The organism is Mycobacterium sp. SMC-17, assembly GCF_045310915.1.
Classification (GTDB): domain Bacteria; phylum Actinomycetota; class Actinomycetes; order Mycobacteriales; family Mycobacteriaceae; genus Mycobacterium.
On record NZ_JBJIAK010000004.1, the window covers coordinates 168986 to 211895 of the forward strand.

At 67.6% G+C, this 42910-nt stretch carries 41 protein-coding genes (1 of these 41 only partly in view); 18 read left to right on the forward strand and 23 right to left on the reverse strand.

Annotated elements, in window-relative coordinates; translation table 11 throughout:
* The 5 genes in view from ACJH7A_RS04635 to secA2 are tightly spaced (at most 10 nt apart) and all read right to left on the reverse strand, a layout consistent with a single transcriptional unit that may run on beyond the window.
* On the reverse strand, window positions 1-174 hold the 5' portion of the coding sequence (locus tag ACJH7A_RS04635; RefSeq protein WP_212814381.1) for a DUF881 domain-containing protein. Its footprint begins 615 nt before the window's first position; 174 of the gene's 789 nt are visible here — the first part of the coding sequence; the start codon lies at window positions 172-174; its stop codon lies off the left edge, out of view.
* Between the two features lie 9 nt (window positions 175-183).
* Window positions 184-516: a small basic family protein gene (locus ACJH7A_RS04640; RefSeq protein WP_020100154.1), complete on the reverse strand. Its 333-nt coding sequence runs from the start codon at window positions 514-516 to the stop codon at window positions 184-186.
* 10 nt (window positions 517-526) lie between these two features.
* On the reverse strand, window positions 527-1471 hold the full coding sequence (locus ACJH7A_RS04645; protein WP_406801478.1) for a DUF881 domain-containing protein: 945 nt from the start codon (window positions 1469-1471) through the stop codon (window positions 527-529).
* Window positions 1468-2079 (reverse strand): CDP-alcohol phosphatidyltransferase family protein, encoded by a 612-nt coding sequence (locus ACJH7A_RS04650; protein WP_406801479.1) that lies wholly within the window; start codon window positions 2077-2079, stop codon window positions 1468-1470. Before ACJH7A_RS04650 ends, ACJH7A_RS04645 begins: the two co-directional genes overlap by 4 nt.
* A gap of 9 nt (window positions 2080-2088) precedes the next feature.
* On the reverse strand, window positions 2089-4434 hold the full coding sequence (secA2, locus tag ACJH7A_RS04655) for an accessory Sec system translocase SecA2 (RefSeq protein ID WP_406801480.1): 2346 nt from the start codon (window positions 4432-4434) through the stop codon (window positions 2089-2091).
* Window positions 4435-4558: 124 nt separating this feature from the next.
* Between secA2 and ACJH7A_RS04660 the strand changes: the two genes are divergently transcribed.
* On the forward strand, window positions 4559-6481 hold the full coding sequence (locus tag ACJH7A_RS04660; protein ID WP_406801481.1) for an ABC transporter ATP-binding protein/permease: 1923 nt from the start codon (window positions 4559-4561) through the stop codon (window positions 6479-6481).
* Here ACJH7A_RS04660 and ACJH7A_RS04665 read toward each other — a convergent pair whose 3' ends face one another.
* Together ACJH7A_RS04665 and ACJH7A_RS04670 are read right to left on the reverse strand one after the other, a co-directional pair.
* On the reverse strand, window positions 6482-7960 hold the full coding sequence (locus ACJH7A_RS04665; RefSeq protein WP_406801482.1) for an FAD-binding protein: 1479 nt from the start codon (window positions 7958-7960) through the stop codon (window positions 6482-6484).
* A gap of 143 nt (window positions 7961-8103) precedes the next feature.
* Window positions 8104-8784, reverse strand: coding sequence for a TetR/AcrR family transcriptional regulator (locus ACJH7A_RS04670; protein WP_073697515.1), 681 nt, complete (start codon window positions 8782-8784; stop codon window positions 8104-8106).
* Between the two features lie 113 nt (window positions 8785-8897).
* On the opposite strand from ACJH7A_RS04670, the gene ACJH7A_RS04675 reads away from it, so the two are divergent.
* Window positions 8898-9338, forward strand: a complete 441-nt coding sequence (locus ACJH7A_RS04675) for a nitroreductase/quinone reductase family protein (protein ID WP_406801483.1) — start codon at window positions 8898-8900, stop codon at window positions 9336-9338.
* A gap of 6 nt (window positions 9339-9344) precedes the next feature.
* Here the strand turns inward: ACJH7A_RS04675 and ACJH7A_RS04680 are convergent, their stop codons facing one another.
* The 3 genes from ACJH7A_RS04680 to ACJH7A_RS04690 form a co-directional block, all read right to left on the reverse strand.
* Window positions 9345-10025: a hypothetical protein gene (locus tag ACJH7A_RS04680; protein WP_073697469.1), complete on the reverse strand. Its 681-nt coding sequence runs from the start codon at window positions 10023-10025 to the stop codon at window positions 9345-9347.
* Between the two features lie 180 nt (window positions 10026-10205).
* Window positions 10206-10829, reverse strand: a complete 624-nt coding sequence (locus tag ACJH7A_RS04685; protein WP_073697468.1) for a LysM peptidoglycan-binding domain-containing protein — start codon at window positions 10827-10829, stop codon at window positions 10206-10208.
* Between the two features lie 157 nt (window positions 10830-10986).
* Window positions 10987-11853: a sterol desaturase family protein gene (locus ACJH7A_RS04690; protein WP_406801492.1), complete on the reverse strand. Its 867-nt coding sequence runs from the start codon at window positions 11851-11853 to the stop codon at window positions 10987-10989.
* 136 nt (window positions 11854-11989) lie between these two features.
* Between ACJH7A_RS04690 and malQ the strand changes: the two genes are divergently transcribed.
* From malQ to ACJH7A_RS04725, 7 genes are all read left to right on the forward strand, one after another.
* Window positions 11990-14137 (forward strand): 4-alpha-glucanotransferase, encoded by a 2148-nt coding sequence (malQ, locus tag ACJH7A_RS04695; RefSeq protein ID WP_073697514.1) that lies wholly within the window; start codon window positions 11990-11992, stop codon window positions 14135-14137.
* Window positions 14138-14194: 57 nt separating this feature from the next.
* Complete coding sequence (locus ACJH7A_RS04700; RefSeq protein ID WP_406801484.1) at window positions 14195-14650, forward strand: hypothetical protein; 456 nt, start codon at window positions 14195-14197, stop codon at window positions 14648-14650.
* Window positions 14651-14811: 161 nt separating this feature from the next.
* On the forward strand, window positions 14812-15711 hold the full coding sequence (locus ACJH7A_RS04705; protein WP_212814360.1) for a metal-dependent hydrolase: 900 nt from the start codon (window positions 14812-14814) through the stop codon (window positions 15709-15711).
* A 41-nt stretch (window positions 15712-15752) separates the two neighbouring features.
* Window positions 15753-16814, forward strand: a complete 1062-nt coding sequence (locus ACJH7A_RS04710; protein WP_406801493.1) for a PDR/VanB family oxidoreductase — start codon at window positions 15753-15755, stop codon at window positions 16812-16814.
* A gap of 22 nt (window positions 16815-16836) precedes the next feature.
* On the forward strand, window positions 16837-18153 hold the full coding sequence (locus ACJH7A_RS04715; protein ID WP_406774841.1) for a serine/threonine-protein kinase: 1317 nt from the start codon (window positions 16837-16839) through the stop codon (window positions 18151-18153).
* Window positions 18153-19040 (forward strand): LLM class F420-dependent oxidoreductase, encoded by an 888-nt coding sequence (locus ACJH7A_RS04720; RefSeq protein WP_212814355.1) that lies wholly within the window; start codon window positions 18153-18155, stop codon window positions 19038-19040. Before ACJH7A_RS04715 ends, ACJH7A_RS04720 begins: the two co-directional genes overlap by 1 nt.
* Window positions 19031-19486 (forward strand): nuclear transport factor 2 family protein, encoded by a 456-nt coding sequence (locus ACJH7A_RS04725; protein ID WP_212814353.1) that lies wholly within the window; start codon window positions 19031-19033, stop codon window positions 19484-19486. The genes ACJH7A_RS04720 and ACJH7A_RS04725 overlap by 10 nt, the downstream gene beginning before the upstream one ends.
* 7 nt (window positions 19487-19493) lie before the next feature.
* Here the strand turns inward: ACJH7A_RS04725 and ACJH7A_RS04730 are convergent, their stop codons facing one another.
* Window positions 19494-20252 (reverse strand): bifunctional 2-polyprenyl-6-hydroxyphenol methylase/3-demethylubiquinol 3-O-methyltransferase UbiG, encoded by a 759-nt coding sequence (locus ACJH7A_RS04730; protein ID WP_212814786.1) that lies wholly within the window; start codon window positions 20250-20252, stop codon window positions 19494-19496.
* A 94-nt stretch (window positions 20253-20346) separates the two neighbouring features.
* Here ACJH7A_RS04730 and ACJH7A_RS04735 point away from each other — a divergent pair, with 94 nt between their 5' ends.
* Both ACJH7A_RS04735 and ACJH7A_RS04740 read left to right on the forward strand, forming a co-directional pair.
* Window positions 20347-21141, forward strand: a complete 795-nt coding sequence (locus ACJH7A_RS04735; protein ID WP_244872885.1) for an LmeA family phospholipid-binding protein — start codon at window positions 20347-20349, stop codon at window positions 21139-21141.
* Between the two features lie 45 nt (window positions 21142-21186).
* Window positions 21187-21984, forward strand: coding sequence for an SGNH/GDSL hydrolase family protein (locus ACJH7A_RS04740; protein ID WP_212814349.1), 798 nt, complete (start codon window positions 21187-21189; stop codon window positions 21982-21984).
* On the opposite strand, the gene ACJH7A_RS04745 is transcribed toward ACJH7A_RS04740, so the two are convergent.
* Genes ACJH7A_RS04745 through ACJH7A_RS04755 form a run of 3 tightly spaced genes read right to left on the reverse strand, consistent with a single transcriptional unit; the run spans window position 21967 to window position 23820 of the window.
* The gene (locus ACJH7A_RS04745) at window positions 21967-22341 is read right to left on the reverse strand and encodes a DUF732 domain-containing protein (protein ID WP_212814347.1); all 375 of its coding nucleotides are present in this window, start codon (window positions 22339-22341) and stop codon (window positions 21967-21969) included. The genes ACJH7A_RS04740 and ACJH7A_RS04745 overlap by 18 nt on opposite strands.
* A 51-nt stretch (window positions 22342-22392) precedes the next feature.
* Window positions 22393-22956 carry a hypothetical protein gene (locus ACJH7A_RS04750; RefSeq protein ID WP_212814345.1) on the reverse strand — a complete coding sequence of 188 codons (564 nt, stop codon included), beginning with the start codon at window positions 22954-22956 and terminating at the stop codon, window positions 22393-22395.
* 51 nt (window positions 22957-23007) lie between these two features.
* Entirely contained in the window at window positions 23008-23820 is an 813-nt protein-coding gene (locus ACJH7A_RS04755; protein WP_212814343.1) for a nuclear transport factor 2 family protein, read from the reverse strand.
* Between the two features lie 95 nt (window positions 23821-23915).
* On the opposite strand from ACJH7A_RS04755, the gene ACJH7A_RS04760 reads away from it, so the two are divergent.
* Both ACJH7A_RS04760 and ACJH7A_RS04765 read left to right on the forward strand, forming a co-directional pair.
* Entirely contained in the window at window positions 23916-24329 is a 414-nt protein-coding gene (locus ACJH7A_RS04760; RefSeq protein ID WP_212814785.1) for a hypothetical protein, read from the forward strand.
* A gap of 94 nt (window positions 24330-24423) precedes the next feature.
* Window positions 24424-24846, forward strand: coding sequence for a hypothetical protein (locus tag ACJH7A_RS04765; protein ID WP_212814341.1), 423 nt, complete (start codon window positions 24424-24426; stop codon window positions 24844-24846).
* A gap of 323 nt (window positions 24847-25169) precedes the next feature.
* Here ACJH7A_RS04765 and ACJH7A_RS04770 read toward each other — a convergent pair whose 3' ends face one another.
* Window positions 25170-26573 carry an HNH endonuclease signature motif containing protein gene (locus ACJH7A_RS04770; RefSeq protein ID WP_212814337.1) on the reverse strand — a complete coding sequence of 468 codons (1404 nt, stop codon included), beginning with the start codon at window positions 26571-26573 and terminating at the stop codon, window positions 25170-25172.
* Between the two features lie 164 nt (window positions 26574-26737).
* Complete coding sequence (locus ACJH7A_RS04775) at window positions 26738-27199, reverse strand: SRPBCC family protein (RefSeq protein WP_212814335.1); 462 nt, start codon at window positions 27197-27199, stop codon at window positions 26738-26740.
* 350 nt (window positions 27200-27549) lie between these two features.
* Here ACJH7A_RS04775 and ACJH7A_RS04780 point away from each other — a divergent pair, with 350 nt between their 5' ends.
* The gene (locus ACJH7A_RS04780; RefSeq protein ID WP_212814333.1) at window positions 27550-28119 is read left to right on the forward strand and encodes a peptidoglycan endopeptidase; all 570 of its coding nucleotides are present in this window, start codon (window positions 27550-27552) and stop codon (window positions 28117-28119) included.
* A 65-nt stretch (window positions 28120-28184) separates the two neighbouring features.
* On the opposite strand, the gene ACJH7A_RS04785 is transcribed toward ACJH7A_RS04780, so the two are convergent.
* Entirely contained in the window at window positions 28185-30560 is a 2376-nt protein-coding gene (locus ACJH7A_RS04785) for an excinuclease ABC subunit UvrA (RefSeq protein ID WP_212814331.1), read from the reverse strand.
* 127 nt (window positions 30561-30687) lie between these two features.
* A complete protein-coding gene (locus ACJH7A_RS04790; protein ID WP_212814329.1) occupies window positions 30688-33129 on the reverse strand; it encodes a Tex family protein in 2442 nt (813 codons plus the stop codon).
* A gap of 113 nt (window positions 33130-33242) precedes the next feature.
* On the opposite strand from ACJH7A_RS04790, the gene ACJH7A_RS04795 reads away from it, so the two are divergent.
* Window positions 33243-34409, forward strand: a complete 1167-nt coding sequence (locus ACJH7A_RS04795) for a GGDEF domain-containing protein (protein ID WP_406801485.1) — start codon at window positions 33243-33245, stop codon at window positions 34407-34409.
* A gap of 9 nt (window positions 34410-34418) precedes the next feature.
* Here ACJH7A_RS04795 and ACJH7A_RS04800 read toward each other — a convergent pair whose 3' ends face one another.
* Complete coding sequence (locus tag ACJH7A_RS04800) at window positions 34419-35705, reverse strand: lipase family protein (RefSeq protein ID WP_406801486.1); 1287 nt, start codon at window positions 35703-35705, stop codon at window positions 34419-34421.
* Window positions 35706-35971: 266 nt separating this feature from the next.
* On the opposite strand from ACJH7A_RS04800, the gene ACJH7A_RS04805 reads away from it, so the two are divergent.
* Window positions 35972-36664 (forward strand): hypothetical protein, encoded by a 693-nt coding sequence (locus tag ACJH7A_RS04805; RefSeq protein WP_212814323.1) that lies wholly within the window; start codon window positions 35972-35974, stop codon window positions 36662-36664.
* A gap of 2 nt (window positions 36665-36666) precedes the next feature.
* On the forward strand, window positions 36667-38625 hold the full coding sequence (locus ACJH7A_RS04810; protein ID WP_406801487.1) for a YhgE/Pip family protein: 1959 nt from the start codon (window positions 36667-36669) through the stop codon (window positions 38623-38625).
* A 6-nt stretch (window positions 38626-38631) separates the two neighbouring features.
* On the opposite strand, the gene ACJH7A_RS04815 is transcribed toward ACJH7A_RS04810, so the two are convergent.
* The 3 genes from ACJH7A_RS04815 to ACJH7A_RS04825 are packed head-to-tail and all read right to left on the reverse strand — an operon-like array spanning window position 38632 to window position 40733.
* A complete protein-coding gene (locus ACJH7A_RS04815; RefSeq protein ID WP_212814318.1) occupies window positions 38632-39060 on the reverse strand; it encodes a VOC family protein in 429 nt (142 codons plus the stop codon).
* Window positions 39061-39105: 45 nt separating this feature from the next.
* Complete coding sequence (locus ACJH7A_RS04820) at window positions 39106-39525, reverse strand: hypothetical protein (RefSeq protein ID WP_406801488.1); 420 nt, start codon at window positions 39523-39525, stop codon at window positions 39106-39108.
* A gap of 11 nt (window positions 39526-39536) precedes the next feature.
* Window positions 39537-40733 (reverse strand): globin domain-containing protein, encoded by a 1197-nt coding sequence (locus ACJH7A_RS04825; RefSeq protein WP_406801489.1) that lies wholly within the window; start codon window positions 40731-40733, stop codon window positions 39537-39539.
* A gap of 233 nt (window positions 40734-40966) precedes the next feature.
* On the opposite strand from ACJH7A_RS04825, the gene ACJH7A_RS04830 reads away from it, so the two are divergent.
* The gene (locus tag ACJH7A_RS04830; protein ID WP_371824548.1) at window positions 40967-41332 is read left to right on the forward strand and encodes a PE-PGRS family protein; all 366 of its coding nucleotides are present in this window, start codon (window positions 40967-40969) and stop codon (window positions 41330-41332) included.
* Window positions 41333-41444: 112 nt separating this feature from the next.
* On the opposite strand, the gene ACJH7A_RS04835 is transcribed toward ACJH7A_RS04830, so the two are convergent.
* Complete coding sequence (locus ACJH7A_RS04835) at window positions 41445-42251, reverse strand: SigB/SigF/SigG family RNA polymerase sigma factor (protein ID WP_212814783.1); 807 nt, start codon at window positions 42249-42251, stop codon at window positions 41445-41447.
* Window positions 42252-42910 lie beyond the last annotated feature (659 nt).

Consider the following 42910-nt stretch of genomic DNA (forward strand, 5'->3'; position numbering starts at 1 on the left):
TTCTGTCTGGCGCACCTGCGTCGCGATGGCCACCCCGAGCAGCACGCAGAGCAGTACGGCCAGCGCGCCGAACATCAACTGCGACCGGCTGCGCGGCAGCCGCGCCGGAACGCCGTCGGGCAGCTCGTGCCGGCCGTGGTGTTCTTCTTCCGCGTGCTGTTCGTCGTCAGCCATGGTGCACCGTCACGCCCCGAACAACCTGCGCCGCAGCGCCGCCGCGTTGCCGAAGATCCGGATGCCCAGCACCACGATGATCGCGGTGGACAGCTGGGTGCCCACGCCCAGCTGGTCGCCGACATAGACGATCACGGCGGCGACCAGGACGTTGAAGACGAACGAGATCACGAAGACCTTCGCGTCGAAGATGCGCTCCAGGTAGGCCCGCAGTCCGCCGAACACCGCGTCGAGCGCCGCCACCACGGCGATCGGCAGGTACGGCTGGACCGCCTCGGGCACGCTGGGGTGGAAGATCAACCCCAGCACGATGCCGACCACAAGTGCCGCGATCCCGATCATGTAGCCCTGCTCACTTTGGTCCAATCTCCTTGGCGAAGTTGACATCTCGTACCGACGCGGCCGACACCGTCAGCCGGTCCCGGGTCTGGACGCTGATCCCCACCCCGTACGACTGCGCGAGCAGCATCAGCCGCTGCATGGCAGGGGTCTGCTCGAACACCTCCTGCATGGCGTGCGGCGGCCCGATGGCGACGACGACGTACGGGCTGGCCACCGGCTGGTTGTCGACGAGGATGCCACCGCCGGCCTGCCGCATGGTCACGTTCGGCCCGATCCGTACGCCGCCGACGGACACCGCCTCGGCACCGGCGGCCCACAAGGAGTTGACGGCCAGCTGCAGGTCCCGGTCCAGGATGATCTGCGGGCTGCCGGCGACCCGCTGCTTCGACACGTCGGACAGGTTCGGGCTCGGCGGGGGCTCGGTGACGGTGACGGTGAGGCCGGGGCCGGTCACCGCGGTCACGCCCGCGCCGAACTCGGCCTGCTCGAGGGCGGCCAGCAGTTCACGGCCTTTCGCGTCGCCGGCCAGCCGGCCACGGCGTGCGGCCTCCACCTGGCCGGCCAGCGCGTCCCGGGTGGCGGTGCTGTCGCGGGTGCGCGCTTCCGCGGTACGCGCGTTGGCCGACAGGACGTGCTGGGTCTGGTCGTTGGCAGGGGCCATCGACACCGCATGCTGTGCCGCCGTCACGAACACCACCGACACCGCGGCGACGCCGACCAGCAGCCACGCACCGTCGGCCAACCGCCGGGAGCGACCGCGCCGGGCACCGTCGCCGTCCGCTTTGCGGCGCTCGGCCGCGGCGGCATAACCGGGGTCCAGGTGATCGGTGAGCAGCGACCGCAGCAGTGACGGCACGGGAATCCGGACCGGCTCGTCGGCGACGTGACTGTTGCGGCCCGCTTCCGGGCGGTAGCCGCCCAGTGCCCGGTCCCGGGGTGCCCCGGCATCTGTCACGCCGCGGACCTCGCCCCCGGGGGCAGTTCCCGCAGCACCATGGTCACCTGGATCAGGTACAGCACCGCGGACCACAGGTACATGGCCATGCCCCACACCAGGAACGCCCAGCCGCAGGCCAGCACCACCCGGCTCCACGCGTCAGGCCACTGCCCCAGCAGCACCAGCGGGAACCCGGACATCAACGCGAAGGTCGCAGCCTTACCGATGTAGGTCACCGGCAGTGCGGTGAGACCGCGGCTGCGCACCAGTGGCAGGGTCGCGGCCAGCACCAGGTCCCGGGCGATCAGGGTGAGCACGAACCACCACGGCACGATGTGCGCGATGGCCAGCGCGACCGGTACGACCAGCATGTAGATCCGGTCGACCAGAGGGTCCAGCAGCTCGCCGAGCCGCGACGACTGGTTCGGCACCAGCCGGGCGATCTTGCCGTCCGCCCAGTCCGAGAAGCCGCTGAACATCAGGATCGCGACGGCCCAGCCATTGGCATGCGCCGACAGCAGCAGGTAGAGGAACACCGGAACCAGCAGCAACCGCAGCGCGCTGAGCGCGTTGGGGATCGTCAGCACCCGGTCGCTCGACGCGGCGTCCGGGTTGGTGGTGCTCATGGGCTAAACCTAACGGAATACCCCGGGCAGGCTCAGTGCTGCCATCGTGTCGTCGGCCAGCGGGTTGTCGTGAATCATGTACGTCCACGTCGACGTCGGGCGGGCCAGCTTGGACAGATCCAGGCCGGGTTCGTCGTCGAGCACGTTGGCGGTCTCGAAGGTCTGCTGCGCGGCCTCGATGGCGTCGGCCGCCAGCGACGCGAACGCGTCGACCGCCATGCGGTGGAACTCGTCGAGCGGATCCTGGCGGCCCAGCGCGCGCAGGTGGATGCTCTCGCGGATGTCGGACAGGTAGGCCAGGTGGTCGGCCCAGCCGCGGTCCAGGTGGTACAGCATGATCATCCGGCAGATCCGCTCGAGCTCGTCGTCACCGACCTGGTCCGCCAGTTCCTGGTACCGGTCCGGCGCCAGCTCCTTGAGCTCGTCGCGCGCGGTTGTGGTGCGCAGCAACGTCTCTCGGCGTTCGACGATGATCGCGCGCTGCTGCGCCGTCAGCTGGTTGTAGCGCCAGGTGTTGGCGTGCACGTCCAGCAGCCGGCCCTCGGCGACGCGCTGCGCGTGCTCCAGCATGGAGCCGGCCTTGTCGCTGATGATCCGGCCGTCTTCGTCGGTCTGCATCGGCAGCTTCTCGGGCTCCAGGTGCGCGACGACGACGTCGTCCTCCCAGCTGGAGAAGAACACCGACGATCCCGGGTCGCCCTGGCGACCGGCGCGGCCACGCAGCTGGTTGTCGAGGCGTTCGGTGTGGTGCCGGCCGGTGCCGATGACGTGCAGGCCGCCGAGTTCGGCGACGGCGTCGTGGTCGGCTTCGTCGGATCCGCCGAGCCGGATGTCGGTGCCGCGGCCCGCCATCTGCGTGGAGACGGTGACGGTGGCGAGCTTGCCCGCCTCGGCGATGACGGCGGCCTCTTCCTCGTCGTTCTTGGCGTTCAGCACCACGGCGGGCACCCCGGCCTTGACCAGTTTGGCGTGGAGCTCTTCGGATTCGGCGACGTCGCGGGTGCCGACGAGCACCGGCTGGCCGGTCTCGTGGATCTTCTGGATGTGCTCGATGATGGCCTGGTTCTTGGCAGCCGCGGTGATGTAGACGCGGTCGGTCTCGTCTTCGCGGATGTTCGGCGTATTCGGCGGGATCGGCGACACCCCGAGCCGGTAGAACTGGCGCAGCTGCTCGCCGGCGGCCAGCGCGGTACCGGTCATGCCGCACACCGTCGGGTAGCGGCCGATGAGGGCCTGCACGGTGATGGTGTCGAGGACCTCGCCCGTCTCGGTGGTCTCGATGCCTTCCTTGGCCTCGACGGCGGCCTGCAGGCCGTCGGGCCAGCGCTGCAGCGACGCGATGCGGCCGCGGGAGGCGTTGATGAGGTGAACGGCGTTGTCCCGCACGATGTAATGGACGTCGCGCTGCAGCAGGACGTGCGCGTGCAGGGCCACGTTGACCTCGGTCAGCGTCGTGCCGATGTGTTCTTCGGAGTAGAGGTCGATGCCGCCGAGGGCCTTCTCCAGCTTGCGGGCACCCGCATCGGTGAGGTGGACGTTCCGGCGGTCGGCGTCGGTGTCGTAGTACTGCAGCGAGTCGTCCACACGGTTCTCCGACGTCATCTCGCCGACCAGCCGGATGATCTCCAACCGCGGCGTCTCGCGGTGGGTGGTGCCGGCCAGCACCAGCGGCACCAGCGCTTCGTCGACCAGCACCGAGTCGGCCTCGTCGATCAGGGCGACGTCGGGCCGCGGCGACACCAGGTCGTCGACGTGGGTGACCAGCTGGTCGCGCAGTACGTCGAACCCGATCTCGTTGACCGAGGCGTAGGTGACGTCGCACTCGTAGGCGGCACGCCGTTCGTCGGCCGTCGACTCGGCGGTGATCCAGCCGACCGTCAGGCCCATGGCGGCCAGCAGCGGGCCCATCCATTCGGCGTCGCGGCGGGCCAGGTAGTCGTTGACCGAGATGACATGCACGTGGCGGCCGGCCAGCGCGTAACCGGCGGCGGCGATGGCGCCGGCCAGGGTCTTGCCCTCACCGGTGGCCATCTCGACCACGTCGCCGGCCATCATGCGCAGCGCGCCGAGCAACTGGACGTCGAACGGACGGAGGCCCGTCGTGCGCTCTGCCGCCTCGCGGGCGATGGCCAGGAACTGCGGGATGTCGGCGGCGTCGGCCAGGTCGGACAGTTCCAGCAGCTTGGCGGCCTTGGTGATCTGCTCGTCGTCCAGCCCCGCGGCCTTGTCGTCGAATTCCGCCGACGCCCGAACCTGATCCATGGACCGGTTCTGGTTCTTGTCAGTGGAAGCACCGAGCAGCTTCCAGAACTTGCTGCTCAGCCGGCCGGATTTTGCGGTGCTGGTTTTCGCCACAGGTCAAAGGTACCGGGCCGGTCCGGCGCCGCCATATGCGTGTCCACATGCATCAGTGACGGATTCATGACGGTCTGTGCCCGTCGTCGCGCGGGCCCCCGAGGCGCACGGGTACCTTGCGGGGATGGATTTGTTCACCCCGACCCTCGACTGGGGCAGTGAGCTCACGACATCGCTGTGGTGGATCGCCAAAGCCTGGCTGATCGCAGCGGTCTCGACACTGGTGGTGCTCGTCGCCATCGGCCGGTTCACCGTCTGGGGGCGGCAGTTCTGGCGCATCACCGGCGGCTACTTCGTCGGCCGCGCAAGTATCAAGGTGTGGGTGTGGCTGGCGGCGCTGCTGCTGTCGGTGATCACCGGCGTGCGGCTCACGGTGCTCTTCAGTTATCAGAGCAACGACCTGATGACCAGCTTCCAGGTGGTGGCCTCGGGCCTGGCGGGCCATGACCAGACGGTGAAAGACTCGGGCGCGCACGGGTTCTGGATGTCGATCGGCATCTTCTCGCTGCTGGCCACGCTGCACGTCGGGCGCATCATGCTCGATCTGTTCATGACGCAGCGGTTCATCCTGAGGTGGCGCGCGTGGCTGACGGATCAGCTCACCGGCGACTGGCTCGATGGCAAGGCCTACTACCGGTCGCGGTTCATCGACGACACCATCGACAACCCGGACCAGCGCATCCAGAGCGACGTCGACATCTTCACCGCCGGCGTGGGCCCACTGCCCAACACGCCCAACAACATGACCACCTCGACACTGCTGTTCGGCGCCATCAACGCCATCGCTTCGATGCTTTCGTTCACCGCGATTCTGTGGAACCTGTCGGGTCCCCTGACCATCGCCGGCTTCACCCTCGACAAGGCGATGTTCTGGGTCGGCATCGGGTACGTGCTGATCGCGTCGATCGTCACGTTCTGGATCGGCCGCCCGATCATCTGGCTGTCGTTCGACAACGAGCGCTTCAACGCGGCGTTCCGTTACGCGCTCGTGCGGATGCGCGACGCGGCCGAGGCCGTCGCCTTCTATCACGGTGAGCTCGCCGAGCGGACGGGTCTGCGGCGGCTGTTCGCGCCGGTCGTCGACAACTACAAGCGCTACGTGAACCGGATGATCGGCCTCAACGGCTGGAACCTGTCGATGAGTCAGATCATCGTGCCGCTGCCGTACGTGTTGCAGTTCCCCCGCTTCCTCGCCGGTGAGATCAAGCTCGGCGACATGAACCAGACCGCGTCGGCGTTCGGCAGCATCCAGGACGGCCTGTCCTTCTTCCGCAACGTGTACGACCAGTTCGCCGGGTACCGCGCTGCCATCATCCGGCTGTACGGCCTGGTCACGGCCAACGACGCGGCGCGGCACCTGCCCGAGCTCGCCACCGAGGACTGCCCCGACGACACCATCACGCTGGAGAAGGTCACGGTGAGCACACCGGACGGCCGCGAACTCATCGCACCGCTGGATCTGTGCCTGTACCCCGGCGAGGCGCTGGTGATCACCGGGCCGTCCGGTGCCGGCAAGACCACCTTGTTGCGCAGCCTGGCCAAGCTGTGGCCCTTCTGTCACGGCGCCATGCACTTCCCGATGGACGAGAACGAGACGCTGTTCCTGTCCCAGCTGCCCTATGTGCCGCTGGGCGATCTGCGCACCGTGGTGTCCTACCCGCGTAAGTCCGGGGACTACACCGACGCCGAGTTGCAGGAGGTCCTCGCCAAGGTCGCGCTGCCGCATCTGGCCGGCCGCCTCGACGAGGTCGACGACTGGGCCAAGGTGCTCTCCCCCGGCGAGCAGCAGCGCGTCGCGTTCGCCCGCGTGCTGCTGACCCGACCGAAGGCCCTGTTCTTCGACGAGTCCACCTCGGCTCTCGACGAGGGCCTGGAAATGATGCTGTACCAACTGGTTCGGACCGAGCTGCCCGACACCACCGTGGTCAGCGTCAGCCACCGCAGCACCGTCGAGCAGCACCACCAGCAGGAGCTGGAACTGCTGGGCGATGGCCAGTGGCGGCTCACCCGCATCGAGGACCAGGACGGCGAACCCGCCCGGGTCTGATCACCGTGCGGCGGCGTGCTTTCCGGCTCGCCGGCCGAAGAACGAGCCTTCACCCAACTGGGTGCCGCTGGCATAGCCCCGACCGTCCTGCGCGATGTTCGACGCGCAGGCGCCCGCCGCGTACAGCCCCGGCACCGCGGTGCCGTCTGCGCGCAGCACCTGGCCGTCGATGCTGACCGACAGGCCGCCCATGGTGAATCCGGAGTACAGGGCCCGGCCCAGCGACAGGTCGAACGCCGCCCACGGCCCATTGTCCTGCGCCGCAACATAATCCGGCTGCTTGTGGAAGTCCGGGTCCCCGCCGGCTGCCGCGTTGACGTTGTAGCGCTCCAGCGTCGCGGCCAGGTTCCCGGCCGGAATGCCCAGCGCCTCTTCCATTTCCGCGATGGTCTCCCAGCCGTCGATGAACCGGATCAGCGGCATCGCCGGCATCTCGGTGTGCGCCTCGTCGACGATGAGGTAGGCCACCTGGTCGGGCTGCTCGAGCACGAAAGCCGACGTGCGCGAGTGGTAGGAGTCCTCATTGACGAACCGCCGGCCGTCTTTGTTGACGATGACGCCGGTGAGCAGGATTTCCGGCGGGTAGCAGGCGGCGGTGATGAACAGCTGGTCCAGGTTCTTGGCGACGCCGCCAGCGGACACGCCGAGCTTGATGCCCAGCCCGTCGTCGTTCGGGTTGCCCAGGATGTAGGGCTCAACTTCGCCATGGTGCTTGGTCTTTCGCTTCTGGCCCAGTGCCGGCGTGTGCTCGGCGACCATCTCCGGATTCATCGCGAAGCCGCCCGCGGCGATGATCACCGCACCGGCCTTGACCGCACCCGTGACGCCGAAGTTCTTCCAGCGGACGCCGGCCACAGCACCGTTTTCGTCCACCACCAGGTTGGTCGCACCGGTCTCGTAGCGCATCTCGACGCCGAGTTCGTCGGCGCGCTTCAGCAGCAGCTTGATCACCATGTCCGCGCCGCCGAGTTCGCCCGGCACCGGGACCGAATGCCCGCGGGGCGCGGCCTTCGCCTGCTCGCAGAACGGCCACACCTTCTCGTTGCCGGTGTAGGACAGACCCTCGGTGCCCGGCGGCACCACGACCTTGCCCGGGTAGTAGCTGCGTTCGAACTGAAAGCCCAAGTCCTCCAACCAGTTGAAGTGCTCGACGCTGCCGTCGCAGTAGGCGCGGATCTTGTCGTGTTCGGGGTCGTGCGCGACGGCGACCAGGTACTTGTACATCTCGTCGGCGGTGTCGTCGTGGCCGGTGGCCTGCTGCACCGCGGTGCCGCCGCCGAGGTAGAAGTGGCCGCCGGCCATGGACGTGGTGCCGCCCGCGGCGGCCGCCTTCTCCAGCACCAGGACCTTGGCCCCGGCGGCAGCGGCACTGACCGCGGCGCAGCCACCGGCGATGCCGAAGCCGATCACGACCACGTCGGCCTCGTCGGACCATTCGGCGACGTCGGCGGCGTTGACGGTCTCGGGAACAGTGTGCATCGTCTCTCCGGTCTCGGGTGGGGTCCGGGCGGCGGTCAGCGGGCCAACCTGGACACGTGTCTGATCAGTGATCGACTAGACAATAACGCCGAGACACGAGCATTGCTAGAACGTGTTCTAGTTTCGCCGATACGCCGGGTCCGCTACGCGGCGAGCATGTTGACCAGCACGTCGAGCTGAAGGTCGAAAACCCCCGCCGGATCGCTCAATGTGTCAGCCCCGTACTGGCCGAACACCTCCAGGCTGATCGCGCCGACGATCGCCGCCCACAACACGAAACACCGAGTCACCGCGTCGTCATCTCCGGAGAACCCGAACTCATCGCGCAATTGCGCGAAATCAGCTGAAATCGTTTGCGGCGCAGCATGACCTGGCGACCGGACGTCCCCCGTGGCGACACCGGCAGACACTGCGTCGAACAACAGTCCAACCACCCGGGTACCCGGCCCCACGGTCGACTCGGCCGGGGCGTGATAGCCGGGCACCGGACTGCCGTAGAGCAGCGCCCAACAGGCCGGCACGCCGAGTGCCCAGGCGCGTGCCGCCCGGCCGATCGCCTTGATCTGTTCGCGCCAGTCCGCTCCGGCCGCCGCCCGGGCAGCCTCGGCCACGTCGGCCAGCTCGGTGTACGCGTCCACCAGCAGCAGGGTGAGCAGTTCGTCGCGACTGGGCACGTACCGATAGACCGCCGAGGAGACCATGCCCAGATCGCGGGCGATGGCCCGGAGCGACAGCCCCGAAGCGCCGTCGGTCTCCAGGTGGCGGCGGCCGAGTTCAATGATCCGACTTTCGATCCGATCCCTGGAGTCCTGGCGTTTACCCACGTCCGCCAGTCTGACACAAAACGAGAACACTGCTCTTGTTTTACTGCGACTCGCGTGAGATCGTTAATCAGAGAGCACTGCTCTTATTTCTCGCATTCGCCGGAAGGACGACCATGACCACTCGGTATGACCAGCCCGGAACCATCGCACGCACCGGAAACCAAGTGATCCGCTGGCTTGCCGAGGCCGGAATCAGCGTGGCCGGCACCAACGCGCTGCGGGTGCGGGGACGCCGCACCGGCAAACTCCGCGGCGTCGTGATCAACGTGCTCACCGTCGACGGCCGGCGCTACCTGGTGTCCCCGCGGGGCAACACCGAGTGGGTCCGCAACGTCCGAGCCGCAGGCAATGTCGAGCTGGGCCCCCGCTGGCGCAGCCGCAACCTCAGGGTCACCGAAGTTCCCGATGGGGCGAAAACGCCTCTGCTGCAACGTTATCTGGATCGGTGGTACTGGGAGATCAAAGGTCACTCAGCGGGGTTGACGCCGCGGTCGACCGAAGCCGACATCAGCCGGGCGGCATTCAGCATTCCGGTTTTCGAGCTGCACGCCTGACGCGGCTCAGGCTCCGGCAGCCTGCTGCACCACAGCGTCGCCCGTCTGCTGGTCCGTGGCGCTCCACGAGACTGCGGCGGGGAAATGCCCCCAGGTGCTGTTGAAGACGCCCACCAGCACCGCACGATTGTCGGGAGTGACGGTGTAGACCGGCCCGCCGGAATCGCCCTTCTGACTGACGATGCCGTTGGTCATGGTGAACCACCCGTTGTTCACCGCATCGACGGTGCCGCAGGTTTCACCGGTGACGACGCCGAAGTGGCAGACCGGTGCACCCTGCTGCGGATTCACCGCGGGATCGGTGACCAGTACCCGGCCTCCCGGCAGGATGTTGTTGACCATGACGTCGCCGGCGATGGTGATGGACTCCCAATCCGAGATCTGGTGGTCGGTTGCGATGGTGGCGCCGTCGGGTGTGTTGTCCCGGAACGTGATCATGGTGCCGATGAAGCGGCCGTTCTTGTCGGTCACCGGGCCGTCACCGCGGCAGTGACCTGCGGTGTAGCCGGTTCGGGCCGCCGGATCCACATAGCCCAGCGTGCAGCGCGTGGTGCCCTGATGAATCTCCATGCCCGGGTAGACGAGCACGCCGGGATCGGCCGATGCGACCGGCACCGGACCACCGAGGGCGAACAACGGCGCAGCGACCGCAGCTACCGCCGCGGCACGCAAACCCCCCACAAACATGACCTTCTCCCATCACATCGGGACGGACGTCGCGCCAGCCTACCGTGCGAACCCGCAGGAGGGACGGTTAAGCCCCCGCTCGGCCGCGGCCGGCACCCGCCGCCACCAGCAAACGAGCGCGTCCCATGAAATGCACTGGCGGCCCGGATCTTTCGATCCGGGCCGCCAGGTCCCTCCGAGTCAGGGAATGGTCAGCAGCTGACCGGGCTGGATCAGGTCCGGGTTGTCGATGCCGCTGGCGCCGGCAATCTCCGGGTAGCGGTTGCCGTCACCGTAGAACTGCTCGGCGATGGCCCACAGGGTGTCGCCGGACTGCACGGTGTAGGTACGCGCCGCGGGCACCTCGGGCTCGGGAGCGGGCGCCGGGGCGGGCTCGGGCTCAGGCTCAGGCTCAGCCACGACCTCGACTGCCACGGGCTCGGCAGCGACCTCGGGCTCCGGGGCGGCCTCGACCGGCGCGGCGGGCACCTCGTCGGTGTGGGTCTCGGACGACCACTTGGCATCGTCACCGCTGTACAGCACCAGGTTGCGGTCGTCCTGCAGTACGAGGCGGACGTTGTCGGCGCCGGCGGTCTGGCTGGCCCATACCGGTTTGTCCGGGGTGTACAGCACGAAGTTCCCGTCCTCCTGCACCTCGGCGCGCTGCACGTCCTGGCCGTCGGTGGCGGTGGCCCACACGGACTGCTCCCCTGCGTACAGCACCAGGTTGCCGTCGTCCTGCAGGACCAGCCGGTAGGCACCGTTGTTCGACGTCAACGACTGGCCGACCTCGAGCTTCTCGCCCTTCTGAAGTGTGTCACCCATAAGTCCAAGCTCCTTTGGTTCGGTTCACCTGTCGCTCACCGACAGTACCGACGGTTCCGGGGAACGCCAGTGTTTGCGCTCGCCGAAATCAAAACAGTTGGCGAACAATGAGTTAGCGCGCGGCAACCACAGCATCCTGACAGCGTTGACGCCCCTGTCAGCGGATGGAGGCGGACTCCGGGCCACCCGGCCGCCACCCGGGTGGCCCGAACACATAACCCAGACGATCACCGAATCCCTTGGCCCGGCGTACATCTCGCACCATGGTGACGTACTCGTGCGTCTGCAACTTCCAGATATCGTACGTACCAACAGGTTTGGTCAATCCATAGTTGGGCCTACTGGTCTCCGGCGTGAAGCTGCCGAACATCCGGTCCCAGATGATCAGGATGCCGCCGTAGTTCTTGTCCAGGTACTGCTGGTCGCGGCCATGATGAACCCGATGGTGCGACGGCGTGTTGAAGACGTATTCAATTGGCCGCCAGAGTTTTCCGATGCGCTCGGTGTGAATCCAGTACTGGTACACCAGATTCGCCGAAAAACTGGCGAACACGATCCACGGCGGGACACCCAGCGCCGGCAGTATCGCCTTCATCAGCAGGTCACCGGACGGATTCCACTTCTGCCGCAGCGCAGTGGACAGATTGAAGTACTCGCTGGAATGGTGCGCCTGATGCGTGGCCCAGAACAGCCGGACCCGGTGGGCCATCCGGTGGTAGGTGTAGTAGATCAGGTCGACGCCGAGAATCCCGATCACCCACGTGTACCAGGCATTGCCGGGCAGGTGCCACGGTGCGACGTACACGTACAGGGCCGCATAGCCGACCAGCGCAAGGAAATTCAGTACTCCGCTGGTGAACAGCGACACCGCGCCCATCCAGATGCTCGCCCACGCGTCGGCGCGCAGGTAGGCACCGGCCGGCGGTCGCTGCTCGTCGTGGGCGAGCTTGCGGGCCGCGCCCCACTCCAGCAGCAGTGCCACCACGAAGAACGGGATGGCGTACGAGACCGGGTCGTGCAGCATCGTCGGCAGCACGTCGGACAGCAGGTCGGAACTCACGTCGACACCTCCGCGCGCAGCGTAACCGGCCATGTTCTGTCTGCCGGCCGGAAACGCGCTCACCTCCCATGGTGCGCCGGATCCCGGCAAGATGGCGCGCATGACTGATCGCACCGCGTCGCTCGTCGAGCTCGCCCGACGCCACGGTGTGGCCACCGACTACGTCGACTGGAGCAATCGGCAGCACGCCGTCCCCGCTTCGACGCTGGTCGCGGTGCTCGCTGCGCTCGGAGTATCGGCCGACTCCGAGGACGCCCGCGTGGCAGCCCTGGCCGAGCACGAGCGCGCGTACTGGCAGCGCACCCTGTCCCCGACCATCGTCGCCCGGTCCGGCCGGCCGTCCAGCTTCTGGGTGCACGTCACCCATGGCGCGCCCGTCGGCATCTGGATCCGGCTGGAAGACGGCTCGGTGCGGGCCGGGCTGCGTCAGCTGGAGAACAACCGTCCGCCGTTCAATCTGGACGGTCGCCTGGTCGGGGAAGCGACCTTCGAGCTGCCCGACGACCTCCCGCTGGGCTATCACCGGCTGCATGTCCAGGCCGGCTCCTCCGCCGATGCCGACGCGGTCCTCATCGTCACCCCGGATGCCTTGACGCTGCCGAGCCGGCTGGGCAACTCGCGGGCCTGGGGCCTGGCCACCCAGCTGTACAGCGTGCGGTCGAAACAGTCTTGGGGCACAGGCGATCTCACCGACCTGACCGACCTGGCCGTATGGTCGGCCACCCGACACCACGCCGATTTCATCCTGGCCAATCCCCTGCATGCGGCGGAGCCGGTCGCCCCCATGGAGCCGTCGCCGTATCTGCCGACGTCGCGGCAGTTCGCCAATCCGCTGTATCTGCGGGTGCAGGCGATCCCGGAATACACCGCCATCCGCACACCGGCGACGCTGCGCAAGGCCCGGTCCGATGCCCAGGCCCGCGCCGACAAGAACGAGTTCATCGATCGCGACGCGGCCTGGAAGTCCAAGCGCAACGCGCTCAAGGAGGTGTACCGCGCCGACCGCTCGGCGGGCCGCGCGGTGGCGTACGACGGGTACCGCAAGCGGACCGGTCGCGCGCTCGACGACTTCGCGACGTGGTGCGTCCTGGCTGAGAAGCACGGCGACGACTGGCGTGACTGGCCCGCGGAGTTTCAGCACCCCGACCACCCCGCGGTCCGGGCCTTCGCCGAAAAGCACAGCAACCGGATCGATTTCCACCGGTGGCTGCAATGGCAGCTCGACGACCAGCTGACCGCCGCGCAGGCCACCGCGGTACAGACCGGCATGTCCCTGGGCATCGTCCACGATCTGGCGGTGGGCGTGCATCCCGGCGGCGCCGACGCCTGGGCGTTGCAGGATGTGCTGGCCACCGGAGTGTCGGCCGGCGCGCCCCCGGACGAGTTCAATCAGCTGGGGCAGGACTGGTCGCAGCCGCCGTGGCGCCCCGACCAACTCGTCGAGCGGGCCTACGAGCCATTCCGCGACGTGGTCAGGGCGGTGCTGCGGCACGCCGGCGGCGTCCGGATCGACCACATCATCGGCCTGTTCCGGCTGTGGTGGATTCCGGACGGCGCGACGCCGGTCGACGGCACCTATGTCCACTACGACCACGAGGCGATGATCGGCGTGCTCGCGCTGGAGGCGCACCGGGCCGGCGCCGTGGTGGTCGGCGAGGATCTGGGGACCGTCGAGCCGTGGGTTCGCGACTACCTGCGCGACCGCGGCCTGCTGGGCACCTCGATCCTGTGGTTCGAGGCCGACCGGGACGGCGGGCCGTTGCCCGCGCCGCGCTGGCGCGAGTACTGCCTGTCGTCGGTGACGACGCACGATCTGCCGCCCACGGCCGGCTATCTGGACGGCGCGCACCTGCGGCTGCGCCGCGATCTCGGCCTGCTGACCCGCCCGTTCGAGGAAGAGGCCGCGGCCGATCACGCCGATCAGCAGCGCTGGTTGGACGTCCTGCGGGCGGCGGGGCTGCTGCCACCGAACGCGCCCGATGCCATCGATGCCGACCAGATCGTCCTCGCCCTGTATCGCTATCTGACCCGCACTCCGTCACGGCTGCTGGCACTCGCTCTGCCCGACGCCGTCGGTGACGTTCGTACCCAGAATCAGCCGGGCACCAGCGACGAATATCCGAACTGGCGGGTGCCGCTGGCCGGTCCCGACGGCCGTCAGGTCCTGCTCGAAGACCTGTTTTCCGACCCCCGGGCGGCGGCGTTGGCGCAGGTGATGGGTGACGCGGTGACCCCCGGATTGAGTTGATTCGAGTTTCTCCACCCCGTCATCTGCGATATCTTCGCTGTTACTCGAGGAGGTCAGGTGAAGAAGCTGAAGATGCTGACGGTAAGTGCCGTGGCAGCAGGTGCGGTGGCTGTGGGTGCCACTGCGATGTTCGGCTCGTCGGTGGCCGCGTCCGATCCCGGCGGCTCGAGCTCCATGAATGTGGTGGGTGAGTCCTACGCGCGGGCCGTCTCGATCCTGAAGAGCCAGGGCATGAAGGCCACCTTCGGCGGCTCCGTGGGCAGCGATGTGCCGCAGGCCCAGTGCATCGTCGATCAGGAGAAGATGGGCAGCCACGGCCGCGTCATCCTCATGCTGAACTGCACCACCAAGGCCGTCGAGAACGCCTCCGCCGGCGCGCCGGCGGCCGGTGGCGGCGCTCCCGCAGGGGCGCCCGGTGCTCCGCAGGGCCCGCACGTCGGCGCCAACGGCGTGACGACGGTGCAGGCGACGCCTGTCGGCCCGCAGCCGGGCATGTCGGTCCCCGGTATGTAACTTTTGCCGAGACGGCATTCCAGCAGGTCAAGACACAGGTTCTGGCTGCTGGGATGCCGTTTCGTCGTCTCACGGCAAAACCCAGTACCGCCGTTCCCACATAAAACGCTTACACTGGGTCCACTCGCAACGATGCTTGAGGATCCGGAGGTAGCTGTTCCATGCTGCGACCACAACGTTTCGCCCATGAGGTAGACCCGGGTCCGGTGCAGATCCAGGCCCGCAACGTGGCTTTCGAGACCGCGGACAAGCCGATGTCCTGGATTCCCGGCCACCCTGTCGCCTCGCACGTGGTGAACCTGCTGAACATCCTGCTTCCGGCGGGTGAGCGCTGGTTCATCGAGACGTTCAACGAAGCGCTGCCGCTCATCAAGGATCCGAAACTCGCCGACGACGTCCGCGGCTTCATCGGCCAGGAGGCCATGCACGCCGAGGCCCACGACACCGTCATGAACGACTACCTGGTGCGCAGTGGCATGAATGTCACGCCGTTGCTCGATCAGGTCGAGTTCGTCTTCGAAGAGATCCTCGCTCCGGCCAAGACGGACGACCCGCGCCGCAAGATGAACAACCTCATCGAGCGGCTGTGGTTCATCGCGGCCGTCGAGCACTACACCGCGGTGCTCGGCGACTTCGTCTTGAACTGCACGTGGGACAACTACGACGCCGACCCCGTCATGGTGGACCTGTTCCGCTGGCACGGCGCCGAGGAGGTCGAGCACCGCTCGGTGGCCCACGAGGTCGCCGTGTACTTCCGCAACAGCTACTTCGACCGCATCCGCGCCATGAGCGTGGTGGCGGTCCTGATGTACGTGTTCTTCCAGCGCGGCATGCGGTTCCTGGTCAAGAGCGACCCGCAGCTCAAGCTCGGCTGGTGGAAGTCGCAGCGCCTGCGGATGCGCGACTCGAAGCTGGGGCTCCTGCCGAAGTACCGGAACCTGCTGCTGACCCAGACGCTGGTGTACTTCAAGCCGAACTACAGCCCGGAAGACATGGGCTCGACCGCGCAGGCCGTGGCGTATCTGGCCGCCTCGCCCGCTGCCCGCGCCGCACACCTGTGAGGGCGCGCCGCTTCCGGTCACGTCTGGCGCCGCCCAGCGTGATGGGCCTGTTGCCGCACGACCTGCTGGTGACCGTGGCCGACGCCGTCGTCAGCAGCACGTTCTGGGTATCGACGCGGGTACGCAAGCCCCCGGTACCGGCTGTCGTCGAGCGCACCATCGCGCTGAAGATCGCCGGCCGTGAGGTCGTCGCGCACGACCAGGACGTGGTGGCGTTGACGTTCGTCAGCGCCGACGGGTCGGAACTTCCCCGCTGGCACCCGGGTTCGCATCTCGACATCCACCTGCCCAGCGGTCTGATCCGCCAGTACTCGCTGTGCGGCGATCCCGACGAGCAGGGCGCCTACCGAATTGCCGTGCGGCGCATACCCGATGGCGGCGGTGGCTCCATCGAGGCGCACCAGCTGGCGGTCGGGGACGTGATCACCACCAACGGACCGCGCAACGCCTTCCCGCTGGCGGTGCCCGGCTTCGGGTCGCCGACCCGCACGCTGCGGTTCATCGCCGGCGGTATCGGTATCACGCCGATCCTGCCCATGCTGGCGCGTGCCGAACAGTTCGGCATCGACTGGTCGATGCTGTACGTCGGCCGCAGCCGCGACAGCCTGCCGTTCCTGGACGAGCTGACACGGTTCGGCGACAAGGTGCAGATCCGCACCGACGACGTCGACGGCCTGCCGACGGCCGACGATCTGCTGGGCGACTGCCGGCCGGGCACCTCGGTGTACACGTGCGGCCCGGCGCCGATGCTCAATGCGATCCGTACCCGGCTGGTCGGGGCGGACGACATCGAGCTGCACTTCGAGCGCTTCGCCGCGCCTCCGGTGACCGATGGCCAGGAGTTCAAGGTCGAGGTCGCCTCGACGGGCCAGACCGTTGCCGTCGCGGCCGACGAGACGTTGCTGACGGCGCTGATCAAAGCCGGTGTGCACGCACCGTATTCGTGCCAGCAGGGCTTCTGCGCCACGTGCCGGGTGAAGGTGCTCGCCGGCGCCGTCGACCACAGGGACGGCCTGCTGACCGAGACCGAACGCGAGGCCGGTCAGGCACTGATCTGTGTGTCGCGCGCGCAGGGCGACGGACCGCTGACCCTGGACCTCTAGCCGTCCGGTTTACGATGCCCCAATGCCAATGGCCGAGGGGACCGATTTCGCGGGCTACACCATCGTCCGGTGCCTGGGTTCCGGTGGCATGGGCGAGGTCTACGTCGCCCAGCATCCGCGACTGCCCAGGCAGGACGCGCTCAAGGTGCTGCGTCCCGAGATGTCCACGAATCAGGAGTTCCGCGAGCGGTTCCTGCGTGAGGCGGACCTGACCGCTGCGTTGTCGCATCCGAACATCGTCGGGGTGTACGACCGCGGCGAGTTCGACGGCCAGTTGTGGATCTCGATGGAGTACGTCGACGGCATCGACGTCAGCCGCCTGCTGCGCGGCGCCGGCGGCGTATCCGACGATCAGGCGGTCGCGATCATCAGCGCCGTCGCCGACGCGCTCGACTACGCGCACCAGCACGATCTGCTGCACCGCGACGTCAAGCCGGCCAACATCCTGATCAGTGACACCGATCCGGCGAGCCGCCGAATCAAGTTGGCCGACTTCGGCATTGCGCGGTGCGCCAACGACTCCGCCGGGCTGACCGCGACGAACATGACCGTCGGCACCGTGTTCTACGCCGCTCCGGAGCAGCTGACCGGCAGCGTCATCGACGGCCGCGCCGACCAATATGCGTTGGCGGCCACCGCTTTTCAGCTCTTCACCGGGGCGCCGCCGTTCGAGAACTCCAACGCCGCGGTGATCATCGGCAAGCACCTCAGCGCTCCCCCGCCGTCGCTCTCACAAAGCCGGCCCGATCTCGCCGCCCTGGACCCGGTGCTGGCCAAGGCACTCGCCAAGGATCCCAAGGACCGGTTCGACAAGTGCGCCGATTTCGCCCGCGCCCTCCAGCACGGGCTGGGCGTGACGGGCGCGGATGCCACCATTCTGGCTCCCGCGGCGGCGGACCGGACGCAGGTCCTGCAGCCGGACAAATCCACGCGGTCCCGCCGGTCGCTGATCCTGCCCGTGGTGCTCACGGTGCTGCTGATCGCCGCACTGGTCTTCGCGGCCATCGAGTTCACCCGCGCCAAGGATGAACAGCCGGCACCGCCGCGTCCCGCAGCGACGACCACAACGGCTCCCCCGGCGACCACCACACCGTCGGCCACCGAGGCGCCACCGAGCCCGACATCGGCCGTCGCGCCCACCGAGCCTCCCGCCGAGCCGACCGAGGCGACGGTCACCAGCACCGTCACGGTCGAGACCACCACGCCGCCGACCACCCCGACCACCACCGAAGCGCCTGCGCCAGAACAGGAGACGCCGATCCGCGAATGCATGGACCGGACCGGGATGACACGGCTGCAGTGCTGGGAAGAGATTCGCCGCGGCGAGCGGAGGCGCTGATGTCACCCAAGTTCGCCGTGGTCGCACCGGTCGCGGCCGGAGTCACCGCCGATCCGGTCTGGATGACGCAGTTCGCCCGCCACCTGGAGAGCTGTGGCTTCGAATCCATTGTGGCCGTGGAACATACGGTGCTGCTCACCGAGTACTCGAGCGTGTATCCCTACGACGCCTCGGGCCGCGTGGAGATTCCCGCCGACTGTGCGGTCCCGGATCCACTGGAACTGCTGGCTTTCCTCGCCGGGCAGACGAGCACACTGGGCCTGGCGACGGGCGTGCTGGTGCTGCCGAACCATCACCCGGTGGTGTTGGCCAAGCGCGTCGCCACCTTGAACGCCTTGTCCGGCGGTCGTGTTCGCCTGGCCGTCGGCATGGGCTGGCTGCGCGAGGAGATCGAGGCGTGCGGGGCCCCGTTCGACGCCCGTGGCCGCCGCGCCGACGAGCAGATCGACGTATTGCGGCTGCTGTGGTCGGATCAGCCGGACGGCGTCACCCATTCCGGCGAGTTCTTCGAATTCGCCCATGCCGCTTGCTATCCCAAGCCGGTTTCGCCGATCCCGATCCACATCGGCGGGCACAGCCGGGCCGCGGCCCGCCGCGCCGGCCAGCGCGGTGACGGCTTGCAGCCGCTCGGCGTCGCGGGCGCGGAACTGTCGGCGTTGATCGCGCTGATGCGGGAGTCGGCCGAGCGGACCGGCCGGGACCCCGACGCCCTCGAACTCTCCCTCGGACACCTGGTGCCCAAGGTCGACGCCGATCGTGCCGGCCGGCTCGCGGAGCTCGGCGCCGACCGCATCGTGCTGGCGATGCCGCCCGTCACCGACATCGACGAGGCCAGGGACATGTTGTCGGCGTGCGCCGAACGGCTCGGGCTCACACCGTGCCGCTGACAGTGGCCGACCGGCTGGCGCTGACCGACCTGGTGCACCGCTACGCCGCGGCCGTCGACGACCGCCGGTTCGACGATGTCGTCGAACTCTTCACCAGCACAGCGGAATTGGTCCTCCCGGACCCGCCCCGATCGCTGGACCCGATACGGCCCGAGCACGGGCCAGACGGGGTCCGGGCCGCGATGGCCGCCCTGTCGGGCGTCGTCCGCACCCAGCACGAGATCGTCGGTGAGGTCTACACCGACGCCACCGACCACGCTCGTGGCCGCATCACGTGCGTCGCCCACCACTGGACCCGCGGCGCCGACTCGGACGTCACCGATCTGGTGTGGCACCTGCGGTACGACGACGAGTACGCCCCGACCGGCGACGGCTGGCGCATCCGGCGCCGCGCCCTGACGCTCAACGCCATCGAGACCCGGCCCGTCCGCCGCCTCCGGGACTAGCCGTCGTCTACGCCGGCTGCGCCACGATCAGCAGCGTGTCTCCGCCGACCTGCACGCCGCCGTCGCCGATCACCGCCGCCAGCCGAGCCCGCAGCTCGGCGGCCCGGTCGGCGGGCAGCACCAGGTGGTTGGAGTAGGTGAACACGAGGTCCAGCCACTGCTCGCGGGTGTACTGCTCACCGCGGGCGTAGGTCAGCTGCTGCACGGCGAATCCGGCGGTCTCCAGGTCGGCCACCACGTCGGCGCTGTCCATGCCCGAGCCGGTCCCGCCGGTGGGGGTCCCGGTCACCAAAGGTGAAGCGGCATCGAGGAAGTCGCGGTACACCTCCGCGAAATCCTGGCGCGACGGCTGCACCGGGAACAGCCGGTTCCACGCCAGCGCCAGCCGGCCGCCCGGGGCGAGCAACCGGCGAATCTTCGGCAGCGCCGCCGCCGGGTCGACCCAGTGGAACGACTGGGCGAACAGGACCACGTCGAAGGTCCGGCCGGCGTCGTCCCAGTCCTCGAAAGTGGCCACCTCGACGGTGACGCCGTGCTCGGCGGCGATCTCGGCCATCCTCGGATCCGGTTCCAGCGCAACCAGTTCCGCCCCGCGGGCGATCAGCTGCCGGGACGCGATCCCGGTTCCGGCGCCGACGTCGAGCACCCGGACCGAACCGGTCCCGACCAGTTCGTCGAGCATGGCCTCCGGGTAGCGGGGCCGGTGCCGGTCATACGACCGGGCGGCACCGCCGAACGAATCAGCTCGGTCACGCTGCCGGTACAGCTCATCAGACTCAGCCACGACTCGACGCTACCGGGAGCCCGTTCCCCGGATGCCGAGTGGTGCACCGGCGGCAGCTACGGGCATGCTGGACCCCATGACGCGTCCGCCGCGCCGGTGGGACCCGCTCCGACCGCTCGATCTGTTCACCTCGGTGGTGTCGACCGCCGCGGTGCTGCCGGTGAGCACCGGGGCGGCCGCGGCCTATCGGACGGCGTTGCTGACGGTGCGGCCGCTGGTGGTCGGGCGCCGGATCACCGTCCGCATGAGCACCAGCGACCTGGCCTTCACCGTGACCAAGTTCGATTCCCGGTGGGATGCCGGCATCTTCGCCGTCGGCCACATCGGCACGGTCAACATCGCCGCGGACAAGGTGAAATGGGCGGGAACCGAACTGAATTCGGTCTCGGCGAAGCTGAACAACCTGCACATCCGGCCCTCGGTGCCACCGATGTTGGCAGCCACTCCCGTCGAGGTGACGTTGGAGGTGCCGTCCGACTCGCTCGACGAGCTGATCCGGGCCGCCGAACCGCGTGTGCGCACCGAGATCGGCGACGACGGGGTCACCCGAATCCGGTTGTCGCGCTTCCGCTCCGGGGTCATCGAGGTCGATCCTCACCTGCACGGCAAGACGTTGTGGCTCAAGCCCCGTGGCCTGACGCTGGGCGCCGCCCGGGTCCCGGTGCCCGGACTCGCCCCGGCGTACCCGGTGCGGCTGCCCGAGCTGCCGTACGGCATGACCCTGACCTCGGTGGAGGTCGGTCCGGGCGTCGTACGTGTCGGTGCGACACTGCCGGAATGGCGGTTCGACCTGCCGCGCGCCGTCCTGGACGAGCTGATCAACCAACTCAGTGTGGTGGGCCGGCCGCTCGACGTGATCTGGCCAGGCTGATCCGCTGCGCTGAAGATCCGCCGATCCTTCACTACAGTCACGGTCGTGACCATCGGCTACTCCCGATACGTCGCGCTCGGCGACAGCCAGACCGAGGGCCTGTTGGATGGCGACGACAACACCGGCATCCACGGTTTCGCCGACCGCCTGGCCTGGCGACTCAACGCATTACAGCCTGGACTCCAATACGCGAACCTCGCGGTGCGGGGCCGTCGGATCAGTGACGTACTGGACCGGCAGCTGCCGCTGGCCCGGGACATGAACCCCGACCTGATCACCAGCTGCATCGGGATGAACGACGTCACGCGGCCGGTGCGCAGCTTCGACAAGGCGCTCGAGGACATGCGGCGCGTGCATACCGAACTCGCCGCCACCGGCGCGACCGTGGTCACGACGACGTTTCCCGACATCGCCCGCATCCTGCCGGTGGGACGGGTGCTCAGCGGCCGGCTGCGCCGCATCAATGAGGTGATCCGGGCCGACTCGACCCGTTTCGGATTCCGGCTGGTCGACCTGTCGACGGCCACCTCGATGCTGGACCCCGCGACCTGGGCCGTCGACCGGGTTCACGGCTCCCCGCACGGCCATCAACTGTTCGCCGACGCCGCCGCCGAGGCGCTGGAGTTGCCCGGCAGCGATCACCGCTGGGCCGAGGTCGAGGGTGAACTCGTCCTGCCGCGACTGCGCGAGCGCATGTATTCGCAGCTGATGTGGGCCCAGAACATGCTGATGCCGTGGGTGTGGCGGCACACGCTGGGCAGTTCTCGAGGTAAGGGGCTCGAGCCGAAGCGCCCGGTGCTGGCGCCGCTCGACGCCAGCCCGGCGTTATCCGAGGCCGAGTAGTCCGAGCGGCAGCGGCGATTCACCGCGTCCGAGCGCACCGACGACGCCCGGGCAGAACGACGAGATCGCGAAGCCGGTGAACATCGTGGCCGGGCCCAGCGACATGCCCGAGGTGTCGGCGACCTTGGCCGCCGCGTCGGCCAGGGTCTGGCCGGGCTGCGCGAGCATCGGGCACACCGACTGGCCCAGCGCGACCGGATCAGACCCGTTCGGCAGCATCATGTCGGCGTTGCTGAGCGCGTTGTTGAAGGCATCGACGCCCGCATCTGCGCTGGCCGGAGCGGCCACGACGAGGCTGCCCACGATTCCGACGGTGGTAGCTGCAATTGCGATGGCGGCGCCGAATGTGCTCTTCATGATGTCCTCATCATAGGGGAAGCAGGTTGCCGCTACCGCCTCGCGGCCGTCTCAGACGCCCGTCCAGGCGCTTGCAATCCGGGTTCCGATGTCGATGACCTTGGCATCTGCGCTGTTGATCTCGCCTGCCACATGCTGGGCGATGAAGCGCCGGATCTCGCCGTCGACGTTGGCAACGATGCGCAACAGCTCCGCCCGGATCGATGACGACGTCACGTGGATGGCGATGTCCGACGACCGTGGCGTCTTGACGTCGATGACGAGGAGCAGCGGGTGGGCGGCCCGCGCGGTCGCGGTCAGGTTGATCTCGCCGAACACCATGAACCGGGGCCGGTCGATGCGCAGGTCCAGCGTCATGTCGATTTCCAGCGGGATGCGGATTGCGAAGGTGATTTCTTCACCGAGCGTCCTGGCCACCACGGGGTGTTTGATCTGCACGCGCGCGGTGACCTTCGCGAGCCCGCCGGGGCCCTGGGCGATGGGACCCATGTCGAAGGCTTCACCGGCGATGCCGCCGATCGCGTCCGCGACACGTTCCTCGCTGACCGCGACCTCGAAGAATCGTCGACCGAATTCCTCGTAGGACATGTATTCGTGTTGTGGTTGCACTGGCATGGTGTGACTACGTTCTCATGTCGGGGACGGAAGCAGCGGCAACTGGCGGCTTCATTCGGCAAAGAGTCGCAGGCCGACGATGCCCCGGCCCCCGATACCCAGCTCCGCGATGACCACACCGCGGTAGCCGTCCCGTCGGACGCCGGCCAGGACGTACCGGCCTGCGGCAATGACCTTCTGCACGCGCGTTCCGGCGAGTTCTTCGACCAGTTCGGACACGCTGAGCCGGGCGTCAGGGCCGCGGGTGATCTGCACCGGCTCACTGAGCCGGCGCTTGACCGCCAGCTCGTCGCCCGTCGCGGCATCGGCCAGCAGCCCCGTCAACGCACGCTTTGCTCTTGTCCCTCCGGTGCGCAGCCCGCCGAGAAAACCCACCGCGCCGCCGGGGCCCTGGTTGCGCAACAGCGCCGCCGAGAGCCCCAAACCCGCCGGCAGCGCCGCGGCGCCGCACCGGACGAACTGCACGACCATGCCCGGCAGCTCCCAAAATGCTTGCAGCCGAGAAATTTTCAGCGACGCGTCGGAGCCCTCTGCCACCACGTCGTACTGCAGATAGACCGGGATGCGCAGCTGCACCTGGGTGCCCATGTGCACTTCGAGCTCGAGGTCACGCACGACGGTGTTGCCGAGCACGATGTCGGCGTCGCGGTGGAACACGATGGTGCGCGGCCCGATGAAGGTGTCGTAGAACTGTGCGATGGCACGGTGACCGACGTGCGGCCGGGAACCGGCAGGGTCCTCGACGCGTCCGTCGGCGCTGAACAGATCCACCCAGGCCGCCTTGTCGTGCGCTGCCGTGGCGGCAGGCGAGCGCTCGACGGTGGCCAGGAGGTCGTCGCGGGTCGGCGATTGTGGTACCGGCATGTCTCCATCGTCCACCACCGCCGAGTTCGGCTGCGAGGGGATGGCCTGTCGGATCGTCGTGGCAGATGTCGCCGATGTCGCGCACACTGGTCGGTATGAGCAACAACGGCCCGTTCGGCATCGATCCGGAAGAGTTCGATCGCGTCCTGCGCGAGACGGGCGAGGGCATCCGGGGCGTATTCGACCGCCTCGGCCGCGGTGCCGCCTGGGCCAACGTGGTGAACGACCTGACCCGGACGCCGCGGCACGCGACGCAGCCCGAGACCACCGGCGACACCGGCGACGGCGTGTGGGTGGTGTACACCGTCGCCGCGGACGGCGGAGCGCACGTCGAAGAGGTCTACCCCTCCGAACTGGAGGCCCTGCGGGCCAACAAGAACAACACCGACCCGTCCCGAAAGGTCAGGTTCCTGCCCTACGGCATCGGGGTGAGCGTGCTGGACGCGCCTGAACAGGCCGGCGCACCGCAGCGTGACGACGATCAGACGGCGGGGCACGAACCCCGCTGATATTGACCTGCCGACTATATCCCCGGCGACGCGGCTGACACGCTACGCTTTGCCACATTGTCGTGTGGCAGTAGTGCGAGGGGAGATGACCAGGATGTTTCGGGTACTGACGGTGGCCGCAGCGATCGCCGGAACCGCCATCGGGCTGGCACCCTTCGCGAGCGCCGATCCGGCGCTGGGCGGCAGCGACGATCCCGGCCGCTACCCCACTGACGTCCCCGGCATGAACTACCAGGCCGTCAACGGCGCGCCGTGCGACAACCACGACATCTTCATCTTCGGCCGCGGTCCGGGCGGCGCATCCATGGCCTGCCACTGGATTCCCAACCAGTGGCCGCCCGTCGACACCGGATTCTGGGGCTACTCCTATGCGATCCAGGGCGTCAAGGACATCGGTTCTCCGTGCCCGGGCCCGCAGACCGCGGCGCAGGCTCCTGACGGCCGACCGCTGCTGTGCCTGGGAGCGCAGGGCTGGCAGCCCGGCTTCAAGACCGGCGACGGGTTCTTCCCGAGCTGATCCCCACACTGCACCGCGAGCCGCTGGCCGGGTGTCGACATTCGTCACTGGCGGTAGTGCGCATTCAATTCGTTTGCAGCGCAGCACTTTCGCCTTCCATGGTTGTGGGTCACCGGTAGCCTCAAGTGCCGCGGTCGCTGACCGCCATCGCTGCCGACCGCCGTCGCTGCGATCCGCCGCGCTGCTGACCGTCATCGCCGCGACCCGCACCGCGCCCCGATCCCGCCTTCTGTTTCGGACCAGCCGACCGATTCGAACGGACGGCCGATATTCGCCCATAGGACATCGCCGGTGAGGCTGGGTTGCCGCATCGGGGCGTCGTATCAGGTTGCGGGACTGTCTGTTTCACCATCGGAATCTCCGCTCTCGGGCGGGTAGAGCGTGGGGTGGTGGTAGTGGTTGGTTCGTGGTTGGCCGACGTCGAGCAGGGGTGGTGGGGTCCATTGGGTGCGACCGTCGGGGCCCATGGTGGTGTGCCAGCCGCCGGTGTCGACCAGACGGTTGTCGCGGCCGCAGGCCAGGGTGAGGTTGGTGATGTCGGTGGGGCCGTCGTCGCGCCAGTTGGTGTTGACGTGATGAGCCTGCGAGCGCGAGGCGGGGGCGATGCAGTTGGGGCGGGTGCAGCCGTGGTCGCGGGCGAACAACGCCAGGCGTTGGGCTGTACTGGCGGTTCTCGCTGCCCGGCCCAAGTAGAGCGGTTGGCCGGTGTGCTCATCGAACACCGCCAGGTAGTTGTCCGAGCCCTGGGCTGCCATCCGCACCAGATCCTTCACCAGGAGCTTGGTACCGGTGTGGGTGAGCGCCATCCCGGCGCGCTTTTCCAGCTCGGTGACGGTGCAGGTGGCGACCACCGCGACGGGGAACCCGTTGTGCACCCCGGAGGTTCCGGTGGCCAGCATCATCCGGCCCACGAATTTGAAGGCGTCGTACTGCCGCTGCGCCACAGTCCTTGTGTCGTTGTCGATCTGCTCCTGCGTCGGGGTCCCGGAGAAGCAGGGTTCCGGATCGGCCGGGTTGCACATGCCCGGGGCGGCGTACTTGTCGAACAACACCTCCCAGTAAGCCCGCCCTTCCGGATCGAGTTGAGCGGTGACGTCGGTGCGCCCGTCAGGCCGCTGCTTACCCATCACGAACGACCGCTTCGGATCCGGCTCATCGTCGTTGGGTTCGGGCCCATCCTGATCCAGCTTGTACAACAAATCCGCCGCGACTTTGCGGAGGTCTTCGGGGGTTTTGACCCGGGCATCGGCCACCAGATCCGTCTCGCACTGCAACAACGTGACCGGGTCGGCCGCCCACAACGGCACCTTGCCGAAAAACCAGGCGATCACCTGCACGTGCTCACTATTGATCGCACCCTCGGCCAACGCGGCGGCCACCAGTTCCCACACCGGACCCAACGCCTCGCCCGTGATCGCCGAGCGCGGACCCAAATTATCCGTGTCCCGCACCCTCCGGCGGGCCTCCTCCCGGCTGATCCGCAACCGCACATGCAACACCTCAGGCCAATCCTTGGCCCCGATCCCCTTGGCGGTGGCCTGGGTTTGTGCCGCGGCCAGGATCTGATGGTCGACCGCCTCGGCCGCGCACTTCAGGGTTTCGCGGCGGGACTGCAGCTCCAACAGGACTTTGATGGGCAACCCGCTGTAGTCCAGGCCGTTGACCGTGGCGATCGCATCCTCAAGCGCCGCGTAGGCGTTGAGGACAGTAGCGGAGTCGATGGCCATACTCGAACATTAGTTCGAATCACCGACAAGGCGCTGTGACGAATGGGCCACTAGTTACCTCCTGCAACCAGCGCTAACAAAGTGACCAAAGTTTTTTCGAGAGCGTCGCCGGTAAGGCAAGGAAACCCGGCCATCCAGCGCGGCACCCCATCCGGCAGCCTGGATCAGCCCAAGCTTTTCTCAAAATGACGCCGAATGGCAGCGAGCATCGCCGCGTGCGCCTTCTCCGCCTGCGCAGCAGTGAAAGCCATGAACGGAGAAGGTGCCTCTATATCCACTACCTCGGTGAGAGCGGTGCCTGCGCCGGCAGGCGCGAAGGTGACGGTGCCACTGAGCCGCACGGACGGAAATTGGCGCGCCTCGGTGTGCACGACGCCGTCGGGCGCGATCAGCACCGTGGCCCGGTAGGTCACGCGCAGACTCAACGGGCCGAATGGGATGCGATCCCGCACCCGATAGTCACGGCGGCGGCCCCGCACATCCTGCTGATCGGCCAGACAGTCCACCGCCACCACGAGCGGATGAACCAGCTTCATATTCGCCAGATCTGTATAGAAGGTGCGGACTTCGTCGGGCGTCCCCGGCACCTCTTCCCTGAGTTCGAACCGGGACCGCGACAGCCACATCGACCCACCGTAACTTGACCGTTTCAGATGGTCAGCCAGTATCCGCCGAATCGGCGGCATGAGCTGCCCGACAGGACGTCGAAACCGACGCAAAAGCCGCGCAGAGGCCGGTCACGCCGGTCTCGGAATTAGCTGGTCACGACCTCGCAACGACCGTCACGACCTTGCATTTGCGCAAAAGCTGTGTATGGCAGTATGTTTTGCGCATTCACCTGCGAAGACGTGAAATCGCTTCTGCCCCAAACGATGCGAATACACACCGATGTAACGCACACCACAGGATTCGCGAAACGTGATGGCAGACACAGTATTTTGACCGTCGCGATTTTCCGTTGCTAGCGTTCATCGCCATGTTTGCTATTGCGACCGCCTCGCTGCTGGCTTTGGTCAACCAGGTTTCGGGTACGCCGTACGTCTCCGGCGGAGACACGGCACGCGGCACTGACTGCTCCGGACTGGCCTCCTGGGTGGCCAACGCGGCCACCGGCCGCCCCATCTACGGCAACCGGTTCAACACCGGCAACGAAGAGGCCGCACTGCGGGCTCGTGGCTTCCTGCCCGGCACCGCGCCCGGCGCCCTGAACATCGGCTGGAACGGCGGCCACACGGCCGTGACGCTGCCGGACGGCACTCCGGTGTCCAGCGGTGAGGGCGGTGGCGTCCGCATCGGTGGCGGCGGCGCCTTCCAGCGCCAGTTCACCCACCACATGCACCTGCCGATGGCCCCGGGTGAGGACATCCCCGCCGACCTGCCTCTCGACGGCCCGCTGGACGCGCCCCTGGCGCCTCCGGCCGACCCGGCCGACCTCCCGGCCCCGGAAATCATCGAGGCGGCCAACTTCGCGCCCGCTCCCGAGGCCCCGGCGCCGGCCCCCGAGGCGCCTGCCCCGGCTCCTGAGGGCCCGGAGATGCCCGTCTAACCGTTCGACGACCCCTCTGTTTCACAGTCAGGGCTGCCACCGCTCAGCGATGGCAGCCCTGACTGCTATCTGACGTCTTCGGCAAGGTGGGTTCCGGTCAGGGTGTTCCCGGCCGCGACCAGGTCGGCCGGAGAACCCTCGAAGATGACCCGGCCGCCGTCGTGACCTGCGCCGGGACCCAGGTCGATGATCCAGTCGGCGTGCGCCATGACGGCCTGGTGATGTTCGATGACGAGGACCGACTTGCCGCCGTCGACGATCCGGTCCAAGAGCGCGAGCAGTTGCTCGACGTCCGCCAGGTGCAGGCCGGTGGTCGGCTCGTCGAGGATGTAGATGTCGCCCTTCTCCCCCATCTGCGTGGCGAGCTTGAGTCGTTGTCGCTCCCCGCCGGACAGTGTGGTCAGCGGCTGCCCGAGCGTGAGGTAGCCCAGCCCGACGTCCACCATCCGGGCGAGGATTTTCTGTGCGGCCGGCACTTTCGCGTCACCGTCGGAGAAGAACTGCTCGGCCTCGGCGACGGGCATGGCGAGCACTTCGGCGATGTTCTGCCCGCCCAGGGTGTATTCGAGCACCGAGGCCCCGAACCGCCGGCCTTCGCACTCTTCACAGCGCGACTCGACGGTCGCCATCACTCCCAGGTCGGTGTAGATGACTCCGGCTCCGTTGCATGCCGGGCAGGCGCCTTCCGAATTCGAGCTGAACAGTGCGGGTTTGACGTCGTTGGCCTTGGCGAACGCCTTGCGGATGTGGTCGAGCAGTCCGGTATAGGTGGCCGGGTTGCTGCGTCGCGATCCCCGGATCGGCGCCTGGTCGATGGTGACGACGCCGTCGCGCCCGGCCACCGACCCGTCGATCAGGGAGCTCTTGCCCGAGCCCGCCACGCCCGTGATCACGGCGAGCACGCCGAGCGGGATGTCCACGTCGACGTCCTGCAGATTGTTGGTGTTTGCGCCACGAATCTCCAACGCCCCGTTGGCTTCTCGCACCGACTCCTTCAGCGCCGCCCGGTCGTCGAGATGCCGTCCGGTGATACTGCCGCTACCGCGCAGCCCCTTCACCGTGCCTTCGTAAACCACCTGGCCGCCACCCGAGCCCGCCTCGGGACCGAGGTCCACCACGTGGTCGGCGATGGCGATCACTTCCGGCTTGTGTTCGACGACCAGCACGGTGTTTCCCTTGTCCCGCAGCTGAATCAACAGGTCGTTCATGCGGGTGATGTCGTGCGGATGCAGTCCGATGGTCGGCTCGTCGAACACGTAGGTGACGTCGGTCAGGGCCGAGCCGAGGTGGCGAATCATCTTGACCCGCTGCGCTTCTCCGCCGGAGAGTGTGCCGGCGGGGCGCGCCAGGGAGAGGTAGCCCAGACCGATCGCGACAAACGAGTCGAGCGTGTGCCGCAATGTCGCCAACAGGGGCGCCACGCCGGCGCCGAGGCGCTTGTCGTCGGCCAGCGCCCCGACCCACTCCGCGAGGTCGGTGATCTGCATGGCGCAGGCCTCGGCGATGTTGACGCCCTTGATCTTTGACGAGCGAGCCAGCTCCGACAACCGGGTGCCGTCGCACTCGGGACAAGTCGTGAACGTCACCGCCCGCTCGACGAACGCCCGGATATGGGGCTGCATCGCCTCGACGTCCTTGCTCAGGAACGATTTCTTGATCTGCGGGATCAGCCCCAGGTAGGTGAGGTTGACGCCGTCGACCTTGATCTTGGTCGCCTCCTTGTGCAGCAGGGCGTCCAGTTCCTTCTTGGTGAACTTCTTGATCGGCTTGTCGGGGTCGAAGAAGCCGCAGCCGTTGAAGATTCGGCCGTACCAGCCGTCGATGCTGAAGCCGGGAATGGTGATGGCGCCCTCGTTGATCGACTTGCTGTCGTCGTACAGCGCGGTGAGATCGATGTCGTTGACGGCGCCACGACCCTCACACCGCAGACACATACCGCCCACGATGTTGAAGTCGCGACGCTCTTTGACGGTGCGTCCGGCGCGCTCCATGGTCACCGCCCCGGCCCCGCTGATCGAGGCGACGTTGAACGAGAACGCCTGCGGCGAGCCGATGTTCGGTTCACCGATCCGGCTGAACAGGATCCGGAGCAGCGCACCGGTGTCGGTGGCGGTGCCGACCGTGGAGCGTGGGTCGGAGCCCATCCGCTCCTGGTCGACGATGATCGCGGTCGTCAAACCCTCGAGCACGTCGACGTCGGGGCGGGCCTGCGACGGCATGAAGCCCTGCACGAATGCGCTGTAGGTCTCGTTGATCAGCCGCTGCGATTCGGCGGCGATGGTGTCGAACACCAGCGAGCTCTTGCCGGAGCCGGACACCCCGGTGAACACCGTCAGCCGCCGCTTGGGGATCTCGACGCTGATGTCCTTGAGGTTGTTCTCCCGGGCACCGACCACGCGGATGAGGTCATGGCTGTCAGCGGCATGCGTTCTGCTGGGCATACCCACACGCTAACCGGGCCTCGAGCCGGGTCGCTTCTCGATTCCTGATCACTTCTCGCGAGCAGCCATAAAACTGTCGAAAATCACTGGGATATCGACAGTTTTATGTCTCCTCGCGAGAACACCGCTACTTGCCGAAGCCCGCCTTGCGCAGGGCGTCGGCCATCGAGCCGGACGGCACAGACTCGCGGCGGCCACCGCCATTGCCGCGCTGCGGATTACGTCCGCGATCTTGGCCATTGCCGCGGTTCTGTCCGCCACCGTTACCGCCGCGGTTGCCGCCGTCGCGTCCGCGCGGCTGCCCGCCGCCGTCGCGCCGGGCTCCGCCGCCCTGCTCGGGCCGCTTGCCGTCGCGGGCGCGCTGCGGGTCGTCGTTGAGCCGCAGGCTCAGTCCGATGCGCTGCCGCTCGACATCGACCTCGAGCACCTTGACTTTGACGACCTGGCCGGACTTGACCACCTCGTGCGGGTCGGAGACGAAGCGGTCGGCCATCGCCGACACGTGCACCAGACCGTCCTGGTGCACGCCGACGTCCACGAAAGCGCCGAACGCGGCCACGTTTGTCACGACGCCCTCGAGCACCATGCCGACCTTGAGGTCGGACACCTTCTCGACGCCGGCCGCGAAGGTCGCGGTGGAGAACGCGGGGCGCGGGTCGCGGCCCGGCTTCTCCAGCTCTCCCAGGATGTCGGTCACGGTCGGGATGCCGAATCGTTCGTCGGCGAAGTCGCCCGGCTTGAGCGCGCGCAGCTTCCGCTCGTCACCGATGAGTTCGGCGAGGGTGACGCCGGCGCGGTCGAGGATGCGCCGCACCACCGGGTAGGCCTCCGGATGCACACCGGAGGCGTCCAGCGGGTCGTCGCCTTCCCGGATGCGCAGGAAGCCGGCGCACTGCTCAAAAGCCTTGGGGCCCAGACGCGGAACGTCGAGCAGGCCGCTGCGGCTGCGGAACGGTCCGGTCTTGTCGCGGTACGACACGATCGACTCGGCCAGTGATTCGGTGACGCCGGAGACCTTGGCCAGCAGCGGCACCGAGGCCGTGTTGAGGTCGACACCGACCGCGTTCACGGCGTCCTCGACCACCGCGTCGAGGCTGCGGGCCAGGGTTCCGGGCGTCACGTCGTGCTGGTACTGCCCGACGCCGATCGACTTCGGCTCGATCTTGACCAGTTCGGCGAGCGGGTCCTGCAGACGACGGGCGATCGAGACCGCGCCGCGCAGCGTCACGTCCAGGTCGGGCAGCTCGTGGGCGGCATAGGCCGATGCCGAGTACACCGAGGCGCCGGCCTCGCTGACGATCGCCTTGGTCGGCAGCCGCTTGGGACCGGACGCGCCCGCCGCTTTCAGGTCGGCGATGAGTTCGGTTGCCAGCGCATCGGTTTCGCGGGACGCGGTGCCGTTACCGATGGCGATCAGTTCGACGTTGTGCCGCGCGACGAGGGCGGCCAGCGTCGCCTTGGCGTCGTTCCACTTGTTCTGCGGCTGATGCGGGTAGATGGCGCAGGTGTCGACGACCTTGCCGGTGCCGTCCACCACCGCGACCTTCACACCGGTGCGGAACCCGGGATCGAGTCCCAGCGTGGCGCGGGTTCCGGCCGGCGCGGCCAGCAGCAGGTCCTTGAGGTTCTTGGCGAACACCGCGACGGCGTCCTCCTCGGCGCGCTGCCGCAGCCGGATCCGGGCGTCGACGGCCGCCGAGAACATCAGCTTGGTGCGCCAGGCCCAGCCGACCGTCGCGGTCAGCCACGGCGTGGCGGCGCCCCCGGCAGCCATGTCCACACCGAGCGACTGCGCGATCATGGCCTGGTACAGCGTCTCGTCGCCGCCGTCGAAGTTGAGCGACAGCGCCTCTTCCTTCTCACCTCGCAATACCGCCAGCACGCGGTGCGACGGCATGTCCTCGAGCGGCTCGGAGTACTCGAAGTAGTCGCGGAACTTCTGGGCGGCAGGGCTTTTCGCCGCCTCCTCCGACCACGGCTTGGTGGTCAGGGTGCCGTCGGACCAGAACTTCTCGCGCACGGCACCGACCAGTTCGGCGTCCTCGGACACCCGCTCCACCAGGATGTGGCGCGCGCCGTCGAGTGCGGCGGCGACGTCGGCCACCTCCTCACCCAGGAACTCGGCGGCCACGTCCTCGGGGTTGAGCGTGGGGTCGGCGAGCAGCCGGTCCGCCAGCGGCTCCAGGCCGGCCTCGCGGGCGATCTGCGCCTTGGTGCGGCGCTTGGGCTTGTACGGCAGGTAGATGTCTTCGACCCTGGACTTCGTCTCGGCGGCCAGCAGCGCCGCCTTCAGGTCGTCGGTGAGCTTGCCCTGTTCTTCGATCGAGGCCAGCACGGCGTCGCGCCGCTGATCCAGTTCGCGCAGATACCGGAGCCGCTCCTCGAGGGTGCGGAGCTGACCGTCGTCCAGGCTGCCGGTGACTTCCTTGCGGTACCGCGCGATGAACGGCACGGTCGCGCCTTCGTCCAGCAGCCGTACCGCGGCGTCGACCTGACCTTCGGCGACGGCCAACTCTTCGGCCAGGCGGGCGTTCACGGACTTGACGACAGACTTGACGCTCAAATTCACGGGCTGGACCCTACCCAATGCTGCCGACAGTCGTCGGCAGCGGCGAGTAAGTTTGCGCTATGCCTCAGCCGATCCCGACGCACCACGCCCCTGGGCGCACCCGGTAGCGCGACATGAATCCCGACGTGCGCACCCTGTGGATGGTCGTCTCCATGACCGCCCTGCTGTTCGGGTTGCTGCATGTCTGGGTGGGGGCCGGTAGGCGGCGACATCCGGCGGTCCAGCTGTGGGGCGCGGGCAATTTCCTGGGTGCCCTCGGAGCCGGGCTGCTGAGCGCCCGCGGGCTGGTGCCCGAGGTGTTGTCGGTGACGGTCTCCAACGTCCTGATCGTCATGTGCTGGTCGTTGATCTGGGGTGGTCTGTGCGCCTTCAACGGCCAGCCGGTCCGCGGCCGGGTGATGGCTGCCGGGCCGCTGGTGGTGCTGGCCGCGTTCGAGTTGATACCGCCGTTCAACGTCAGCATCCCGGCCCGGGTGTCCCTGACGGCTCTCGTGCTGGCCGGATATTTCACGCTCAGCGTCGTCGACGGCATCAAAGCCCAGCGTGTCGAGCGCCTGGCGTCGCGGCGCATCCTGATCGGCCTGTACGTCGTCGCGGCCGCGGCGACCGTCGCGCGTTCGGTCAGCCTCCATCTGGACGCCGGCGCGGTGCAGTTCGCCACCACCAGCGCGGCCGTGTCGGTGCCGATGCTCTTCTTCGCTTTCGCCGTGATGGCCATCAACCTGTGCCTGTCGCTGATGGGTTGGGAGCGGCTCGAGGATCAATTGGCCGACGCGGCGATGCTCGACTCTCTCACCAGGACGCTGAACCGCGCGGGCTTCATGATCCAGGCGCAGCGGCTGGCCGAGGAGTGCGTCGCGCGCCAGTTGCGGTGCTCGGTCATCGTGATGGATCTGGATGAGTTCAAGGCCGTCAACGACGTCTTCGGGCACGAGGCCGGCGACCGGCTGCTGACCGAGTTCGCATGCGTGGCACGGTCGAATCTGCGCAGCGGCGACCTGTTGGCGCGGATCGGCGGCGAGGAATTCTGCGCGATGCTGCCGGGTGTCGACGAAAGTCAGGCGGCCGTCATCGCCGACCGGCTCCGGGTGGCGTTCGCCGCCGCCACGTTCAGCCACAATGACGCGGTGCTCGCCGGAACGGTGAGCATCGGGGTATCGCAACTCGGGCACAAGGCGGGGTTGCGGTCGGCGATCCGCCGCGCCGACGTGGCGATGTACGAAGCGAAGAGCCGGGGCCGCGACCGCGTGATCCGCGCCTCCGCGGCGGGCAGGGACTGAGCTCTCGACTCAGTACGTCCCGCAGTTCGGCGACGTGGGCTCACCGTTGAAGCGCGCCGCGATCCATTGCATGGCCGGCTCGCCGTCGACCAGCATCGGCAGGGCATGGTTGATCACCAGTTTGTTCAGGAACGGGGGCTCCTCGTTGGTGCGGAACTCGACATCGGCCCCCTTGTCGCACCAGTCCCGCCCGAGCTGGTTGGCCGCGGTCCACGGCACGAGCGGGTCGTAGCGGTTGCTGTTGATGAGGACCGGAGCGTTGGGCTTGTACTTGCCGAGCTTCTGCATGTCGAACAGCGTCTTGAAGGGCTCTTCCTCGACCAGCACGTTGATGTCCTCGGTGAAGTACGGCTGCAGATGCCGGAACATGAAGTCGACGATGGTCTGACCGACGCACTGCCGTGAGACGCTCTCGAGCATGTCCTTGCCGCGCTGGGTGAGCTTGGAGCGGATCAGGTCGGCGAACTCGGGGTAGGCGTAGATTTCGCCGTTGAGCGCGTAACCGACCACGCCGACCAGCGCGCTGCCGTCGGTGTACGGGAACAGTTCCTTGAGATCGGCGACCGGCGCCCCGGCGTACGTGCCGACGACGTGCAGTTCAGGCGCGTAGGACGACGCCAGCTCGGCCGCCGACGCCGCAGCACCTCCGCCTTGCGAGTAGCCCCAGAAAGCAACGGGCCCATCGGGATCCAGTGAGGTGCCCGGCAGCTTCTTGGCGGCGCGCGCGGCGTCGAGCACCGCGGCGGCCTCGGCGACGCGGTTGACGTACGTGTGCATCCCGGGAGTGCCGAGGCCCTCGTAGTCGGTCATCACGATCGCGAATCCGCGCGCGACCATCGTGGCGATGAACGCCTCTTCGTAGTTGACCATGATGTCCCAGCCACCCGAGTAATGGATGCCCTGGTTGAACTGGCGTGACGGTGCGCACTGGTTGCCCTGGCCCTGTGTGCCGACCGCGTAGCTGATCAGTGGCCGCGGTCCCTTGCCCGGCCAGTCGTTGTACGGCTCGAAGTAGGTACCGGTCACGGCGACCGGGTTTCCGCGGGCATCGGTGCTGCGGTACATGATTCGCGTGCCGGTGGCCATGATGGCGCCGAGCTGGCCGGACGGTTCGAGCACCAGGCGCGACGGCTCGGTCCGGATCAGATCTCCGGGCTTGCCCGGCGGCAGTGGATCCGGCGGCAGATAGAACTCGGCGTACTGCGGCTCGTCGCCGTCAGCGTGGGCTGCGGGCAGTCCCGTGAGCAGTGAACCAATGAGTAGACATGCGGCCAGAACGCCCCCGAAACGATGCATAACGGGACAATAACAATGGGACTCTCGTACACGAAATCAGGAATACCTGAAACCAAGAATTCAATTCTTGACGGACGTCGAGTGACAGGCCGCACAGACATTACCTGGAAGCGATCCACGAAGTCGGCGCGCCCGATGTGTCCGCCACGGCATATCGCGAGCGATTCCGCGTGACATCACACCTGCGAGAACGCCGCTATCGGAGTTTCTGCCCCGGCGCGCTGATTTACTGGCCATCGTTACTTCGACCCCGGAGATGAGCAGCAATGGACGACGAGACGACGGCCGCCCCCGACACAGCGGACAGCCCGCCGGTGATCACCGCGCAGGGGCTCGCTGTCATCGGCGAGCACGGCCCGCTCTTCTCTGATGTCGACCTGGAGCTGCGGCCCGGATTCCACGCCATACAGATGCCGGGCGGTCCGGCGCAGCACACGCTCCTGCTGTCGCTGGCAGGCCGGCTCAAGCCGACGCGCGGCACCGTCACCGTCAACGGCGCGACGGGGCCCCGCGGCATCCGGAAGCACTGTGCCATCGCCGCGTTCGCCGACATCGACGACCTGGAAGACATGGTGACGGTCCAGACGGTCATCACCGAGCAGCGCCGCTGGGTGTCGCCGTTCCCGGCCTGGGTTCCGGTCCAGTCGGACGTCCCGGAGATGACGGCGGTCTTCGGCGACGACCTTCCGCTGCTGTCGCCAAAGAGCTTCATCATCGAGCTGTCCGATCTCGAGCTCTTTCTGCTGCGCATCACCCTGGCCCTGATGTCCGACCGGCCGGTGCTGATCGTCGGCGACCTCGAGCAGGTCCGCGACAACGAACGCCGTGCCCTCGCGGTACAGCGGCTCGGCGCCCTCGCCGAACACCGCACCGTCGTCGTCGGAGTGACCAACCCGCTGGGCGAGGACGCCCCCGACCACGTTCTGCATGACCGCCGTATGCTGACCGGAAAGGCCTGACCATGCTTGCTGGACTCGCATTCGGCTCGGAGATCAAGCGATTCGGCCGCAGCCGCATGACGCGCGCCGCGATCGTGGTGCTGATGCTGCTGCCGCTGGTGTACGGCGCGCTGTACCTGTGGGCGTTCTGGGACCCGTTCGGCCAGGTCAACAAGATGCCAGTGGCCCTGGTGAACGCCGACCGCGGTGCCGTCGTCGAGGGCGTCCACGTCAACGCGGGCGACGAGATCGCCCGGAGCCTGACCGCGGACCACAGCCTCGACTGGCATGTGGTGAGCGAAAAGGAGGCGCGCGACGGCGTCGAGCACGGCAAGTTCTACTTCATGCTGGAGCTGCCGGAGAACTTCAGCGAGGCCATTGCCTCGCCCGTCAGCGGCGATCCCCAGAAGGCCCAGCTGATCGCGGTGTACAACGACGCCAACAACTACATCTCCTCGACCATCGGCCGCACGGCCACCAGCCAGGTGCTCAACGCGGTGTCGACGCGCATCTCCGGCCAGGCGGTGAACCAGATTCTGTCCGTGGTGGTTTCGTCCGGAGCCGGCATCAAGCAGGCCGCCGACGGAGCGCAGAAGCTGGCGGACGGCGCAGCGCAGGTCGACACCGGCGCGGGCAAGCTGGTCGGCGGCCTCGACGACGCCCGGAACGGCTCGGCCAAGCTGTCGGCCGGCGCCAAACAACTCTCCGCGGGGATCAACCAGGCCACCGATCCGCTGCTGAAAGTGACCAAGGCCCTGTCGCAGGTCGGCGGGAGCACCGAGCAGTTGCAGCAGAGCGCGACGGCGCTGGAGCAGGCCGCCGATCAGGCCGGCGCACTCGCCACCGCGCAGGACACCGCGGCAGCAGCGATCGGTTCGGTGATCCAACAACTTTCGGTGAACCAGGACCCGGTTTCGGTCGGCGCGGTCAACACCCTGCGCGGCGTCCAGGACCAGCTGAACGGCCACCAGTTCACTCCACAGATCCGCCAGCAGATCACCGATGGACGCAATGCCGCGATCTCGATGACCGAGAACCTGCGCTCCCCCGGCAGCCCGCTGCGGACTGCTCTCGATCAGGTGGGCGGCAGCGGCCAGCAGCTCACCGACAAACTGAACCAATTGCGTAACGGCGCCCAGCAGTTGGCCACCGGCAATGCGCAATTGGCAAGCGGCATCGTGCAACTCGATGACGGGGCGCGCCAGTTGAAGTCGGGCACCGTTCAACTCAAGGACGGCAACCACGAACTGGCCACCAAGCTGGCCGACGGCGCCAAGCAGGTGCCGACGTGGACCGAGCAGCAGAAGCAGGCCATCGCCGACACCATCGGCGGTCCGGTGAACCTGGAGTCCTCCCACGAGAACGGTGCCCCCAACTTCGCCACCGGCATGGCCCCGTTCTTCCTGACGCTGGCCCTGTTCTTCGGTGCGCTCGTCCTGTGGATGGTGTTGCGGCCCTTGCAGAACCGCCCGATCGCCGCCGAGGTGCTGGCCATTCGCGTGGTGTTCGCCAGCTATCTGCCCGCGGCGGTCCTCGCCCTGGGCCAGTCGATCATCCTGTACTGCGTGGTGCGGTTCGCCCTCGGCATGCAGGTGGCGCATCCGGTGGCGATGCTCGGCTTCATGATGCTGATCTCGCTGGCCTTCGTCGCCGCGACGCAGGCCATCAACGCACTGGTCGGGCCGGCGGTCGGCCGCGTGCTGATCATGGCCCTGCTGATGCTGCAGATGGTCAGTGCCGGCGGGATGTACCCGGTCGAGACGACGTCCAGGCCGTTCCAGGTGATGCACAAGTTCGATCCGATGACGTTCGGTGTCAACGGACTTCGCCAGCTGATCCTCGGCGGCATCGACGGCCGGCTGTGGCAGGCCATCATCGTGTTGGTGTGCATCTGGCTCGGCGCACTGGGCATTTCCAGCCTGTGCGCCCGCCGCAACCGGACCTGGAACCTGATCCGGCTCTTGCCGGCCATCAAGATGTAGCGGCTTCTACCCCAGGCTGACGGTGCCGTCCGGGTTGACGCGCCAGTTCGGGTTGTGCGCGATTTCCCAGATCACGCCGTTCGGATCCTGGACGTGCGCGTGGAACACGCCACCGAACTGACCGGGCTGCGGCGGCTTGAGTGTGGTGCCGCCCGCGGCGGTCATCGCGGCCGCCAGCTCGACGACTGCGTCCGGGCTGTCGACGTTGTGCGCCAACGTGATTCCGCTGACCTGCGAATGGTCGGCAGCCTGCGCGAGGTCGGCATTGAACTTCTCCGCGAGGAAGAATCCGAGCAGCTGACCCGGCGCCGTCTGGTAGAAGATGATCTCCCCCGGCACATCGAGCGCCGGGGTCCACCCGAGCGCGCCGTAGAACTGCCGGGTGGCGTCGAGATCGACCGTGGCCAGGGTGAAGAAGTGCACTTGCTGCTTCATGGCCCCAGGCTACGTAGGCCCACCGACACTGCTCACGGGGCGCGACTAGAGCAAACCCACACCGGCGACCAGGAGCGCGATGACCTTGATCATCTCCAGCCCGACATAGGCGTAGTGACCGCGGGAGCGCGGACCTTGGCGGCCGGCGAGCACCTCGTCCGACCGGCGATTGAGCCCGGGCCGAACAGCGACCAGCTGCACGACCAATGCCCCCACGGCCACGGCGAACGCGACCATGACGGTGACCGACGGCCGATTCACCAAGGCTGCGAGCACGATTGCCGCGGCGAACACCAGCTCGACGGTGTTCAGCGCGCGGAACACCAGGCGCCCGATGCCGAGACCGATCGGCAGGGTGACGTTCGGCGCGCGGAATTTGAGCGGCGCCTCCAGGAAGGAGATGGCGAGCACCATCCCCAACCAGACGAAGGTGATGGCGACCTGGATCGCGGTCGGTGTACTCATCAGCGGCGAGGTTAGACGGCGAGCGGGCTGAACGCTTCGAACCAGATGCGGTCACGCGCCACACCGGCGGTCCCGAGCTGCCGGACCACCTCCGCCATGAAGGGCGTCGGACCGCAGATGTAGGCGTTGACATCCGGCGGAAATGCGATGGCGCTCAGGTCGATTCGGCCATGCCGGTCCGGTTCGGTGAGCGGATAGCCGTCGGGCAGCCCGTCGTACCAGGTGTGCAGTGCAGCACCGGGAATCCGCGCGACCAGATCGGCCAGTTCCGCACGGTGGGCGTGACTGGCGCGGGTGCGGTCGCAGTGCACGACGGTCACAGAGCGTTGGGGCTGCTCGGCCGCGATGAAGTACAGCATGCCCAGCACCGGCGTGATCCCGATGCCCGCCGAGATCAGCAACAGCGGCGTCTCGGCCGGACTGTCCAGGGTGATGTCGCCGAAGGGGTGCGACACCTGCAGCACGTCACCTTCGAAAACGTACTCGTGCAGGTGCGACGACACCGCGCCGTCGCGGCGCACCGAGATGCGCCACCCGTCCACGGCACCGGCGTGCGACAGGCTGTACTGACGAATCTGGCGCGCGCCGTCGGGCAGCTGCACCGCCACCGAAATGTACTGTCCCGGAGCGAAATCGGGCAACTTGGCACCATCGGCGGCAGCCAGTCCGAAGGCCACGGTGAGTGGCGACTGCTGCACCCGTTCGACCACCCGAACCGGCATCCAGACATGCTCCGGACTGGTGCCGGCCGCCTCATACAACTCCCGTTCGCGGCCGATCAGCAGGTCCGCCATCGACCAGTAGACCGCCGTCCACGCCTCGGCGACATCGGCGGTGACGACATCGGCACCGAGCACCTCGACGATCGCCGCGAACAGGTGTTCATAGACCACCGGGTACTGGTCCGGCGCCACGCCGAGGGACGCGTGCTTGTGTGCGATGCGCTCGACGACGTCCGCCCCGGGGGCATCAGGGTGCACGAGCAGCGTGGCGTACATCGCGACCGACCCCGCCAATGCCTTCTGCTGCGACCCGTTCGCCTGATTGCCGCGGTTGAACAGGTCACGCTCCAACTCCGGATGCGCCGCGAACAGGCGACGGTAGAAGACCGGGGTGATCTCGCCGATCGCACCGCCGACCACAGGCAACGTGGCTTTGACAACCTCGGCGTGGGCCGGCGGCAACGTGGACGTGGACGTGGACAACATGGCAGAACCTCTCACTTCGTCGTGAATGCGTCGGCGCGACCCGGATCGATGATTCGTCGAGGCCGGTCCGCCGCCTGCCAGCAGGCTATTTAAATAAGCATCATCGATGCAAGTATTATGCTGCGTGACCTACGACACCATGTAGTAAGCACCGGTCCGCAGTCGGAACGACCGATCCCGCGAATCCGGCAGCCAGAGGTTTGACTCCACCGTCAGACGGCAATGAACGAGATATGTTCACTGACAAAATGATTCCCCTGTTGGCGGCCGGAGCGTTCGCAGCGGCCGGCGTGGCCGCCTCGTTCGTGTCAGCCGATATCGTGCCGAGCACCGTCGGCGCCCACCCCGTGCTGACCAGCTACCCGCTGCAGCCCGTCGATGATCCCGGCCCTGGCCCGGGCGGTGGCGGTTGTGTCAACGGCCAGTGTGGTTCCGGTGGCGTGAATGGTGGTCCCGGAGGCGGCCCGGGAGGTGCCGGCTGCGTACCCACCCAATGGGGCACGGCGTGCGGTTCCGGCGGCACGAATGCCGGTCCGGGCGGAGTCCCCGGTGGTAGCGGCTGCATTCCCGGAGTGGGCTGCGGCGGCGGGCACGGCTAACCGCCGGTGAGCCCGGTTTCCCCGACCAGCAGACGATCGACGACGCTGGTGCTCTCGGGCGAAAGCCCTTGGTGCATCAGCGCGTCGAGCGGCTGGGCGGCCGCGGTCGCCGTCAGGTCTGCGCGACCTGCATGCGAATCTCCCGCAGCGTCCGCTCCAGGATGCGCGAGACGTGCATCTGCGAGACGCCGATCGTCTCCGCGATCTGGCGCTGGGTCTTGGATTTGAAGAACCTCAGGTAGAGAATCCGCTGTTCACGCACCGGCAGGGACTGCAGCACCGGTTTGACCGATTCGCGGTCGGTGATGCGCTCGAAACCTTCGTCGACGTCACCGAGCAGATCGGACAGCGACTGCGGGTTGTCCTCGTTGTCGACGACGGGCGTGTCGAGTGATTGCGGTTGATAAGCATTGGCCGCCAGGAGGCTTTCCGTGATCTGTTCCGGCGCAACGGACAGCGCCTCCGCCAGTTCGCTGATGGTCGGCGTGCGCCCCAACTGCTGCGTCAATTCCGTTGTCGCGCCCTTGATTTGCTGGCGGATGTCGCGAATGCTCCTCGGGACGTGGACTTTCCAGCCGTAGTCGCGGAAATGGCGGCGCAACTCCCCCATGATGGTCGGGACGGCGAACGCCACGAACCCGGCACCGTTGTCCGGATCGAAGCGGTTGATCGCTTGGATCAGGCCGACCCGCGCTACCTGGACCAGGTCGTCGAGGTTTTCCCCCCTGCCGTCGAAATGGCGGGCCAGCCGGTCGGCCAACGGGCAGCACCGCAACACGATTTGTTCGCGTTGCCGGGCGAATTCGTCGGATTCGGCCGGAAGGGCGCGTAGCTCTACCACCAATTCCGGTACGTCCGCATATTCGTCGGCGTAGCGGTCTCCTTCAGGTAAACGCTTCTCCAGCAACGAAGTTGACATGACGTGCCTTCCCCAGGCCCACAACACGCATCGGGAGATTCGGCTCCCTGAGTATCGACTCGGCGCCGTGGCATGCGTGTTGTTTCCACCAGTGAGGTGGACCGGCAATCTGCCGTCGCCGATCGCCACCTACGGCACCCAGCACAGCCGTGCCCTCATCTGGACCGCGGCTGCATACCGGACAGGTAGCTCTCAGCTGCCGTCGCTTCGGTCTAAGCAACTGCGCCATCTTGACGCTGTACCCGACCTTACCGCCGAACGCATCGGGGCACCACCGCGACGCTGCGCCGACCGGCCATCACAGCTGGTCAGGCGGCAAAAAACATTTCTGCGAGAACAGGTTTGGCCGAGAATGGCCCAGGGTATGCACCCCGTCGGCGTGAGCAGCACTTGAAAACCCAACAGGAACGGCTCTTTTCGATGGCGGTGTGTATTACCTGCGGAACGGATTGCGACGAGTCGTTCACGTTCAATTGGAACGGACGCAGCGCGAGCTTCGACTGCATCGAATGTATGGCCACGATGGTGGCCCCGATGTGCCGCCACTGCGGATGCCGAATACTGGGCCACGGGTTGCGACTCGATAGCGTCCCGGGGAGTGGTGGACTTCGGATCTGGCGTGGTTCACGCGTTGTGATCAACGAGTCATGGTGAACGCT

Excerpts from the sequence above, each read along its gene's own strand:
- ACJH7A_RS04835 (WP_212814783.1), bottom strand. The coding sequence starts at position 42,251 with ATGTCAACTTCGTTGCTGGAGAAGCGTTTACCTGAAGGAGACCGCTAC.
- ACJH7A_RS04805 (WP_212814323.1), top strand. The coding sequence starts at position 35,972 with ATGGACGACGAGACGACGGCCGCCCCCGACACAGCGGACAGCCCGCCG.
- ACJH7A_RS04750 (WP_212814345.1), bottom strand. The coding sequence starts at position 22,956 with ATGCCAGTGCAACCACAACACGAATACATGTCCTACGAGGAATTCGGT.
- ACJH7A_RS04800 (WP_406801486.1), bottom strand. The coding sequence starts at position 35,705 with ATGCATCGTTTCGGGGGCGTTCTGGCCGCATGTCTACTCATTGGTTCA.
- ACJH7A_RS04760 (WP_212814785.1), top strand. The coding sequence starts at position 23,916 with ATGAGCAACAACGGCCCGTTCGGCATCGATCCGGAAGAGTTCGATCGC.
- ACJH7A_RS04770 (WP_212814337.1), bottom strand. The coding sequence starts at position 26,573 with ATGGCCATCGACTCCGCTACTGTCCTCAACGCCTACGCGGCGCTTGAG.
- malQ (WP_073697514.1), top strand. The coding sequence starts at position 11,990 with ATGACTGATCGCACCGCGTCGCTCGTCGAGCTCGCCCGACGCCACGGT.
- ACJH7A_RS04640 (WP_020100154.1), bottom strand. The coding sequence starts at position 516 with ATGATCGGGATCGCGGCACTTGTGGTCGGCATCGTGCTGGGGTTGATC.
- ACJH7A_RS04775 (WP_212814335.1), bottom strand. The coding sequence starts at position 27,199 with ATGTGGCTGTCGCGGTCCCGGTTCGAACTCAGGGAAGAGGTGCCGGGG.
- ACJH7A_RS04675 (WP_406801483.1), top strand. The coding sequence starts at position 8,898 with ATGACCACTCGGTATGACCAGCCCGGAACCATCGCACGCACCGGAAAC.
- ACJH7A_RS04735 (WP_244872885.1), top strand. The coding sequence starts at position 20,347 with ATGACGCGTCCGCCGCGCCGGTGGGACCCGCTCCGACCGCTCGATCTG.
- ACJH7A_RS04785 (WP_212814331.1), bottom strand. The coding sequence starts at position 30,560 with ATGCCCAGCAGAACGCATGCCGCTGACAGCCATGACCTCATCCGCGTG.
- ACJH7A_RS04780 (WP_212814333.1), top strand. The coding sequence starts at position 27,550 with ATGTTTGCTATTGCGACCGCCTCGCTGCTGGCTTTGGTCAACCAGGTT.
- ACJH7A_RS04755 (WP_212814343.1), bottom strand. The coding sequence starts at position 23,820 with ATGCCGGTACCACAATCGCCGACCCGCGACGACCTCCTGGCCACCGTC.
- ACJH7A_RS04690 (WP_406801492.1), bottom strand. The coding sequence starts at position 11,853 with ATGCTGCACGACCCGGTCTCGTACGCCATCCCGTTCTTCGTGGTGGCA.
- ACJH7A_RS04830 (WP_371824548.1), top strand. The coding sequence starts at position 40,967 with ATGTTCACTGACAAAATGATTCCCCTGTTGGCGGCCGGAGCGTTCGCA.
- ACJH7A_RS04705 (WP_212814360.1), top strand. The coding sequence starts at position 14,812 with ATGCTGCGACCACAACGTTTCGCCCATGAGGTAGACCCGGGTCCGGTG.
- ACJH7A_RS04665 (WP_406801482.1), bottom strand. The coding sequence starts at position 7,960 with ATGCACACTGTTCCCGAGACCGTCAACGCCGCCGACGTCGCCGAATGG.
- ACJH7A_RS04820 (WP_406801488.1), bottom strand. The coding sequence starts at position 39,525 with ATGAGTACACCGACCGCGATCCAGGTCGCCATCACCTTCGTCTGGTTG.
- ACJH7A_RS04720 (WP_212814355.1), top strand. The coding sequence starts at position 18,153 with ATGTCACCCAAGTTCGCCGTGGTCGCACCGGTCGCGGCCGGAGTCACC.
- ACJH7A_RS04765 (WP_212814341.1), top strand. The coding sequence starts at position 24,424 with ATGTTTCGGGTACTGACGGTGGCCGCAGCGATCGCCGGAACCGCCATC.
- ACJH7A_RS04815 (WP_212814318.1), bottom strand. The coding sequence starts at position 39,060 with ATGAAGCAGCAAGTGCACTTCTTCACCCTGGCCACGGTCGATCTCGAC.
- ACJH7A_RS04795 (WP_406801485.1), top strand. The coding sequence starts at position 33,243 with ATGAATCCCGACGTGCGCACCCTGTGGATGGTCGTCTCCATGACCGCC.
- ACJH7A_RS04825 (WP_406801489.1), bottom strand. The coding sequence starts at position 40,733 with ATGTTGTCCACGTCCACGTCCACGTTGCCGCCGGCCCACGCCGAGGTT.
- ACJH7A_RS04680 (WP_073697469.1), bottom strand. The coding sequence starts at position 10,025 with ATGTTTGTGGGGGGTTTGCGTGCCGCGGCGGTAGCTGCGGTCGCTGCG.
- ACJH7A_RS04715 (WP_406774841.1), top strand. The coding sequence starts at position 16,837 with ATGCCAATGGCCGAGGGGACCGATTTCGCGGGCTACACCATCGTCCGG.
- ACJH7A_RS04650 (WP_406801479.1), bottom strand. The coding sequence starts at position 2,079 with ATGAGCACCACCAACCCGGACGCCGCGTCGAGCGACCGGGTGCTGACG.
- ACJH7A_RS04745 (WP_212814347.1), bottom strand. The coding sequence starts at position 22,341 with ATGAAGAGCACATTCGGCGCCGCCATCGCAATTGCAGCTACCACCGTC.
- ACJH7A_RS04660 (WP_406801481.1), top strand. The coding sequence starts at position 4,559 with ATGGATTTGTTCACCCCGACCCTCGACTGGGGCAGTGAGCTCACGACA.
- ACJH7A_RS04685 (WP_073697468.1), bottom strand. The coding sequence starts at position 10,829 with ATGGGTGACACACTTCAGAAGGGCGAGAAGCTCGAGGTCGGCCAGTCG.
- ACJH7A_RS04710 (WP_406801493.1), top strand. The coding sequence starts at position 15,753 with ATGGGCCTGTTGCCGCACGACCTGCTGGTGACCGTGGCCGACGCCGTC.
- ACJH7A_RS04810 (WP_406801487.1), top strand. The coding sequence starts at position 36,667 with ATGCTTGCTGGACTCGCATTCGGCTCGGAGATCAAGCGATTCGGCCGC.